Here is a 55,475-nt window from a genome sequence, read left to right on the forward strand (position 1 = left end):
AGCCGTGCACAAATCGCGATCTTGAAGACTCGGCGCCCACCAGGTAGAGGTCAGCGCCCGCCCATGCGGATCGCGCGCGCGAGAAAAGCCCCCGCGGCACGTAGTGCCCCCTTTCTCCGACGCGGTCGGCAGTGGGCGGGCGCTGTGGCCAGTATCACCGCAATTCCGGCATATTTCACACCCAACACGACTTATGTAGCGAGCCTACACGTTTTTCCAGTAGGGTTGGCCCTACCATCAAGTGGCCGGACCGCGGGATGGGAGTCTGGGGGCGGTTTGCCTAGCGTCGATGACATGACGACGACCATCACCCCGCTGGGTCCGGGCCGCTTCTCCCGGATCATCCGCCAGCTGGGTATCGACACGCAGTATGTGCTGCTCGGGTTCCCCCTCGGCCTCATCACCGTGGTGCTCTGCCTGACGGGCTTCGCGCTGGGCGTGGGCCTGATCGTGACGGTCGTCGGCTTCCCGATCCTGCTCGCCACCATCCTGCAGGCGCGCGGCTTCGCCACCCTGGAGCGCGCCCGGACCGGCCCGGTGCTGCGCAGCCAACTGCCGCACCCGTACTACAAGAAGGCCGCGCCCGGCGCCGGCTTCTGGCGCCGCACGCTCGTCCCGCTCTCCGACAGCCAGTCGTGGCTGGACCTGCTGCACGGCATCTTCCGGTTCATCCCCAGCACGATCGCCTTCTCCTTCGTGCTCGTCTGGTGGGTCGGCGCGCTGGCCGGGCTGACCACGGTGCTGTGGGACTGGTCCATCCCCCGCCCGCCGGACAACCAGGACCTGCCGGAGCTGATCGGCCTCGGCTCGGGCGCCGAGGTGCGGATCCTCCTCAACACCGCCCTGGGCGTGGTGTTCGCCCTCACGCTGGTGCCGGTGGTGCGCGCGGCCGCCCTGTTCGAGGCCTGGGCCGCCCGGGGGATGCTCAGCGGGGTCGCCGAGCTGCGCGAGCAGGTCGCCGAGGCCGAGCGCGGCCGGGACCGGGCCCGCGCCCAGACCACCGCCGCCGTGTCGGCCGAGGCCAGCGCCCTGCGCCGGCTGGAGCGCGACATCCACGACGGGCCGCAGCAGCGGCTGGTCCGGCTGGCCATGGACCTCGGCCGGGCCGACCTGCAGTTCGACAACGACCCGGCGGCGGCCCGGGCGACCGTGGCCGAGGCGCTGGCCCAGACCCGGGAAACGCTGCAGGAGCTGCGGGCCCTCTCGCGCGGCATCGCCCCGCCGATCCTGGTCGACCGCGGGCTGCGCGCGGCCCTCACCGCCCTGGCGGCCCGCTCGGCCATCCCGGTCGACCTGGAGCTGACCGAGACCGGGCGGCTGGCCGCCAACGTGGAGACGACGGCGTACTTCGTCGTCGCCGAGGCCCTGACCAACGTGGCCAAGCACAGCCACGCGAGTGAGTGCAAGGTCACGCTGCAGCGCTCGGCCTACGGGATGCTCGTCACGGTCGAGGACGACGGCGTCGGCGGTGCGAGCCTGGCCAAGGGGCACGGGCTGACCGGCCTGGCCGACCGGGTGCGCGCGTCCGGCGGCGAGCTGACCGTCACCAGCCCCCACGACGCGGGAACCAAGCTCGTCGCGATCCTCCCGGTCTGACCCGCCGGGCCGCTCGCGCCTCCCACGCAGGCATCTCGGCCGCCGATATCGACGACTGGCCTACTATCGCTGCGTGCGGGTAGTCGTTGCGGATGATGCGGTACTGCTGCGCGAGGGCTTGGTGCGCCTGCTCACCGAGAGCGGGCACGAGGTCCTCGCCGCCGTCGGGGACGGGCCGAGCCTGGTGGCCGCCATCGTCGAGCACCGGCCCGACGTGGCCATCGTGGACGTACGGATGCCGCCCTCACACACCGACGAGGGCCTGAGGGCCGCGGTCGAGGCGCGGGCCCGGGTGCCGCGCACGCCGATCCTGGTCCTGTCGCAGTACGTCGAGGTCTCCTACGCCGACGACCTGCTGGCCGACCGGGCCGGGGCGGTCGGCTACCTGCTCAAGGACCGGGTCTCCGAGGTCGCCGAGTTCCTCGACGCGATGCAGCGGGTGGCCACCGGCGCCACCGTGCTCGACCCGGAGGTGGTCGGGCAGCTGCTGGTCCGGCGGCGCCGCGACGACCCGCTGCGCAGCCTCACCCCGCGCGAGCGGGAGGTGCTCGGGCTGATGGCCGAGGGTCGATCCAACACCGCGATCGCCCGCAAGCTGGTCGTCACGGATGGCGCGGTGGAGAAGCACGTCAAGAACATCTTCACCAAGCTCGACCTGCCGCCCGACGACGAGCAGCACCGCCGCGTGCTGGCCGTGCTCGCCTACCTCCAGAGCTAACCCTTCAAAAGCTAGCCCTTCAGCGCCAGGTCGACCGCCTCGACCAGGGAGAACGCGACCGGCAGGCCCGTCGCGCGCAGCAGCTCGGTGTCGGTGAAGCCGCCGGCGTAGAGCACGGCGCCGGCGCCGACCGTCCTGGCCGCTTCGCCGTCGTCGACCGAGTCGCCGACCATCACCACGTCGGCGGGGTCGAGGCCCAGGGCGGCCAGGTGGCGCTCGAGGTACACCGCCTTACGCTGCCCGCCGACCGTGCCCGGCAGGCCGTCGATCCGCACCAGCCGGGCCCCGAGGCCGTGCCGCTCGACCTCGACCAGCAGCTCGTCGTGGAAGAACATCGACAGCAGGGACTGGGTGCCGGACCACTTCGCCATCGCCTCGAGCGCGTCCGAGGCCAGCTGCAAGGTGGCGATCCCGCGCCGGTAAGCGTCGTGGAACGCGTCGTCGAGGAGCTGGAACTCCACCTGGTCGACCGGCCGCTCGAGCACGTGCGCGTAGTAGTCCAGGATCGGCCGGCGGAAGTCGCGGCGGTGCTCCTCCGCGGTGATGGCCGGGCCGCCGACCGTGGCCAGGCAGATGTTGGTCGCGTCGACGACGAGCTCGAGGTCGTCTAGCAGGGTGCCGTTCCAGTCCCACACCAGGTGCTTCACCCGGGTGAGGATAGCCCTAGATCGGCCCTCAGCCGGTCCTCCTCCACCCGCCAGTAGCCGTGCTCCTTGCCGTCCAGCAGCAGCACGGGGATGCGGAAGCCGTACTCCTCCTCCAGCTCGTCGTCGCCGGAGATGTCGACCTCCTCGAACGGCTCACCGACCCGCTCGAGCACCTCCCTGGCCTCCTCGCACAGGTGGCAGCCTTCGCGGGTGTACAGCAGCAGCCTCATCCCAGGACTCCTTTGCGGACCTTGCCGGTCGCGGAGTGCGGCAGCTCGGCCACGAACTCCACCGCGGTCGGGCACTTGAACCGGGCCAGATTGCGCTCGCAGTGCGCGATCAGCTCCTCCGCGGTCACCTGCGAGTCCGGGCGGCGCACCACCACCGCCTTGACCGTGCGGCCGGTGTACGGGTGCGGCACGCCCAGGACGGCCGCCTCCGCGACCTCCTCGTGCGCGGCCAGCACCGACTCGACCTCGTGCGGGTAGACGTTGAACCCGCTGACCAGGATCAGCTCGCCGAGCCGGTCCACGATGAACAGGTCGCCGTCCTCGTCGGCGTAGGCCACGTCGCCGGTCGCCCACCAGCCGCCGGGGTCGGGGGCCGAGGAGCCTTCGGGCCAGTACCCCCGGAAGAAGTTGCGACCGCGGGCGACGATCTCGCCGGGGTCGGTCGTGCCGTCCTCCTCGTCGGGGATCACGTCCTCGCCGTCGGCGTCGACCAGGCGCACCTCGACGCCCGGAATCGGCCGGCCGATCGAGCCCGGCCTGATCGAGGGGCTGGCCAGGGTGCTGGTGAGCACCGGCGCGGCCTCGGTCAGCCCGTAGCCCTGGTACACCGCGCGGCCCGTGGCCTCGGCGAAGCGCCGCTCGGCCGCGGGGTCCAGCGGGGAGGCGCCGCACACCGCGAGGCGCACCCCGGCCCAGGACCGGGCCAGGCGCTCGCCCATCAGCGACCAGGCGATGAACATGGGCGGCACCCCGATCACGGCGGTCACGCCGTGCCGCTCGATCGCCTCCAGCGCGTCGGCCGGGTCGAAGCGCTCGATCAGCACGCCGCACCCGCCGTGGTAGGCCACCGCGCCGAGGCCGGAGTTGAGGCCGTACGCGTGGAACAGCGGCACGGCCAGCAGCAGCACGTCGTCGCCGTTGACCGGCGCCGGCTCGATGCGCGCGAGCTGCTCGTGGTTGGCCAGCAGCGCGCGGTGCGGCAGCATGGCCCCCTTCGGCGCGCCGGCGGTGCCGGACGTGTAGAGCAGCACCGCGAGGTCCTCGCCGCCGCCGACGGACTGAGCGATGAACTCGTCGCCATTGAGTAATCCGCCAAGATTCTCGCCCAGCGTGTACCGCACGCCAGGGGCCCCGTCCCCGACGGCACCCATCACCGGCCGGGTCGCGACCAGCACGGCCGCGCCGGAGTCCCCCAGCACGTGGTTCAGCTCGCGCGAGGTGTACCCCGGATTGACCGGCACGGCGACGAGACCGGCCCGCAGCACGCCGAAGTACACGGCGGCGAACTCGGGCACATTGGGCAGCGCGATGGCCACCCGCGGGCGGCCGTGCCGGTCGTCGGGAAGGCCCAGCGCGAGCAGTCCGCCGGCCACGGCGTCGACCTGCCGGTCCAGCTCACCCCAGGTGAGCACCTCGTCGTGCGACCGCAGGGCGGGGCGGTCGACACCACGCTGCGCGGCACGCCGGACGACGTCGGCGAAGTTCCCCTCGGCGGTGGGGTTCGGAACGTCATGCACGGTCGCCGAGTCTTGCACAGCAAACGGGTGAGCCGGGACCCGCAGGAAGTTCACCCGTCACCAATCACCCTCTGCCGTGGCATGGTGCGTGCTGCGGTTCGGCCGGGCCGCAAACGGACACGACACGCCGACTGAGTAACGATCCATCCGATCGTGTGCAATCCGCGTGCCGCAGTCCAGTAACTCCAGCGCGATTACGTCCCGTTTCGCCGTTTTTCCGGCGTGTCGTACGGCGTGTTGCGGCGAAGTGACGGACAGCATGTGCGCCGAACGGACAGCGATCCGTGGGATGAATGTGCCCTCACGTCATGAGCCGACCACACGCGGGTGACGCCGGACCTATTATCACCGAAGTCGACTCACCCTATTTGTCGCGAGTTGATACCCCTCACCCCGAGGAGGCCGAAGTGCCGTTGATCGCCGTATTCGTAGGGCTTTGCGACGTATGAGCGGTTACCAGCACGTGTTCGACGCTGAGCACGCACTCACCGGCGGGCTGTCAGTGCTGCGCGACTCCGTACGCGAGTCAGTGCGCGACATGTTCAGCACGGTGATGCGCGGTGAGGGAGGCAGCGTCCCGCGCACGCGGGGGCGCCCACACACCAACGAGGCACCGGCCCGCCCGGGACCGGCCCCGAACGCCAGACCCAACGCCGGGATGAACGGCAAGCCCGTCGGCGGCGCCGGCGCGGGCCTCCTCGGCGAGGAGACCGTGCCGATCCCCACGGACATCCTGGGCGGCGGCACGGACACGCTGACCGAGACCGGTCCGCGCGAGCCCGTCCCGCCGCAGCCGACCCGCCCCGAGCGCGGCGACCCAGCCTCCGAGGTCTGGGCGCTCATCGAGCGGGCCCAGGCCGGCGACGGCGCGGCGTTCGGCCTCCTCTACGACCGGTACTTCGACACGGTCTTCCGGTTCGTGTACTTCCGGGTCGGCAACCGCCAGCTCGCCGAGGACCTGACCGCCGACACGTTCCTGCGTGCGCTCAAGCGCATCGGCAGCTTCACGTGGCAGGGTCGCGACCTCGGTGCCTGGCTGGTCACCATCGCCCGCAACCTCGTCGCCGACCATTTCAAGTCCGGGCGGTACCGCCTGGAGGTCACGACCGGCGACGTGCTGGACGCCGACCGCCCCGACCGGGGGCCGGAGGGCAGCCCGGAGGCGGCGGTCATTGACCACATCACCAACGTGGACCTGCTCAAGGCGGTCAAGCAGCTCAACCCCGAGCAGCAGGAGTGCATCGTGCTGCGCTTCCTGCACGGGTTCTCGGTGGCCGAGACCGCACAGACCATGAACAAGAACGAGGGAGCCATCAAGGCGTTGCAGTACCGCGCGGTGCGTGCGCTCGCCCGGCTGCTCCCCGACGGATTCCAGCCGTGACCCATGCCACCTTCGGCTACAGTGCCCCGACGGTCGCCGTAACCAGTCTTCGCCCTGCTCCGTTGGTCCAGGTGCGACCGTCGGCATGGCGCACGGCGGTCGCGGTGGCCCACCATCCCGCTGCCCTGCCGCGCCTGAGTGACGCGATCAGCGAAGGGGGGTGCCTCAGGTGATTGGCTCCGTCTTCCACCGTCGACGGGCTGAGCGGTTCGCTCAGCTCCTCGACGAGGCCACAGGGGCGAGACGGCACCGCATGAGGTCCACGCTCGACGATTCCCTCACCGACCTTGTGTCGGTCGGCCAGCGGCTCGGTGAGCTGCCGGTCCGGGTGGAAGCGCAGCAAGAGTTCCGCGACGGTCTGCGGGCCATGCTCATGGCCACGATCGAGCGCGAGGGCGTCGGCGCGACGGCGAAGGAGCCCGAGCCGGAGCCCGTCCGCCGGGTGGGCCTGCGCTCGCTGCGCGGGCCCGCGGGCAGCCGCCCGGCGGTCAGCCGCCGGACCCGCACCCGCGGCGCCATCGTGGTCGGCCTCGCCGCCGGCACCCTGGCCCTCTCCGGCATGTCGGCCGCGTCCGGCGACGCCATCCCCGGCGACGCGCTGTACTCGGTCAAGCGTTCCACCGAGAAGGCACAGCTCGCACTGGCCGGCTCGGACATCAGCAAGGGCCAGCTGTACCTCGAGTTCGCCCGCACCCGGCTCGACGAGGCCCAGGCGGTCAAGGACCCGGCGGGGCTCTCGTCGGTCCTGGACGACATGGACAGCGAGACCCTGGAGGGCGTCCGGCTGCTGACGGCGACCGCGATGGCCCACAAGGACCCCGCGGCGCTCGACGCGATCGACGGCTTCGTAACCAACCAGCGCGGCGCCGCCGAGAAGCTGAAGGCCTCGGCCACCGGCGATCCGGCCCGCGCCCGGGCGACCACGTCGGTCAGGCTGCTGGACGAGATCGACCGCCGCTCGAAGGCGCTGCGTCCGCTGGTCAAGTGCGGCCCGACCGCGGTGACCGGCCCCGACGCCTACGGCCCGGTCCCGGTCGGCGACGCCTGCCGCACCACCACCAAGCCCAGCAACGGCACGAACTCCGGCCAGACCCAGCAGCCCGCCGCCCCGGTGACGGGCAACCCGGGCCAGACCGGCGGCCACCCGGGCAGCGTCGCCCCGAGCGCCGGCGTCAACTCGTCGGCGACCGAGTCCTCCCCCGCCGGACCGGCCGCCACGGTCTCGCCCACGCCTTCCCCCTCGAAGACCGAAAAGGGCCTGTTGGACTGGCTGCTCCACTGATTCAGCCCAGCGACACGTCAACGACATGACAGGGCCCGGTGCACGTCACCGGGCCCTGTTGCTGTTCCATGCCGGTACCGTTGGATGTTCGTGTCACACGTGTTGATCTTCTCGAAGGGAGCAGGCCCGTGCAGATCCGACCGTCCGCACTGCGGCGCAAGCGCCCGAGCGGCCGCATCGTCGTCTCCGCCGCGGGCTGGGCCGCCACCGAGGTCGAGGCCGCCCTGGAGATCCCGTCCGACCCCACCGGCGCCGCCTTCTTCGACGTCGACAACACGATGATGCAGGGCGCGTCGATCTACTACTTCGCCCGCGGCCTGGCCAAGCGCAAGTACTTCACCAGCCGCGACCTGGTCCGCTTCGCCTACCAGCAGGCCCGCTTCCGCCTCCTGGCCTCCGAGCACGCCGGCACCGTCTCCAGCGCCAAGACCACCGCCCTGGCCTTCATCGCCGGCTGGAAGGTCGAGGAGATGGAGCGCCTCTGCGAGGAGATCTTCGACGAGCTCATGGCCGACCGCATCTGGTCGGGCACCCTGGCCCTGGCCCAGTTACACCTGGACGCCGGCCAGCGCGTGTGGCTGGTCACCGCGGCGCCGGTCGAACTGGGCCGCATCATGGCCGCCCGCCTGGGCCTGACCGGCGCGATCGGCACCATGGCCGAGATCCAGGACGGGGTGTACACGGGCCGCCTGGTCGGCGACCTCATGCACGGCCCGGAGAAGGCCTCCGCGATCACCACCCTGGCGCTGGCCGAAGGGCTGAACCTGACGCGGTGCGCGGCCTACAGCGACTCGATCAACGACGCCCCGATGCTCTCCACGGTCGGCTACGCCGTGGCGGTCAACCCGGACCCGGCCCTGCGCCGCGAGGCCCGCAAGCGGGGCTGGGAGATCCGCGACTTCCGCACCGGCCGCAAGGCGGCCAAGATCGCCGTGCCGGCCGCCCTCGCCACGGGCGTGGTCCTCGGCGGCCTGGCCACCTACTCCGCGATGCGCAAGCGCCGCCGCCGCTCCGCCACGCCCGATCCCGAGGACGCCTGAGGAAACACCGGTCAGGCGGAGAACGCGTCGGGGCGGCGTTCGAGCAGCTTGTACAGGGTCTGCTGGATCGTCTCGCGGACCTGGTCGGCCAGGTTGAAGACCACGATCGGGTCGTCGGCGGAGTCGATGTACTCCTCGGTCGGGATCGGCTCGCCGAACTCGATCATCCATTTGCTCGGCAGCGGGATCAGGCCCAGCGGTCCCAGCCACGGGAAGGTCGGGGTGATCGGGAAGTACGGGGCGCCGAGCAGCCGGGCCAGCGGGCGGATGTTGCCGATCTTCGGGTAGATCTCCTCGGCGCCGACGATGGAGACCGGGACGATCGGGGTGCCGGTCCGCACGGCCGCCGACACGAAGCCGCCGCGGCCGAAGCGCTGCAGCTTGTACCGATCGGCGAAGGGCTTGCCGATGCCCTTGAAGCCCTCCGGGAAGACGCCCACCAGCTCCCCGTCCGCGAGCAGCCGCTCGGCGTCGGGGTTGCAGGCCAGGGTGGCGCCGGACTTGCGGGCCACCTCGGACATGAACGGCATGCGGAAGACCAGGTCGGCGCCGAGCAGGCGCAGGTGGCGGCGGGCGTCGGTCTCGTCGTGCACGGCCACCGAGAGCATCAGCGCGTCCAGGGCGACCGTGCCTGAGTGGTTGGCCACGACCAGGGCCGGGCCCTCCTTCGGCACGTGCTCGGTGCCGAAGACCTCGGTGCGGAACCACTGCCGGTACAGCGGCCGCAGCATCGGCAGGAACACCCCGTCGGTGAGGTGCTTGTCGAAGCCGAAGCCGTCGATCTCGTAGTCGCCGGTCAGCCGCTCACGGATGAAGGCCAGCGCGCCGGCGACCCGGTCGTCCCACACATCGGGGAGATCCGGATCAGTCATCGCCACTCTCCAACGCCAGCCTGGCCGCGCGTGTCCGGCGGAAACCCTCGAGCAGGGACTGCTCGACGGAGCGAATCGTATCCGCGGGCAGGAGCTCGCCCCCGCGGCGGCTGCGGACGAACTCGCCGAAGGCCTCGACCGTCGGGCGCGGCGTGAAGCCGAACTCGCGGATCAGCTTCGTGGTGTCCACCACCCGGCCGTGCACGAAGAGGTCGAGCTGGTCGAGCGTGACGCCGGCGCGGCCCAGCCCGGCCAGCGCGTTGAGGCCCGGCTCGAGGATCGGCATGGTCAGCCGGCCGGCTCGCCGTACCGCCTGGGAAAGGGTCAGCGTCCCGGCCCCGGCCACGTTGAAGGTGCCCGGGTGCGCCTCGGTGACCGAGCGCTCGAGCACCTCGAAGGCGTCGTCCACGTGCAGGAACTGCAGCCTCGGGTCGCGGCCGAGCACCGTGGGGACGACCGGCTGGGCGAAGTACCGCGTGAGCCGCGTGTCCACCGCGGAGCCGATGAACGGCGCGAAGCGCAGCACGGTCGCGGCCACGTCGGGCCGGCGGCGGCGGAAGCCGCGGACGTACCCCTCGATGTCGAGCACGTCCTTGGCGAACCCGCCCCGGGGCACCTCGCGCGGCTCGGTGTCCTCGGTGAAGATCGCCGGGTCGCGGAAGGAGGCGCCGTAGGCCGCGGTCGACGAGCGCACGATCAGCTTGGCCAGCCGCGGCGCCTGCTGGCAGGCGGCGAGCAGCTGCATCGTGCCGATGACGTTGAGCTCCTTCATCGCCGCGCGGCCGCCGTGCTGGTCGGTCGCGGTGGCCACGGCGAGGTGCGCCACCGCCTCCACGCGGGCGTCGACCATCACCCGCAGCACCCCGGGGGTGCGCAGGTCCAGTTGGTGCAGGTCGACCTTTTCCCCGGCCGCCGCGAGCACGTCGGCGAACTCCCCGGCGGGCGCCGAGGCGTCGATGGCGATGACGCGGCGGATGCGCGGGTCGGCGGCGAGCCGGGCGGCCAGGTGAGCGCCGAGATATCGGCTCACCCCGGTCACCAGCACGACGCTTGGCGACGCGCTCACGCGACTCCGATCGCGGAAGGACTCATGAACGACCGGGCGGCCCGGCCCCTCGTGAAGGGACCGGCCACCGGATGAACTGCGGGAACGCTACTTGCCGAGACGACGACGCTGGACGCGGGTCTTGCGCAGCAGCTTGCGGTGCTTCTTCTTGGCCATACGCTTGCGGCGCTTCTTGACCACCGAGCCCATACGAGCATCTCCTCGATACAGCGGAGCGCGTGCCATCGCTGGCACGCTGAAGACATGGTTAGCCGTTCAAGGGTAGCCGTACCGCTGCTGGATCGGAAAACGACCCCGCCGCTAGGCGGTCTCACGGAACGCTTCGCGCAGGTATGCATCGACCGCGTGCTCAGGGACCCGGAACGACCTGCCCACGCGCACGGCGGTGAGGTCACCGGCGTGGACGAGACGGTAGACGGTCATCTTGGACACCCGCATGAGGGTGGCCACCTCGGCGACGGTCAGGAACCTGACCTCGCCCAACCGGCCTTCGGTGGTGTGTGGCGTGCTCGACATCGCGACCTCCGACCGGCGTGCTCGCCTCGTTACTCCATCAGCGTGTTACCAGTACGGTAGCGGTACTGCTGTGACTTGCACCCCCGGTTCGTCGGAATCTTTGCCACGAAGTTGATCAGTGGCCCCTGATACTCGATCATTCGGTGCGCAGGGCCACCACGGGATCGAGACGGCCCGCACGCTGGGCAGGCACGACGCCGAATATGATCCCCACCCCCGCGGAGACGCCGAAGGCGAGCGCGAGCGACCACCAGGTGATCGCCGCCGGCACCGGTGACAGGGCCGCGACCACGAGGGCCGCCCCGACCCCGAGCGCCATCCCGATGAAGCCGCCCAGGGTGGTCAGCAGCACCGCCTCGAGCAGGAACTGCACCCCGATGTCGCGCGGCCGGGCGCCGACCGCCTTGCGCAGCCCGATCTCCTTGGTCCGCTCGCGCACGGACACGAGCATGATGTTCGATACCCCGACCCCGCCGACCAGCAGCGAGATGCCCGCGATGGCGGCGAGCACCCCGGTCAGCACGCCCAGGATGTCGCCGAGCACGCCGAGGATCTGCTCCTGCGTCACCGCGCTGAACTGGGTGCCCGGGTGCCGGCGAGTGAGCTCGGCGATGATCCGGGCGGACAGGTCCCCGATCTCGCCCCGGTCGGGCGCCTTGACCGCGATCCCGTCGACCCGATTGGTGCCGAGCAGGCGCTGCGCGGTCGTGATCGGCACATGTACCTCGTTGTCGCGATCGATCCCGAGGCTCTGCCCGAGCGGCTCGAAGACGCCGGCCACCCGGAACCGCACGCCGGCGATGCTCAGCTGCTGGCCGACCGCGTCCCGGTCGCCGAAGAGCTTGCGGGCCACGCCCCAGCCCAGCACGGCGACCCGGCGCTGGGTGTCGACGTCGGAGCGGGTGAGGTACGTGCCGCGGGCCAGGTGGCGCACGAAGACGTTCGGGGTCGTCTCGATGACGCCGTTGACGCTGGCGAAGGTCTGCGCGTTGCCGGCCGCCACGGTCTCGCCCGAGGCGACGGTCACCGCCACCCGGCCGCGATCGCCGACGATCTTCGACACGGCGTCGACGTCGGAGAGGTCCATGCGCGAGACCGACGGCGCCGAGCCGATGTTGACCTCGCCCGGCACCACGATGAGCAGGTTGGAGCCGAGGCCCTCGACCTGCTGCTCGATCTTCTGCTTGGTGCCGGTGCCGATGGCCACGAGCACGACCACCGCGGCCACCCCGATGATCACGCCGAGCATGGTCAGCGTGCTGCGCAGCCGGTTGGCCCGCAGGGCGTCGACGGCGACCCGCCACGCCTCGGCGAGCCTCACGACGCGACCCCCGCGGCCACGCCGTCGGGCCCCTGCCGGGGCACGATCTCGCCGTCGCGCATCACGATCTGCCGGTCGGCCCGCGCGGCCACCTCGCGGTCGTGCGTGACGATCACCAGCGCCACCCCCTGCTCGCGGTTGAGCGCCTCCAGCAGGGCGAGGACGGCCTGGCCGTTCTTGGTGTCGAGGTTGCCCGTCGGCTCGTCGGCCAGCAGCACCTGCGGGTCGGTGACCAGGGCCCGGGCGATGGCCACCCGCTGCTGCTCGCCGCCGGAGAGCTGGTTGGGCCGGTGGTCGAGGCGGTGGCCGAGCCCGACCCGCTCCAGCATCGCCACCGCGCGGCGCCGGCGCTCGCCGGCCCGCATCCCGCGGTACACCAGCGGGAGCCCGACGTTGTCGACCGCGCTCGTGCGGGCGAGCAGGTGGAACGACTGGAAGACGAAGCCGATGGTCTCGTTGCGCAGCCGGGCGAGCTCCCGCGGGTCGAGCCCGGCGACGTCCCGCCCGCCGATCAGCAGCCGGCCGGAGGTGGGCCGGTCGAGGCCGCCGAGCAGGTGCATGAGCGTCGACTTGCCCGACCCGGAGGGCCCGATGATGGCCACGTAGTCGCCCGCGTCGATGGTGAAGCTGACCCCGCGCAGTGCCGGCACGGTGACGCCGTCGAGGGCGTACTCGCGAGTGACCTCCTGAGCGACCAGTGCCGCCGTCACTTCGGCAGGTCCATGCCCTGCTGGACCTTGTCCGTGCCGCGCACCACGAGTTGGTCGCCGTCGGCCACGCCGCTGAGCACCTGGACGCGGTCCTGCCCGGAGACGCCGACGCTGACCGGCTGCTGCACCGCCTTGCCCGCGCGGACCAGCCAGACGACGTCCTTGCCGCCCACGTTGAACACCGCGGCGGCCGGCACCGTGACCGCGTCCCGGATCGAGCGCACCTGCAGGTGGGCCACGGCGTTCATGCCCGGCCGGGGCCTCGGCGCGACCCGCCCGTCGTCGTAGTGGCCGGCCCCGAGCCGCAGCCGCGCCCGGTAGGCCACGCCGCCCCGGGCCGAGGTCGTCGGCAGCACGTCGGCCGAGGTCACGGTGGCCTCGTAGGCGGCCCCCGGTGCAGCGTCGAGCTCCACCCGGGCCGTCACGCCGGGCTCGACCAGCAGCACGTCGGTCTCGTCGACCTCGGCCATCAGCCCGAGCTCCGAGACGTCGACCACGGTCAGGATGGCCGATCCCGCCGAGACCTTTCCTCCGGTGGGTACCGCGGGGTCCACCCCCGGCACGCTGCCACCCGCCGGCGCCGAGGTCGCGGCCGGCGCCTGTCCCCCGCCCGCCGCGCCGATGAGGTCGGTGATCGACGGGGCGCCGGCCGCCGAGGTGCCGCCCAGCTGCACCACCCCGGCCACCGGCGCCCGCAGCGTGAGCTGGTCGACGGTGGAGCGGGCCAGGTCGTAGGCGGACTGTGCCTGCGCCCGCTGGGCCGCGCTCAGCGCCGACATCGCCTGCGAGATGCTCGCCAGCCCGCGCTGGACGCTCTGGATCACGGCCCGCGCCGAGGCGGCCGCCTCCCGGTACGTCCGCTCGGCAAGGTCGATCTGGGTGGCCAGCGTCGTGCGCACCGCGGCGTCGGCGATCTGCCCGGCGGCCGTCCGCGCGTCGGCGAACGCCTTCGCGGCCGCGTCGTCGGTGCGCTTCTGCTGGGCCGAGAGGTTCTTGACCCCGACCCCGCCGCCGCCGGACCTGTTGAGCGCGTCGAGGGCGTCGCCCGCCTCCTTCAGCCGCTGCTGGGCCGAGGGCGAGTCGACGACGGCCAGCACCTGGCCGGCCGCGACGGTGTCGCCCGGCTTGACGCTGAGCGTGGCCAGCGTGCCGTCGGCCGCCGCGGTGAGCGTGGCGGCGGCGCGGGCGGTGACGGTGGCCGGCGCGTCGACGACCTCGACGACGTCGGCGCGCCCGGCGGTGCCCAGCCCGATGCCGCTGTCGTGGCCGCTGCAGGAGGCGCCGGTGAGCGACACGAGAATGACGAGGGCCACGGCCGCGGTTCGCGAGGGGGCGCGATGCACGCTGACAAGTTTAGATACGCCTTCGCGTCACCCCTGCCCCGCCGGTTCGACGGGCATTGATCTTGCGAAAAGTCGGGCGCTGGCGCGCCACGACTTTTCGGATATTTCTCCCGACGGGGTATATGAGCGATAGGCCCGGAGTTCCCGGCCTATCGCAGTTGCACCAATCAGACGTGCGCCCGCACGGCCTTCGCGCACTCCGCCTGGATGTCGTCCCAGCTCACGCCGAAGGCCTTGGGCGCGGCGTCGCCCAGCGCCACGCCCTGACGCACGGCGTAGCCGAAGAAGTCGAGCAGCCGGTCCTCGCCGTAGCGCTCGGCCAGGTGCTGCAGGGACAGGTAGGCCACGCCGTAGCGGCCGCTGACGTCGGTCGTGGTGGCACCGTCCGGCGGGTCGTCGAGGGCGATGGTGCCGTCCCAGCGCCCGCTGCGCGCGTAGGAGCGCACGTCGGCCATGCCGTCGAAGGGCTTGTTGCCGGCGCCTTTCATGCGGACGTACTCCGCGACGCCCTCGACCAGCCACCAGGTGTGCGGGTAGGCCTTCTCGACCCCGTCCAGCGTCACGACGTGCGTGAACTCGTGGCGCAGCACGTCGAGCGCCTGCCTGGTGTCGATCCGCGCGGCGTTGACGACGATCTCGGTCGCGCTCGCGTTCAGCGGCATCGCGAAGCCGGCCACCCAGGCCGCCTGGTTGATGCCGTACCAGGACGCCCACTCGTCCGGCCCGGCCAGGTAGACCACGTACCGCGACGGCGGAGACCCCCAGCGGGCGAACTTGTCGGTCAGCACGGCGGCCTTCTCCGCGGTGGCCAGCATCGAGGAGAGACGGGAGGCGTACTTCGCGGTCGTCGACATCACCACCCGCGAGCCGACGGCCGTGTGCAGCTCGCTGGCCTCCCACGGCCGCGGCCCGAGCGCCTTGGCCGTGCCGAAGGCCAGCATCGTGACCGCCTTGCCGGAGACGTTCCAGCGGGTGTCCGCCTCCAGGCCCATCGGCTCGCAGGCCTGGACCACGAAGCAGTACTGCACGGCCACGATCGCCGACGCGGTGCCCCCGGCCTCGGTCCGGACCTTGCCCTTGACCGTCGGCTGCCAGACCTTGACCTGCAGCTGGCGCAGCGAGCCGAAGCGGCGGGCGAGGTCGTCGCGCAGCGCGGGTGCGGACGGGTCGACGGCGGCCAGGAAGCCGTCCTGGTCGTCCGCCAGCAGCGCCGCCGCCTGGTCGGCGAGGGCCTGACGGATCCTGCCGTCGACGGTGGTCGGGGCCGGCCGATGGGTCCCGCCGGGGGCGGGCGAGCGGCCGGCGGGCGCACCGGGACCGACGTCCCGGTCCCGGCCGGCGGGCAGCTCCTGGGCGGCGACGGTGACGCCGCCCTCCTCGCGGACCGTGGTGTACGCGACGGCGGCCGCCGGCGCGAACAGCAGGAAGGCCAGGACGCCGAACAGGGCCGCGCGCAGCGTCGTGGTGCGCCGCGGGGCGGGGGGCTGTTCGAGGTACCGCCGCGGGGCAGAGGGCTGTTCGGGGTACCGCCGCGGGGCAGAGGGCTGCTCGGGGTACTGCCGCGGGGCGGGGGGCTGCTCGGGGTACCGCCGCGCAATGAAGGGCGGCGAGGCCTGCTCGTCGGACTCGGGCCCGCGCGGCCGGGGAAGCGCCGGGTAGGTCGCGGTGTCGTCGGTTGCGCCCGCGTGCCGCCGTCCGTCCCCTTCCATCACCGCCGGACCGTACGTGACCCGGTCAAGGCGCCGCGTCGCCCGTACGGACGAGAACGGACGGGATGAGCGGTCCGGGTCGTTTCCTCCCGCCGGCCCCCGGCGTTGCTAAGCGCGCGAGCGCAGGGCCCTGGCCAGGAAGCCGACGTTCGCCGGGCGCTCGGCCAGGCGGCGCATCATGTAGGCGTACCACTGGGTGCCGTACGGCAGGTAGACCCGCACGGTGTAGCCCGCTTGGGCGAGGCGCAGCTGCTCCTCGGGGCGCACGCCGTGGAGCATCTGGAACTCGAACTCGTCGGGGCTGCGCTCGAACCACTTGGCTCGGTCCTCGCCGATGGCCACCAGGCGCGGGTCGTGGGTGGCGATCATCGGGTAGCCCGTGCCGGACATCAGCACGTTGAGGCAGCGCACGTAGGACTTGTCGACGTCCAGGCGGCCCTGGTACGCCACCGACTCGGGCTCCCTGTAGGCGCCCTTGCACAGCCGCACCCGGGACCCCTCGACGGCCAGCTCGCGGCAGTCGGCCTCGGTGCGGCGCAGGTAGGCCTGCAGGACCGCGCCCGTCGTCGGGAACTCCCCGCGCAGCCGGCCCAGCACGTCCAGCGTCGAGTCGGTGGTGGTGTGGTCCTCGGCGTCCAGCGTCACGGTGGTGCCCGCCTCGGAGGCCTTGGCGCAGATCGCGCGGACGTTCTCGTACGCGAGCTTTTCGTCGAAGACCTGCCCGAGCGCGGAGAGCTTCACGCTCACCTCGGCGGCGGGGGTCAGCTCGGCCGCGTGCAGGGCGTCGAGCAGCTTGATGTACTCGTCGCGGGTCGCCTCGGCCTGTTCGGGATTGGTGGTGTCCTCCCCCAGGTAGTCGATGGTGACGGCCAGGCCGTCGGCGGCCAGCTCGCGGGTGCGCTGTAGCGCGTCCTCCGCGTGCTCCCCGGCGATGAAGCGACGCACGATACTGCGGCTGACCGGGGCGGTTTCGACGAGCCGCTCGACCCTGTGGGAGCGGGCGGCGGCGAGGATGACCGATCTGAGCATGTGCCGAGCGTAGACAGAACCGGAGACGTCCGGTGACGCCTGGTCGCCACTGTGGCATTTCTTGACTACCTTGGTCGGGTGGACTTCGACGCGTATGCGCGGACCGCCGTCGACATCGTCAACGCGCCGCTCGAAAGCATGCAGGACCTCGTCGCACTCTTCGGCGAGGACAGTTGGCAGACCGCGGAGGGCACGGAACGCGATCTGATCGCCTTCCGGCGCGCCCGCAAGCGGCTCCGGGAGGTCTTCGAGCACGGCTCGTCCGGCCGCGACGTGGCCGCGGTCGCCGAGCTCAACGCGCTGCTCGAGGCGTATCCCATGCAGCCGCGCATCTCCGGCCACGACACCCACGACTGGCACATGCACGTGACCGGTCGCGGCTCGTCGGTCAGCTCGGAGCTGCTCGCCGGAGCCGCCTGGGGCCTGGCCGTGTGGCTCTGCGAGCACGGGAGCACCCGCTTCGGCGTCTGCGCCGATGATCGCTGCGGCAACGTGTACCTGGACACCTCGTCCAACTGTTGCCGCCGCTTCTGCTCGGAGCGCTGCGCCACCCGTTCGCACGTGGCCGCCCACCGGGCGCGCAAGCGTGCCTCACTCGCCCCTGCGGCGGTCGCCGACCTCCCGGTCGATGACTCCGATCGGGCGGTCGTCACGGCGTAACTGCCGGAAAACCACACGGACGCTGCTAGTTTCGGCATATCTTGCGTCATGTGGTTCGCTTTACCGCGCGTCCGATAAATCGGACACGCGGGGTTGGGCGATGCGGTGCCGGCCTTCGTTGGGCCGGCCCCCGACACCGGGTACGTCACCGGATCACAACGCCCTACGAAGGAGAAACAGCACCATGGCCCAGGGAACCGTGAAGTGGTTCAACGCTGAGAAGGGCTTCGGCTTCATCAGCGTCGACGGCGGCAACGACGTCTTCGTCCACTTCTCCGCGATCGTCGCGGATGGCTATCGCAGCCTCGACGAGAACCAGCGCGTCGAATTCGAGATCAAGCAGGGTCCCAAGGGCCCCCAGGCCGAGTCCGTACGCAGGATCTGACATCGACTTCTTCGGCCCCGGCTCGTGGACGCACCTCCGCGGACCGGGGCCGCATGCTTCGGCGTGCCTGCCCGCGGCCCCGGGCTGCACCTGTGCACGGCTCGACGCCGCACTTGCGTGCGGATCGGACCACGCATCGGGGCCGCAACCCTTCGGCGGCCTGTCCGCGCTTGCGACGCGCGGCTCGACACCGCGCTTGCGTGCGGCTTGGACCCATTCCCCCACGCCGGCCCTTCAAAGCCCGCCTCGCCAGCGGCTTCGGGCAATACCCCCGCGGCTTGAATGCTCTTCTCCCTTGCCGGGCGCGCGCCTTCGCACAGCTGGAAGCCGCACCTCCCGCGGCTGCGCTTCCCCCGCAGGTTGAGTCCCGCGCTTCCCAGCACCTTCCGGCGCAGTTTTGCGCGATGTGCGAAACTGCCTGTTTCAGATATTTCGCCTGTCGGGGTATAAGTCGGATAAGTCGTGGCGCGCCAGCGCCCGACTTATCGGTACAAAGCCGCACGAGCGCGGAGCAGGACGCCGCGCCAGCACCGACATCGGCACGAAGCCGCGCGAGCGCGGGGCAGGAACAGGTCAGGCGACCGGGGACGGCGTGGCCAGGTGCTGGCGGGCGAAGCGCAGGGACTCGGCCAGGTCGGCCTCCCGCTCGGCCCGGCTGCCAGCCTTCCGCGTGCCCACCTCCACCGCCACGGAGCCGGTGAAGCCCCGGGCGTCCAGCGAGGCCAGCAGCTTGGCGCAGGGCTGGGTGCCCCGCCCCGGCACCAGGTGCTCGTCGCGCCCCTTGCCCGTGCCGTCGCCCAGGTGGACGTGGGCCAGGTTGCCGGCCATGGTGTCGGCCAGGGCGATGGCGTCCATGCGAGATGCGGCGCAGTGCGACAGGTCGAGGGTGTAGGCGTCGAAGCCGGTCTCGGTGGGATCCCAGCCCGGCGCATACGGGACGAACTCGCGGCCCACGCCGCGCAGCGGGAACATGTTCTCCACGGCGAAGCGGATGGCGGGGAACTGCCGGCCCAGGCGCAGGAGGCCGGACTGGAAGGTCCGGGCGTACTCGCGCTGCCAGGCGAACGGCGGGTGCACGACCACCGTCGTGGCGCCGAGCGTGTCGGCGAGCTCGGCCGCGCGCCGGAGGCGCTCCCACGGGTCGGGGCTCCACACGCGCTGCGTCACCATGAGGCATGGCGCGTGCACGGAGAGCACCGGCACGTCGTAGTGGCGGGAGAGGCCGACCAGCGCGCCGGAGTCCTGGCTCACGGCGTCGGACCACACCATGACCTCGACGCCGTCGTAGCCGAGCGCGGCGGCCATCTCGAAGCCGGCCGCGGTCGGCTCCGGGAAAACCGAGGAGGTGGACAACAGGACCGGAACTTGACGACTCACACCACCAGGCTAGCCCGGCCCAGGTAGCGTCTCCTGTCGATCAACGCGACTCCAACACTTCCAAACGGCGAAGAATCACTCCTTCGCGCAGGGCCCAGGGGCAGACCTGCACCTCGTCGATGCCCAGCATCCGCATGGTCGCGTCGGCCACGACGGCGCCAGCGAGGATCTGGTGGGCGCGGCCCGGGCTGACGCCGTCGATCTCGGCCAGGCCGGCCGACGGGATGCGCCGGATGAAGGAGAGCACCTGGTGGAGGCCGGTGCGGGTGAGCCGGCGCGGTGCCCGCGGGCCGGCGCCGGAGGGGGCCGCGCCGGCGAGGCGGGCCAGGGTGCGGAAGGTCTTCGAGGTGGCGACCGGGCGGTCCCAGCCGCTCTTGAGCAGGCGCTCGGCCGTGCGGGCCACCTCGGCCTCGGCGTACTCGCGCAAAGCCTCGACGGAGGCCGCGCTCGGCGGGTCGCCGCTGAGGCGTTCGCGGGTCAGGCGGCCGACTCCCAGCGGTACCGACAGCGCCACATCCGGCTCCTCGTCGATCCCGGCCGCCAGCTCGAGGGATCCGCCGCCGATGTCCATCACGAGCAGGCGCCCGGCCGACCAGCCGAACCATCGGCGCACGGCCAGGAACGTCAGGATTGCCTCGGCCTCGCCGGAGAGCACCTGCAGGTCGACGCCGGTCTCCTCGCGGACCCGCTTGAGCACGCGGGACGAGTTCCGGGCGTCGCGCACGGCCGAGGTGGCGAAGGCGAGCAGGTCGTCGGCCTCCAGCCGCTCGGCGGCGGCGTGGGCCTGGGCGACGGCGGCGACCAGGCTGTCGGCGCCGGCCTTGGTCAGGTTGCCGTCCCGGCCGATGCGCTCGGCCAGGCGCAGCTCCGCCTTCTGGGAGTGGGCCGGCCACGGGTGCGCGCCGTGGTGCGCGTCCACCACCAGCAAATGAACGGTGTTGGAGCCTACATCGAGCACGCCGAGTCGCATGCGTAAACCGTAACGGCGAGGGCGTAGCCTTGGTCGAATGAACATCCACGTCGAGGTTGAAGTCGATGAGGTTGAAGTCGATGAGGCAGATGACCCGCGCAGCCTCGAGGTCGACCTGGACTTCCCGCGCGAGTGGCTCGAGTTCGCCGATCCGGCCGACGAGGACCACCTGATCCGGGCCGACCTGACGTGGCTGTTGTCCAACTGGACCTGTGTCTACGGGCGCGGGTGCCACGGGATCATCGAGGGGCGGGCCGAAGAGGGCTGCTGCTCGCACGGCGCCTTCTTCACCGACGACGACGACCAGCAGCGCGTGCGCGCCGCGGTCAAGAAGCTGACGCCGGAGCACTGGCAGTACTATCGCCGGGGTTTCAAGCGGTGGACCGAGAACGACACCGTCGACGGCAAGAGCCAGGCGTTGCGCACGGCCACCCGGCCCGGTGGGGGCTGCGTGTTCCAGAACGACCCCGGCTTCCCCGGCGGGGGCGGCTGCGCGCTGCACGGGCAGGCACTGCGCGACGGCGTGCATCCGCTGGAGTACAAGCCGGACGTGTGCTGGCAGCTGCCCGTGCGCCGGGAGCAGGACTGGCGCAAGCGCCCCGACGGCACCAAGGTGCTGGTCTCCACGCTCGGCGAGTTCGACCGGCGCGGCTGGGGCGAGGGCGGGCACGACCTGCACTGGTGGTGCACCTCGTCGCCGGAGGCGCACGTCGGGGACAAGCGGATGTACCAGGAGTACGAGCCGGAGCTGACCGAGCTGATCGGCAAGGCGGCCTACGCCCGGCTGGCCGAGCTGTGCGCCGCCCGGGCCGCCCAGGGCCTGGTCGCCCCGCACCCCGCCACCACCGCGGCGCTAAAGCTCATCCCCATCCGGCCCGTCTGATCGCGACTGCGAGCGGCGGGCCCGGGCGACGAGGGAGTAGCCCACCGCCGTCAGCGACAGGCCGATCAGGATGCTCGGCAGGAGATCCGGCCAGCCGTGCTTGGCGACCGCCGTGTAGGTCGAGCTGACCGTCAGCAGCAGGCCGACGACCATCAGAAGCATGCCGGCCGGGCCGGTGTTGAAGTTGCGCACCAGCCAACACGCTACGGCAGCCGGGCGGGTCGTGCGGCAGGACTTCTCAAGTCTCGCCCGGGCGAGCCGAAGGTGCGGGCGTGACCAGCCTGCCCGCGATCAACGCCCTGGTCGACGTGGTGCTGATGGACGGCGAGGCCTATCAGTCCCGGGTCGAGGATGTCAGCGGCAAGCGCCTGACCGTGGCCGCGCCCTTCGGCGTGAGCTCCGCGGACGCGCCCAAGGTCGGCGCGTCGATGGAGCTGGCCTGGGTGGCGGGCGACCGGCGGCAGGCGGTCGACGTGAAGCTCGTCGGCCTGGGCCGCGAGCAGCCGCCGCGCTGGCTGCTGGAGACGGACGGGTCGATCCGGCTGCAGACCCGGCGCAACTACGTGCGCGGCGGGGGCGGCGAGCGGGTCGAGGTCACGATGGGCGGCACCACGTACTCGGGCCGGGTCATCGACCTCTCCGAGGGCGGCGTGCGCTGCCGGATGGTCGAGGACCGCTTCGACCGCGACGACCGGGTGGAGGTGCGGGTCTCGCTCGAACAGCAGGTGATCACGCTGCACGGTTGCGTGCTGTTTGTCCGCCGTGACCCGGAGAACACCACCTATGACGTGATCATCACGTACGAGACGAGCGAGCTCATCGGGCGCGCGATTCGCGGTTACGTCCTGCGCCGTGAGATGGAGGAGCGCAGGCGCAACCGCGAATCGGTCGCCAATGCCGGCTGAGGCTCGAGGTTTACGGCTCGAACTTGTAGCCCAGGCCGCGGACCGTGACGATGTACCGCGGCGCCGAGGGCTCCGGCTCGATCTTCGAGCGCAGCCGCTTGACGTGCACGTCGAGGGTCTTGGTGTCGCCCACGTAGTCGGCGCCCCACACGCGGTCGATGAGCTGGCCGCGGGTCAGCACCCGGCCCGCGTTGCGCAGCAGCAGCTCGAGCAGCTCGAATTCCTTGAGCGGCAGCTGTACGGCATCCCCCGCCACGGTCACCACGTGCCGGTCGACGTCCATGCGGACCGGGCCGGCCGACAGCGTCGGCGGGGCCAGCTCGCCGACCGTGTCGACCTGGCGGCGCAGCACCGCGCGGATCCGGGCGACCAGCTCGCGCGGCGAGTACGGCTTGGTGACGTAGTCGTCGGCGCCGATCTCCAGGCCGACCACCTTGTCGATCTCGCTGTCCCGCGCGGTGATCATGATGATCGGCACGTTGGACTTCTGCCGCATCTGCCGGCACACCTCGGTGCCGGACATCTCGGGCAGCATGAGGTCGAGCAGGACGATGTCCGCGCCCGTGCGGTCGAACTCGGTCAAGGCCTCGGTGCCGGTCGCGGCGATGGAGACCTCGAAGCCCTCGCGACGGAGCATGTACGACAACGGGTCCGAGATCGACTCTTCGTCCTCGACCACGAGTACGCGCGCCAACGTGCTGTCCTTTCGTAGCTGCCGGGGAGCCGCACTGCGCTGCGAACCGCGGGGTGGAGATTGCTGTTGCATAACGATCATGGGGCCCCTCCGATCTCAACTGACGGCGGTAGCGCCAACGCGGCCTCCGTCGGACGCGAGGGCAGCCGCAACGTGAACGTCGAGCCAACTCCTACCGTGCTGGTCACCGTCACGCGACCGCCGTGGTTGGTCGAGATGTGCTTGACGATCGCGAGGCCCAGCCCGGTGCCGCCGGTGGCCCGGGAACGGGCGCGGTCCGCGCGGTAGAACCGCTCGAAGATGCGGTCGATGTCGCGCGGCTCGATGCCGATGCCCTGGTCGGCCACGGCGATCTCGACGTACCCGTTGTCCTCGCTGGTGGTGACCGTGACCGCCGTGCGCTCCGGGGAGTACGCGATGGCGTTCTCCACCAGGTTGGACACCGCCGTCACCAGCTGGTTCTCGTTGCCGTACACGGTCAGGCCGCGCACGCCCTGGAAGCGCAGCTCGATCTCCTTGGCCGAGGCGGGGGTCTTGGCCCGGTCGAGCACCTCGGCGGTGATCTTGTCGACGTCGACCGGCTCCGGCTCGGGCAGCGGCTCCGCGCCCTGCAGCCGGGAGAGCTCGAGCAGCTCGGAGACGAGCCGGCCGAGCCGCGTCGACTCGTGCTTGATGCGCTCGGCGAACCGGATCGCGGCGGCCGGGTCCTTGTCGGTGGCGTCCAGTAGGGCCTCGGCCAGCAGCTGCAGCGCGCCGACCGGCGTCTTGAGCTCGTGGCTGACGTTGGCGACGAAGTCTCGGCGCACCCGCGCCACCCGGTGGGCCTCGGTCACGTCGGCCGCCTCGATCGCCACCCGGCCGGAGTCGAGCGCGACCGCGCGGACGTTGACGCCGAGTGGTTCGCCGTGGGTCAGGCGGGGCAGGTCCAGCTCGACGACCCGGGTGATGCCCGTGCGCCGCACCTGGCCGGCGAGGGTCCGCACGATCGTGTGCGCCTCCTCGGTCACCGCCACGCCGCCGGCCTGCCGCTGGCGGACGAGGCCCATCTCCCGCGCGGCCGCGTTGGCCAGCACGGGCTTGTCGAGCTCGTCGAGCACGAGCACGCCGACCTGCAGCGCGTCGAGAACCTCGGTCATCGCCGGACCTTCGGCCTTCGACTGCCGGAACTTCCAATCCACGCTCCGATCGTAGGAGACCGGTTAGCGCATCCAGCGCGCACGGAGGTACGAATCGGGCTCAAGACGTCCAGTGTTCACCCTGGTGGCGGCCACTGTTCATCGGCATGGGCCGCTAAGGGCCCTACGGTGACGTACACAACGATTGGAGCATTATGCGCGACGAATACCGGTCAGACCTGCTGCAGGTCAACAAGCTGCTGGTGTGGATGGCCGACGCGGTCCGCTCGGCCATGAACCGGGCCACCAACGCCCTGCTCAACGCCGACCAGACCGATGCCGAGGAGGTCATCGCCCGCGACGCCGAGGTCAACGCCCTGTACCGGCTGGTCGAGGACAAGGTGTACGACCTGTGCGCCCGGCAGGCCCCGGTCGCCTCCGACCTGCGGCTGGTGCTGACCGCCCTGCACCTGGCGGCCGACCTGGAGCGGATGGGCGACCTGGCCGACCACGTGGCCAAGACGGCGCTGCGCCGCCACCCGGCTCACGCCGTGCCGGAGCCGCTGGTCGCCACGTTCGAGCAGATGGGCACGGTGGCCGACCGCATCGCCGGCAAGATCTCCAGCGCCATCTCCAACCTGGACGTGGTCGCCGCCGCCCAGCTCGAGCGGGACGACGACGCCATGGACAAGCTGCACAACGACCTGTTCGGGATCATGTTCGGCCCGAAGTGGACCGAGGACACCGAGGCCGCCGTCGACTCGGCGCTGCTCGGGCGCTTCTACGAGCGCTACGCCGACCACGCGGTCAACGCCGGCCGGCACGTCGTGTTCCTCGTCACGGGCGAGTCGCTGGACTCCCGCCCGGCCCAGTAACGCTTCGGGGGAGGGGCCGCCGGCCCCTCCCCCGCATGCGAACCGTTGTTCCTTGTGACGGTTACTTGCGACCCTGGTTGGCCACGGCCTCGGCGGCCTCCTTGGCCGCCTGCGGGTCGAGGTACGTGCCGCCGGCCGTGATCGGCTTGAGGTCGGCGTCGAGGTCGTAGCGCAGCGGGATGCCCGTCGGGATGTTGAGCTTGGCGATCGCCTCGTCGGAGATGCCGTCGAGGTGCTTCACCAGCGCCCGCAGCGAGTTGCCGTGCGCGGCGACCAGAACCGTCTTGCCGTTGCGCAGCTGCGGGACGATCTGGTCGTACCAGTACGGCAGCATCCGCGCCACGACGTCCTTGAGGCACTCGGTCTTCGGGCGCAGCTCCGGGGGCAGCGCCGCGTAGCGCGCGTCGCCCGCCTGCGACCACTCGTCGTCGTCGGCGATGGCCGGCGGGGGCGTGTCGTAGGAGCGGCGCCAGAGCATGAACTGCTCCTCGCCGAACTCGTCCAGCGTCTGCTTCTTGTTCTTGCCCTGCAGGGCGCCGTAGTGGCGCTCGTTGAGCCGCCAGGTGCGCTGGACCGGAATCCAGTGGCGGTCGGCCGTGTGCAGGGCGATCTCGCTGGTACGGATGGCACGGCGCAGCACTGACGTGTGCACCACATCCGGCAGGAGACCGGACTCACGGATCAGCTCGCCGCCCCGACGGGCCTCGGCCTCTCCTTGGGCGCTGAGGTCCACGTCGACCCAGCCGGTGAACAGGTTCTTGGCGTTCCACTCGCTCTCACCGTGCCGCAAGAGCACCAGTGTCCCGACTTCGCTCATGAACTCATCCTCCCGTACCGAATCCCTTCGACATCACACGGCCCTGGTGTAAGGATGCGAAACCGTGTCGGACATTACGATGCCGAGAGCTGGGCCGGCGGCAACACCGTGCTTCGGTTGGGCCGCAACCGGCGGATAGGAACCGCGTCCGCTGCCGAAAACGAGCTGGATAAGATCCAACTGTAAGGCTGCTTAACTAAAAAGGACGGTTCTTCGTGCGCAACTGGTACCGAGCCACGATCGGGGGCCTCCCCGGGCTCTACTGGTACCTCTGGTCCGGCATGCTCATCAACCGCGTGGGCGGTTTCGTCGCGCTGGTCTTCTCCCTCTACCTGACGTCCGACCGCCACCTGACCCTGTCGATCGCCGGCCTGGTGGGCGGCGTCTACGGCATCGGCGGCATCGCCGGCGTCCTGCTCGGCGGCGTGCTGGCCGACCGCTGGGGCCGCCGCCCGACGCTGCTGCTGGCACACTTCGGCGCCGTCGTGGCGCTGACCGGCCTGGCCCTGGCCGAGCCGATCTGGCTCATCGCCGCGCTGGCCGCCCTGCTCGGCCTGATGCACTCGATGCCGGGCCCGGCGTTCGTGGCCGCCATCGTCGACGTGACCCCGGCCACCGACCGCAGCCGCGCCTTCAACCTGCAGTTCTGGGCGTTCAACCTCGGCATGGCGGTGGCCTCGGTACTGGCCGGATCCCTCGCCGAGGTGAGCTTCACGCTGCTCTTCGCCGTAGACGCGAGCGCGACGCTCGTCACGGCCGTGCTCATCCTGTGGAAGATCCCGGAAACCCGCCCCGCCACGCGTACGGCCACGGCCTCGGCCAAGCCTTCCGGCGGCCTGCACACGGCGCTGACCGACCGCGCCTACATGCTCTTCGTGGCCCTGTCGCTGCTGCTGGCGATCCTGTCCATGCAGACCTCGACCATCCTGCCGCTGTCGATCACCGCCGACGGGCTGCGGCCGTCCGTCTACGGCTCGGTCGTCGCGTACGCCGCCCTGCTCATCGTCGTCGGCCAGCTCTTCGTACCGCGCCTGATCGACCGCTGGCGCAAGGGCACCGCGCTCGCCGTCGCCAACGTCTTCCTCGGCCTGGGCTTCGCCGCCGTCTCACTGGCCGACGGCGTGACCGGCTACCTGGCCGCGGCCACCATCTGGACGGTCGGCTCGATGATCGCCGCGCCGCCGAACGCCGCCGTCATCGCCGAGCTCTCGCCGGAGGCGCTGCGGGGGCGGTACCAGAGCGTGTTCTACCTGACCTTCCCGGCCGCGAGCTTCATCGCGCCGGCCGCGGGCGGGGCCAGCCTGCAGTACCTCGGCGACTGGCACTGGATCATCTGCGGCGCCCTGGGCCTGCTGGCCGCGGCGGGCCACCTGCTGATCCAGCCGGCTCGCGAGCGCCGGGTGGCCAAGCAACTGGAGGCGGAAAGGTTTGCCGTGCCAGTGGCTGGGTAGTGGCGGCCCTCCAGCACTGGAGGAGGCGGCAGTTGGACGGCTTGTCGGCGACCCTGGAGGCCACGCGCCCGGACACGGTGGTCATCCGCCTGGCCGGTGAGCTCGACCTGGCCACCCGGGAGCAGGTGACCGAGGCCGTGCGCGCCGTGCTCCCCGCCTTCCACCCTGACGCCCTGGTCCTGGACCTCGACCAGGTCACGCTGCTGGACTCGGCGGGGATCGGCGCGCTCGTGAGCTGCTGGAAACTGGCCAACGGGGCCGGCTGCACCCTGCGCCTGCGCAATCCCCGCCCGCTGGCCTACGCCCAGCTGGAACTCACCGGCCTGCTGGACGTCTTCGCCCTGCGACGGTAGTTCGGGCGACCCGGCCGGGATCGGCGCGCTCGTGAGCCGCTGGCCAACGGGGCCGCTCACTGGACGTCTTCGCCCCACGGCGGCGATTTGGGCGAAATGTCGGGTGCTGGCGCGCCACGACATTTCTGACTTTCCTCCGGCGGACGTATAAGTCAGATAAGGGTGACCGTCAATAGGTTGAGGCGAAGGCGGCGGTCGGTGTGGCGGCGGAGTTTGCCGAACCCGTCGACCCGCGTCGCCGGTCAGGCCTGGCCGGGCAGCACTCTTGAACCGTCAATCACTCAGCGTCGCGATGGGCCTCGTGCCGGCGATCGCGGTCTGCGGTATGAGCGTGCACCATTTGACATTGTCGTTACCGTTCGGGGCGGTGATTCTGGTCGGGCTCGGGGATAATTAATGGCATGGGGCAGCTGTCATTCTTCAGTCGCACGGAATTGGCTGCCATGCGTGACCGCACCAGGTCTCGGCGGTATTGTCCGGCAAGGGAGCAGTTCCGTCGGGAACATGAGCGGCATCGAGCGTGGGGCCTTGCTCAGCGGCACGCCGAGAAGCTACGCCGCATCCACGGTGGCGTCCCGCCGGTGACCGCGGCCAACGATCGGCGGGACCGGCCCGACCCGGCCCCCGCGTCGGCCCCGCCGACGCTACCGCCCGAACAGGCCGAACACCTCGCCGACCGGGTCGCCGCCGACCACACCGATCCCGCACCGCCGGACCTCAAGGACGGCGCCGCAGCGTCCGGGCGCGCCCGCACGGGCCGTCGTACACCAACACCACCGCCACCGTCACACCGGCCCGCCAGTGCGGCAACGCGTCGCACAATCGGCCGCCATCCGCGTACATCGGCAACATATCGCAGCCGGTTCTTGCATCTGCCACGTCCGGCCGGCTGCCAATTCCGCCGAAGCCTGCGAAAGGTCGAGCACCATCCCAACGCGCCACCGGCAGAGCATTGCAGCAAATACGCACTCATCGGCAGTGCAGAACGCCAAGCCACTGCACTGCCAGCCACTCACTGTCACGAACGCCTCCACGCTGGTCAGAGGCAGCGGGTGGCGGTTCTGCCATCCCATCGGTCGTCGGTGCGAGCACAGCCGACGAGGTAACGGAAGGTGACGAACGCAGCTGCGAGGTCGTGGTAGAAGCCGATGATGGAGACGCGGCGGTCGGTGTGGCGGCGGAGTTCGCCGAAGTCGTTCATCCACGCGTGGCTGGCTTCCACGACCCAGCGCCGGCCGGTCTGGATCGGGGCGGGTTTCCCGCGCCGGGCGATCCGTCCGCGCCAGCCGCGCCCGGCGAGCAGGCCCCGGGTTGGTGCCCAGTCGCAGCCAGCGTCAAGGTGGACAGTGACCCGGCCGGGCCAGCGACCGCCGAACTGCGCGTCAGCCGCCTTGAAGATCTGGAAGAACACCACCCGATCCGGAACCCGCCGACGGTGACAACCAAGCGGATGCATCGGATCGAAGTCACCCCAAACGGGCAGCAACACGGCGAACTGCACCCAGACCGCCTCGTGCAACCACAATGGAATCCCGGGCACGGACAACCCCAAACCGGACACGGAGCGTAGACAACTCCCATGCCCCGACCGAGGCCGTGCCCACTTTCGTCATCTATGCCCGAAACACCCCGAGTCCACCCTATTGACGGTCACCCTAAGTCGCGGCGCGCCAGCGCCCGACTTATCGGGTTCGCCCCGATTCAGAGGGTGCCGTCGTACTTGGCGGCGTTGGGGGCGGTCGCGTCGGAGCGCAGGCGGGAGCGGGCGGCCGCGTCGCCGTACAGGCTGTAGCGGAACAGGTCGAGCATCGTCTTCGAGACCGCCGTGGCGGCCGGCGTGGCGCCCCACAGCGAGGCGCCGTGGTCGCCGCCGAGGAGGGTCAGGAAGCCCTTCGGCCACGTGCAGCCGTCGTAGAGGGACTTTCCGCTGCCGTACGGCACGGTGGTGTCCGCGTCGCCGTGGATGAACAGCACCGGGGTGGCCGCGCCGGTGAACTTGCCGCCCATGGAGCCGCCCGAGACGATGACGGCGCCCTTCAGCCGGGCGTCGCGGGTCGAGCCCGAGAGCAGGCCGGCGGTGGTGTAGCCGCCCGCGGAGTGGCCGGCGGCGCCGACGTGGGCGGTGTCGATCCGGCCGGCGAGGGCCGAGCCGGACTGGGTGTCCTGCCGCAGGACCTCGGTGATGACGGTGGAGGCGTCGGCCGGCTGGTTGGCCATGTCGTTCTGGTTGAACGGGTCGGCCTTATCGTTGGTGAACGGGTACGCCGGGGCGGCCACGACGAAGCCGGCGGCGGCGATCTTCTGGGTCACGCCGGCATAGCCCTCCGGCGAGCCGTGCAGGCCGTGGCTCCACAGGACCAGGGGGAAGCGGCCGGAGGACTTCGGGTACCAGACCACGGTGCGCAGCGTCCGCCCCGCCCGCGTGAACGTGAACTGCGCGCTCGCCACCGCGAACGTCTGGGTCGGCGCCTTGCCCGAGGACGCGGCGGCGGCCGAGGTCTTGGCGGCGGTGGGCGATGCGGTCGCGCCGGCCGCGGCGAGGGCGCCGGCACCGCCGTCGTCCGCGGGGGACGCCGAAGACGCGGAGGACGGCGACGAGGAATCGAGGGCTTCGGGGGAACCATTTGCGGCCTTGTCGCCACAGGCGGCGATCGACGTCAGCAGAATGGCAGCGGCGAAGAGACGCGCAACGCGCATGCGAGGAAATTACGGCCATCGCGCGGGATACGTCTTTACGGCCGGCTTAAGTTTCGCGGCGGCCTACTTCGCGATCAGCGAGCTGCTGGCCAACTCCGTCAGGCACGGCCACGCCGAGCACGCAAAACTCGTACCGGCGGCAGCGGGTGACGTGCACCCCCAGTCCACGACACCCGCTCTGTGCCGCCGGTTGCAGTGACGCGCCCCGCCCGGACACGTCACCGCGAGTGGGCCTCTCGGCCCGGAACACCCCCGTCGCTCCCCAACTTCAGGAATCGCCGGATCCGTAAATGACGGTACGCGGCGGCCGATTACCTCGCCAAGTGAACGGGCTGTCGCCTCGCTCACACACTTGAAACAATTGAAATCAATCGAAATGTTTGGCCTTCGGCCACAGCTCAGCCCAGGTCTGCCTGCGGTCGCGGCAGACGAAGACGCGAGCTGTTTGCTCTTCGTTGTCGACGCCGTAACGGTTGTCGAGCCTCGCCTTGGCCTCGCACGAGCCGAAGGCCGAGCTGCCGACCGGGCCGTCACCCTCGGTAACCCACACGACGACCGTCGCCGACTCGGGCGGCGGGCCGAAGTACCACAGCTCGTTCTGTCCACTGTAGACATCGGGCAGGCCGAGCGGCTTGCCGTAGCGGTCCAGCGCGCCGGCCTCGCCGTAGTTGCCCGTGAACAGGATCGCGTGCGGCTTGTCCTCGGCCGGCAGGGCGTCGTACACCTCCTTGACCTGAGCCACATAGCGCGGCCAGCCGATCTCGTCGGCGATGCCGATGTTGATGGCGGGGATCGGGGTCTTGCCGATCACGTCGATCGGCAGCACCGGCAGGGAGGTGAGCACCGCCACGCCGCAGTTGACCACCGCCGCCGCCACGAGCAGGCCACGCCTCGCCCGGCTCCCGGCGACCCAGCGCGCGGCCGGCACAGCGCCGATGGCGAAGAGGGCGGCCAGGAGGCCGAGGCTGTAGTACGGCTGGCCGGCGACGACGAAGAGCAGCACGATCATCAGCGGGTACGCGACGGCGAACGCGCGGACCGGGCGCAGCTCCGGCCGGCGCAGCAACGTCACGATCCCGGCGACCCAGACCGGGACGAAGAACGGGCCAAGCCACAGCAGCTGCAGGGGCAGCAGCGTGATGCGCGCCTCGTCGCCCTTGTTCTGGGCCAGGGCGTGCGCCATGGACAGCTGCGGGAAGTCGTTGGCGATCTGGTACAGCAGGTTGGGCAGGCCGACGACGACCGCGATCCCCGCGCCGGCCCACAGCCACTTCGAGGCCAGCACGCGCCGGGGCCCGACGAGCAGCAGCCCGGCGCCGAACGTGGCCAGGAGCAGGATCACCAGGTGCTTGTTGTAGAGCGCGATGCCGGCGATCAGCCCGGCCAGCATGAAGTACCGCGGAAGATCGCTCAGCAGCGCGCGCATCAGGCACCAGATGACCAGCAGCCACATGACGAGGTCGGGCCCCGCGGTGATGGTGATGTGCGCGGCCGTCAACGGGAAGGTGGTCAGCACCCCGGCCGCGGCGAGGGTCTGCGCGAACCGGCCGCCGCCGGCCTCCCGGGCGATCAGGGCCAGCAGCACGGCGGCCGCGGCGAGGAAGACCAGCCCGGGGATGCGGATCGCCCAGACGGTGTCGCCGAACACGGCGATGCAGGCCCGGACCATGAGCGGGGTGAACGGCGGCTGGTCGACGTAGCCCCACTTCGGGTGCGCGCCGACCATGCGGAAGTACAGCTCGTCGCGGTGGTAGTCGTACCGGTCGATGGTGAGCAGCAGCGCCAGGGCGGCCCCGCCGGCAACGGCGCCGACGGGCTTCCACGCGAGTGGGGATCGCTCGATCACACCCGCGAATGTAACTAGGCCTGTCGATTCACGAACTCGGTGAACGCCCTGAGATTGTCCAGGGGCTCGCCGCGCTTGACCCGCCACTCCCACTCGCGGCGGATCGCCGAGCCGAAGCCGATCTCGAGCATCGGGTCGAAACTCTCGTCGGCGTACGTCAGGACGGCCCCCAGCAGCCGGTCGAGCTCGTCCTCGGTCACCGCGTGCAGGGGCAGCCGGCCGACGAGGTACACGTCGCCGTTGGCGTCGACGCTGAAGGCGACGCCGTACATGCGGGCGTTGCGCTGTAGCAGCCACTCCCACAGCGCCTCGCGGTTCTCGTCGGGGTGGCGCATGACGAAGGCCTCGATGCGCAGCGCGTGCTCGCCGACGATGAGGTTGCAGTTGGTCTTCTGCTTGTGGGTGCCCGGCAGGGTCACCACGTAGGAGTGCTCGCCGGTGGTGTCCCACGCGATCTCGCGCTCGGCCGCGACCCGCTCGATGAGCGCCGAGATCTCCGCTCGCCTGCTCATGACGTCACCTCCGCTGCGCTCCGGCGCCGCCCTGAGCCAAACCTGTGTTCATGGTTCGCGGCCCCTCCGCCAGGTCTGGCTCGACGAGGCTCCGCGGCAGTCGACCCAGACCAGGCGCCGCAACGCTGCGGACCGCTCATGCCGTCACCTCCGCTGCGCTCCGGCGCTGGCGTGAGCCAACCCTGTGCTGATTGTTCGCGGCCCCTCCGCTTCGCTCCGGACCGCTCATGCGGCCACCGCTTGGCGGTGGTACTCCAGCGCGTCGCGGTAGGCGGCGAGCAGGCCGCTGGCCGTGTGGGCCCAGGAGAACTCGCGGGCGTGCCGCACCGCGCCGAGCGAGAGGGCGGCCCGCCGGGCCGGCTCGGCCAGCAGCGGGCCGAGCACCGCGGCCCAGTCGGCCGGGCGGTGGGTGTCGACCAGCATCCCGGACACACCGTCGCGCACCGCGGTGACCAGGCCACCGACGGAGGCCGCCACGACCGGCGTGCCGCACGCCTGCGCCTCGATGGCGACCAGCCCGAACGACTCGTTGTAGCTGGGCACGGCGACGAGGTCCGCCGCCCGGAACAGCTCGGCCAGCGACTCGCGGGACTGCGGCGGCAGGAACCGCACGATGTCGGCGATGCCGAGGCCGCGGGCCAGGTCCATGAGCGCGGTCGGCCGGTCCAGGCCGGAGCCGCTGGGGCCGCCGCAGATCACCACCAGCAGCTTCGGGTCGCGGGCGTGCAGCTCGGCGGCGGCCCGCAGCAGGATGTCCGGGGCCTTGAGCGGCTGGATGCGGCCGGCGAAGGCGACGATGTGCGCGTCGGCGGGCAGGCCGAAGTGCTCCCGGGCGGCGCGCTTGCGGTGCGGCCGAGGGGCGAACCGCTCGAGATCGACGCCAGGCGGGACGACGCTCACCTTGCGGGGCTCCGCGGAGTACAGGTCGATGAGCTCCTCGGCCTCGGCGGGCGTGTTCGCCACCAGGCCGTCGGCCGCGGCCACCACCTGCTCCTCGCCGATCACCCGGGCGATCGGCTCGGGCTTGTCCCCGTCGGCCAGCAGCTGGTTCTTGACCTTGGCCAGGGTGTGCGCGGTGTGCACCAGCGGCACCCCCCAGCGGTCCTTGGCCAGCCAGCCGACCTGGCCGGAGAGCCAGTAGTGGGAATGGACCAGGTCGTACCAGCCGGACGGGCGGGCCGCCTCCGCACGCAGCACGCCGCCGGTGAACGCGCACAGCTGCGCCGGCAGGTCCTCCTTGGCCAGCCCCTCGAACGGCCCGGCGATCACGTGCCGGACCAGCACGCCGGGCGCCATCTCGACCTGCGGGGGAAGTTCGCTGTTGGTGGCCCGGGTGAAAATCTCCACCTCGACGCCGGCCCGGGCCAGCCGCTCGGCCACCTCGACGATGTACACGTTCATGCCGCCGGCGTCGCCGGTGCCCGGCTGGTCCAGCGGTGAGGTGTGCACCGAGAGCGTGGCGACGCGCCTGGGAAGGGAACGGCGGGACGGAGGGGTATGGCCATGCAGCGAGTCAACCCGCGCCACGTCCTGCTCCTGTCTGTTGTCGACTTGTCTGTTGCCGACTGGTTACATCCTTCCAACCGTCCATGTTCCCTCGCGGGCGGGCGTCTACCCACCGTTGCGTTGGTCACTGCGTTCCGGCCAACTTCGTGCAGGATGGCCACATGTCTACTCGTATCGCCGTGGTCACCGGCGCCTCCAGCGGCATCGGCGCCGCGACCGCCCGCCGGCTGGACGCCGAGGGCTTCCACGTGGTCGCCGTCGCCCGCCGCGAGGATCGGCTGCATGACCTGGTCGGCTCGCTCACCTCGGCGACCGCCGTGGTGGCCGACATCACCTCCGACGCCTCGGTCGCCGCCATGGCCGACGCCCTGGCCCACACCGTGTCGTCCCTCGACGGCTCGCTCGAGCTGCTCGTCAACAACGCCGGTGGGGCCGTCGGCGCCGACCCGGTCGAGCAGGCCGACCTGGCCGGCTGGCAGTGGATGTTCGACGTCAACGTGCTCGGCACCGTGCGGGTCACCAAGGCGCTGCTGCCGCTGCTGGAGCGCTCCGGTCGCGGTACGGTCGTGGTGATGAGCTCCACCGCGGGGCTCATCGTCTACGAGGGCGGCGGCGGGTACGCGGCAGCCAAGCACGCCCAGACCGCCGTGGCCGAGACACTGCGCCTGGAGCTCAGCGGCCGCCCGATCCGCGTCGTGGAGATCGACCCCGGCATGGTGCGCACCGACGAGTTCTCCCTCAACCGCTTCGGGGGCGACGCCGAGAAGGCGGCCGCGGTGTACGCCGGCGTGGCCGAGCCGCTCATCGCCGAGGACATCGCCGACTGCATCGCCTGGACGGCGACCCGCCCGCACCACGTCAACATCGACCGGCTCGTGGTGCGCCCGCTCGCCCAGGCCGCGCAGCACAAGGTGCACCGGGTCCTCTGAGGTTGGGCATGAAGCCGGTCGGCTCGATCACCCGCGGCACGACGAACCCGAACCGCCTGCGCCGGGTCGACAACTGGATCGCCGCGACGCTCGGCGGGCTGCTCCGCCGGGCGCCGGACCCGCTCGTGGTCGACCTCGGCTACGGCGCCTCGCCGGTCACCGCGATCGAGCTGCACGCCCGCCTCGGCGTCCCGGTGGTGGGCCTGGAGATCGATCCGGCCCGGGTCGCCGCCGCGCAGCCCTTCGCTACGGCGACGCTGCGCTTCCGCCGCGGGGGCTTCGAGCTGGCCGGCCTGCGACCGACGCTCGTGCGCGCGTTCAATGTGCTGCGGCAGTACGACGAGTCGGACGTCCCGGCGGCTTGGGCCGCGATGACCGCGAGCGGCGCGCTGCTGGTGGAGGGGACGTGCGACGAGCTCGGGCGGCTGGCCTCGTGGGTGCTGGTCTCGCGGGAGGGGCCGCGGACGCTGACGCTGGCCAGCCGGCTGGCCAGCCTCGATGCGCCTTCGACGCTGGCCGAGCGGCTGCCGAAGTCGCTCATCCACCACAACGTGGCCGGGGAGCGCATCCACGCGCTGCTGTCGGACCTCGACGCGGGCTGGCGGGCGGCGGCTCCGCTGTCCGTCTTCGGGCCGCGGCAGCGGTGGCGGCGGGCGGTCGAGTCGGCCCGGGAGGCGGGCTGGCCCGTCCTGGACCGGCCGGCCCGCTGGCGCCTCGGCGAGGTGACCGTGCCCTACGCGGCCGTCGCCCCCGACTAATCCCGGTCCAACGGGGCGGCGGCGAGGGGCTGGGCCTGGATGCGCCAGAACGCGTAGGCGAGCGTGGCGCGGAGCGCCCGACTTATCATGTTCTGGGCTTTTGAGCGGATTCAGAGCGCGCAGTTCACCAGCACCGGCTCCGGGTGCAGGGTCACGCCGAAGCGCCCCGCCACGCCGGCCTGGATCTCGCGGGCCAGGTCCAGCAGCGCCGCCGTCGAGCCGGAGCCACGATTGGTCAGCGCCAGGGTGTGCTTGCCGGAGAGGGCCACGCCGCGCTCCGGCGCGCCGTACCCCTTGGTGAAGCCGGCCCGCTCGATGAGCCAGGCGGCGCTCAGCTTGACCTCGCCGCCCGCCGGCCAGGAGGGCATCGGGCCGAGGTCGGCGGCGAGCGCGCGGACCCGCTCGAAGTCGGGCGCCGGCACGACGGGGTTGGTGAAGAAGGAGCCGACCGAGTACGTGTCGGGGTCGGCCGGGTCGAGGACCATGCCCTTGCCGGCGCGAAGTTTCAGTACCGTGGCCCGCACCTCCTCCAAAGGCGCCGTCGCGCCCTGCTCCACGCCCAGCGAGCGGGCCAGCTCGGCGTAGGCGACGGGGGTCGAGCGGTCGGAGACGGACAGCCGGAAGGTGACGGCGAGGACCACGTGCCTGGAGTTGTGCTTGAAGACGCTGGTCCGGTAGGCGAATCCGCACTCGGCCGCCGGGATGGTGACGACCTCGTCGCGCGCGCGGTCGTAGGCCCGCACGGAGACGATGGTCTCGGCGACCTCCTGGCCGTAGGCGCCGACGTTCTGGATCGGGGTGGCGCCGGCCGAGCCGGGAATGCCCGACAGCGACTCGATGCCGGACCAGCCGCTCGACACGGCCGCGGCGACCACGTCGTCCCACGGGTGGCCGGCGGCGACGGTCAGGTGCACGGCGCCGTCGCGCTCCTCGGCGCGCAGGCCGCGCTCGCGCAGCAGCACGACCGTGCCGGGGAAGCCCGCGTCGGCGACGACGACGTTGCTGCCGCCGGCGAGGATCAGCTGGTCGCCGCCGGAGCGCAGGGCCTGCAGCGTCTCGGCCTCGGTGGTGGCCTCGATCAGGCGGCCGGCCGGGCCGCCGAGGCGAAGGGTCGTGAACGCGGCGAGGGTCGCGGGTTCGGGCACCGCACCAGCCTAAGCGTTGCCCTAATCTTGTTGCCTATGAGCAAGCCTCAGCTCACCAAGGACATCTGGCTGGCCGCCCTGCGCGCCGAGGGCGACGCCTTCCGCGCGGCCCTGGGCAGCGGCACGCCGCTCGACGCGCCGGTGCCGAGTTGTCCGGGCTGGAGCCTGGGCGACCTCGCGTGGCACCTGAGCCTGGTGTACTCGTACGTCACCGGCCACGTCGCCCGCGGGGTGCTCGACAAGCCAGAGCCTCGCCGGACCGACCCGCTGCCAGATGGCGTCGACGCGGCGGCGGCCTGGACCGACGCGTTCACCGAGCTGGTGGCCACCCTCGATGCCGTCGACCCCGAGCTGCCGGCCTGGAACTTCGCGCCCCAGGCGAAGAAGGCCTCCTTCTGGCACCGCCGCATGCTCCACGAGACCGCGATCCACCGGTGGGACGCGCAGATGGCCGGCGGCCTGGCCGAGCCGATCGAGCCGCGCGTGGCCAGCGACAACGTCACCGAGGTGCTCGACTCCTGGCTGCCCGCGGGGCGGCGCAGCGGGCCGGACGACCGGGCCGGCATGATCGCGTTGCACGCCACGGACGTCGACCAGGTCTGGTACGTCAGGCTCCGCGGCGCCGGCATCGCGCTCCTCGACACCGACACGCTGCTCGACTCCGACGACCACCGGGAGCGCGCCACCGCGAGCGGGCCGGCCAGCGACCTGGCTCTGGCGCTGTGGGGGCGGATTCCCTTCGACACGCTGCTCGTCAGCGGCGACACCACCCTGCTGCGAGGCCTGCTCGCCTGACACCCGACCCGCGGAAGCCCGCGGCGGCCGGGCGAACCGGTCGGCGACTACCGCGCGGCGATCTGCGGGGCGGGCACCGGCGGTTGGTCCTCGATGTTCAGCCCCAACAGCCGGCGGCACATCAGGGTCGCCCCCGCCACGGCCGCCGGCACCACGACGATCGCGACCACCGGCACGAGCAGCACCAGGAACACCGGGATGCCGAAGCCGAGCGCCATCGAGCGGTGCGCCCGCAGGAGCTTGCGCCGATCCTTCAGCCGCAGGCCGCGCCGGTTGAACGGGATGCCGGTCAGCTCCATGGTGATCAACCAGCCGCCGACCATCGCGTTGAGGACCGGGACCACCGTCTGGCCGATGATTGGCACGAAGCCGAGCAGGAACAGCGGGATGGCCAGCACGATGCCCAGCGTGATCAGCCGGACGGAGTCCACGAGGCTGGGCCAGAGGGTGCGGTACCACGGCAGATCCACCGCTCCGGGAGTGCCCCCGAGCCCGTCCTCGATCTTCTCGGAGATGACCTCGTAGAAGGGATCGCCGATGAGCAGGGTCAGCGCGGTGAACGTGAGCGCGGAGATCAGCGCCGCGACCGCCAGGATGCCGGCCCCGGCGCCGAAGCGCATCAGCTGCCGCACGCCGTCCGACCAGTCGTCGGCGAACCAGGTCGCGGCGGACGCGATGTCGCCGATGTAGAGGATCAGGAAGACCCACCCGGTGGCGAACAGCGCGCACGTGATCAGCGCCGGGATCGCGCCGAGCAGCAGCATGCGCGGATTGCGCCCGTACCGCGCGAAGCCCTTGCCGAGCAGCTTGAGCCCGAGCACGAATTCCGACCCGGTGGTCTTCACCTGTTGCAAAGCGATTCAGCCTTTCGCGCCACGTCCACGGCACCGGAGCCTACCGTCGGTCCGCCAGCCCGTGCCGGTACGCGTAGGCGACCGCCTGCGCCCGGTCGCGCGCATCGATCTTGGCGAACAGGTGGTTGATGTGGCTCTTGACCGTGCCCTCGCTGATGAAGAGCCGCTCGGCGATCTCCGCGTTGGACAGCCCGGCCGCGACGAGCCCGAGGACCTCGGCCTCCCGGGGCGTCAACCCGTCGGGGAGCCGCTCGACGGGCTTGGCAAGGGCGTTCAGGACATGATGCTGTACCGCGGGATCCAGCGCCGCCCCGTCCTCCAACACCCGCCGGAGGGCCGCGCTGATCTCGTCCCCGCCGGCCTCCTTCGTCAGGTAGCCGCGCGCCCCGGCCCGGAGTGCGTCGAGCACCGAGCGGTCGTCGGAGTACGTGGTGAGCACCACCACCCGCACCTCCGGCAGGTCCCGCGCGAGCAGGCGGGTCGCCTCCACGCCGTCGCAGCGCGGCATGCGCAGGTCCATGAGCACGATGTCGGGCCTCAGGCGCGTGGCGAGCTCGACCGCCTCCTGACCGTCCGCGGCGGCGCCCACCACCTCGACGTCCGGCAACAGCCCCAGCACGAGCGCGAGCCCCTCCCGCACCACCCGCTGGTCGTCGGCGAGCAGCACCCGGATCGTCACGCCGGGACCTCCAACTCCACCCGGAAGCCCGTCGAGGTCGGGGCCGCGGCCAGGGTACCGCCCAGCAGCTCCGCCCGCTCGCGCATCCCGGTGAGCCCGTACCCGACGCCCGGCACCGGCGGCGGGGGCGGGGCGCCGAAGTCCTCGACGGTGAGGCAGACGGTGTCGGGCCGGTACTCCAGCCGCACCGCCACCCGCGACGGCCGCGCGTGCCGGACCGCGTTGGTCAGCGCCTCCTGCACCACCCGGTAGACGGCCAGCCGGGCCGGCGAGGACAGCTCCCGCTCCTCCCCGTCGGCGGCGAAGGCGCACGGTACGCCGTGGTCTCGGGCGAAGCCGGTGGTGAGCTCCGACAGGCTCGGCAGCTCGGCGTCGCGCAGCAGCCCGATGGCCCGCCGGGCCTCGTCCAGCCCCGCCCGGCCCAGCTGCTGGGCGCGCTCGATGGCGGCCGGCAGGCGCGGGTCGTCCGGGGTGCGCACGGCCAGCAGCCGGGCGCCCTCCAGCTGCAGCATCAGGCCCGACAGCGAGTGGGCCAGCACGTCGTGCATCTCGCGGGCCAGCCGCTGGCGCTCGGCCAGGCGGGCCGCCTCGGCCTGGGCCGCGCGGCCCCGCTCCAGCTCCACGACGAGGCTCTCCGCCTGGCGGTTGGCCTCGCCCAGGCGCATTGCGAAGGTCAGCATGCCGTAGAAGGCGCCGACCATCACCGCGTCGAGGAGGGCGTCGATCAGCGAGCCATGGTGGACGGTGGTGACCACGACGGCGACCAGCACCAGGACGACGACGATCACCGGCACCCAGATGTGGCCGCGCAGCAGCGGGGCCAGGAAGGAAACGCCCACGAAGATGCCGGCCACGCCGACCCCGTCCGGCTGCAGCCAGACGAGCGCGACCGAGGCGGCGAGCAGGGCGCCCACGAAGGGGCCGTGCCGCCGCGCGACCCGGGGCAGCGACTCGACGTCCTGGGACACGGTGAGCACCGTGCCGACGCCGGCGAGCACGAACGCGGCCAGCGCGATCAGCACCGGGCGGCCGGCGCCGGACAGGGCCGGGGCGGGCGCGGTCGTCCAGGAGGCCCAGACCACCACCAGCATGACGAGCGGGGCCAGCGGCCGCAGCCAGCGCGTCACGGCGGCGCGCTGCTCCCGGACCGCGTCCAGGGTGGCGATCGCGGAGGAGGTCACCCACCGATTCAAACCCGCGCGGGACACAGGCGCATCCAACCCGGGGTGGAGACGGGGTCTATCCCGGCGCCGATGCCCGCGACCGGGCCCGCGGCCCACGCTGGGGGCATGACACGAACCCCACGGATGTTCGCCGCCGGTTACCTGCTGCTGAGCCTGGCCACCCTGGCCGTCATCGTCGCGCTGCGCCACAACGCGGCGGTGGTGAACGCCGCGGTGTGGATCCGCGGCTCGATCGTGGTGGCCAGCGCCGCCGTCACCAACATCCTCGCGCTGCGCGGCGACGTGCGGCGGCTGCGGATCATCTCGATCGTCATGGTCATCGCGATCACGGTCATCGTCGCCGTGCCCGGCCCGTTCCCGCTCTGGCTCAAGATCGAGCAGGTCGCCTGCGGCCTTCTGCTGGTCGGGGTGGCCGCGACGCTGCCGAGGAAGGCCCGACGCGCCGGCACCGCCGTTGCAGATGCCACGTACCCGGACGCATCCCCCGTCGGGCGATGAATCCGATGAGCGGGCGGCGGCGCGGTTACGAGGAGGCCAGGCGGCGTAGGGCGCCGCGCACGATGTCGGGCTTGGTGGTGTACCAGAACGGGGGCAGCGACTTGCGCAGGAACGGGCCGTAGCTCGTCGCGTGCTCCAGCCGCGAGTCGAGGACCGCCACCACGCCCTTGTCGCCGCGGGACCGGATCAGCCGCCCCACGCCCTGGGCCAGCCGCACCGCGGCGACCGGCACGCTCACCGCGGCGAAGCCGGAGCCGCCGGCCGCCTGCACCGCGTCGGAACGGGCGGCCGACAGCGGCTCGTCCGGGCGCGGGAACGGCAGCCGGTCGATGACCACGAGCTGGCAGGCGTCGCCGGGCACGTCGACGCCCTGCCACAGCGACATGACTCCGAGCAGGCAGCTGTTGCGGTCCTGGCGGAACTTGCGGACCAGGATCGGCAGCGCCTCCTCGCCCTGCAACAGGATCGTGATGCCGGGCGTGCGGGCCCGCAGCACCTCGGCGGCCCGCTCGGACGCCTTGCGCGAGGAGAACAGCCCGAGCATGCGGCCGCCGAGCGCCTGCACCAGCTCCACCATCTCGTTGGCCGCGGCCTCCGACAGGCCCGAGGTCTGGGGCTTGGGGAGGTGGGCGGCGACATACAGGATGCCCTGCTTGGCGTAGTCGAACGGCGAGCCGACGTCCAGCGAACTCCAGGCCAGGCCGGCCGTGTCGCGCGCCTCGTCGGCCCGCACCACGGCCTCGCGGGCCGCCTCGGCCGGGCCGGCCGCGACGGCAGGACGCTCGGTCTGCACCGGCAGGCCGAGCGAGCGGGCCACGGTCTCGAACTGACCGCCCAGGGCCAGCGTGGCCGAGGTGGCCACCACCGTGCGCTCGCTGAACAGGTTGGTGCTCAGCGTGCCGGCCACGGAGAGCGGGGCGATGACCACGGCCCGCCGGCCGCGCTCGTCGCGCTCGACCCAAATGACGTCGTGTTCGGCGTTGGCCACCATGCGCTGGGCAATTTTGGTCAGGTCGGCCACCATCGTGCGGGCCTGCTGCTTGCGCACCGGGTCGGCGTCGTCGGCGCGCACCTCGCCGATCACCTCGACGGCCTTGCGGCCGCCGGCGTCGAGCAGGGTCAACGCCTCGGCCAGCACGTCGGGCAGGGCGCCGACGACCCGGCCGGCCGGCGCCTCGGCCAGGGCCACGGTGAGCACGTCGCCGGCCTCCATGAGCCGGTCGGCCACCTCGTCGTCGACGTAGGGCCGGCAGCGGCGGGCGGCCCGCTCCAGCAGCTCCGGGGTCAGCTCGGCCTGCGAGGCGGAGCTGACCCGGTCGGCCAGCTCGTGCGCCTCGTCGACGACGAGCAGCTCGTGCGGCGGGATGATCTGCCGGCCGCTGAGCATGTCGACGGCGAGCAGGCTGTGGTTGGTGACCACGATGTCGGCCTCGCGGGCCCGGGCGCGGCTGGCCTCGGCGAAGCACTCGGCGCCGTAGGGGCAGCGCTGGGCGCCGACGCACTCGCGGGCCGGCATGGAGACCAGCTTCCAGGCCGCGTCGTCGACGCCGGGGTCGAGCTCGTCGCGGTCGCCGGTCTCGGTCTCCATCGCCCAGTCGCGCAGCCGCTCGATGTGCTTGCCGAGCCGGCCGGCCTCGCCGAGCCACTTCGTCGGCTTGGCCTCGCCGATGTCGAACAGCCCGTCGTCGGGCTCCTCGGCGGAGGTGCCCTCGAGCCGGGCGAGGCAGACGTAGTGGTGGCGCCCCTTTAGCACCGCATAGGTCGGGCGGCGCCCGAGGGTCGTCTCGACGGCGTCGGCCAGCCGCGGCAGGTCGTGGTCGACGAGCTGGGACTGCAGGGCGAGGGTGGCCGTCGAGATCACCACCGGGCCATCGACCAGCAGCGACGGCACCAGGTAGGCCAGCGACTTGCCCGTCCCCGTGCCGGCCTGGACCAGCAGGTGCTCCTCCTGCTCCGCGGCGGCCGCGATCGCCTTCGCCATCGCCTGCTGACCGGGGCGCTCGGCGCCGTCCGGCACCGCGCCGACGGCGGAGGCGAGAAGGTCGAGGACTTCCGGTCGGGCGCGACGGGGGCGAGGGGAGGCGGTCACGTCCGAGCACGCTACCCCCTGCGTACGACAGAATCCGGCGGCCACACCCGGATCGGTACGGTGGGCCGATGAGGCGTGTACGCGTGGTCTGGCGCAAGTTCGACGGCTCCCTGCACTGGAACTACGAGACCGACCTGCTCGGCGAGGACGAGCACGGCGTCTGGCTCGGCGCGGGCGCGGGCACCCCGGTGCACCGCGGAACCACCCGGACAGGGCCGGTCGAGTCGCCCCACGTGCTGCTCATCCCGCGCCAGGCGTGGTGGACCGCGTGCTTCAACGCGACCCCGCACCGCACCGAGATCTACTGCGACATCACGTCGGTGCCGCACTGGCCGAGCGAGACCGAGATGACCGCGATCGACCTCGACCTCGACGTGATCCGGCGGCGCACCGGCGAAGTGATCCTGGCCGACGAGGACGAGTTCGCCGTGCACCAGGTGCGATATGGCTATCCGGCCGACGTCGTCGCCGAGGCCCGGGCCAGTGCCGACTGGCTCATGTCGGCCGTCGGCGACCGGCGGGAGCCCTTCGGCTCGGCGTACCGCGAATGGCTAGGGTCTGTTTCATGACTGGGGTGGGAGCGAGGCGGAGTCCAGATTTCGTCTGGTGGTGGCCCGCGGGAGCCGCGCTACCGGTGTTGTAACCGGGCTTCCGCGGGACGCCGCCGGCGCCCTGGGCGGGCCGGCCAGGCGCAGTGCGCCGGGCCGGCCTGGGCGAGGAATCTGGGCCCGCCGCAGCCCCGCCTCAGTCATGAAACAGGCCCTGGACCAGGTCGCCTAGCTTCTCGGGGTTGAGCTGGTTGTAGAGGCCCGTGATCAGCCCCTCCGGCGAGATCGACAGCACCGCGACCCCGAGCGTGCGCACGAGGATCCCCAGGTCGCCGTTGACCAGCACGGGCTCGAGCGTGCGGCCCTCGCGCTCGGCCCGCTGGTAGAGCCCGACGACGAAGCGGGCGACCGCGTCGGCGCCGACGACCGGGCGGCGGGTGGCCGAGACCAGGCCGCCGCCGTCGCCCAGCGCCACCACGTCCGGCGCGAGCACCTTGGCCAGGGTCTCGAGGTCGCCGTCGCGCGCGGCGGCGGTGAAGGCGGCGATGACCTCGGCCTGCCGGCTGCGGTCGGTGGTGTGCCGCCGCTGGCCCGCCTGGACCGCCCGACGGGCGCGCGAGGCCAATTGCCTGGCATTTTCCGCGGTGGTACCGAGGGTGCTCGCCACCTCGGCGAACGGCACCCCGAAGACGTCGTGCAGCACGAACGCGAGCCGCTGCTCCGGCCCGAGCGCGTCGAGCACGAGCAGTAGCGCGAAGCTGACACTGTCGGCGAACGCCACCGCCTCCCCCGGCTCGGGCTCCGCGTCCGGCAGGCGCTCGACGAGCGGCTCCGGCAGCCACGGCCCGACGTAGGACTCCCGCCGCGCCCGCGCCGAGCGCAGCTGGTCCAGACAGAGCCGGCCGACGACGGTGGTCAGCCAGGCCCGCAGGTCCGTCACGCCCGCGGTGTCGGCGCCCCGGTAGCGCAGCCACGCCTCCTGCACCGCGTCCTCCGCGTCGGCCCGCTGGCCGAGCATCCGGTAGGCCACCCCGAACAGATGGTCGCGGTGCTCGAGAAACGCGTCGCTCACCCGCCCATTCAACCAGCGCGTTCAGCGCGCGCGCGAAATGCGCGTTAAGTACCATTTGTACCCATGGACGACGCCCTGGCGACCCTCGCCACCGGACTCGCGGGCCTGGCGGGCACCGGCGCGCTGGCCGCGCTCGCCGCCGCCCGCGCCCGCCGGGGCCGGCCCTACCTCGCCGGCGGCCTCCTGGTGGCGCTCGAAGGCCCGGTCGACCCGGCCGCCGCCGCGGCCCGCGCCGGCTTCGCCGGAGTCGAGGTCGGCGTGCGGATCGACCCGGACACCACCTCGCCGACGCTGCGGCTGACCTGCGCGCTGCCGCCCGGCGAGCCGGCCCCGACGTTCGACCAGGCGGTGCTGACCCCGCTGGCCACCCGGGCGGCCGGCAACCCGCTGGGCCGGGTGCATGCCCGGCGGGCCGAGCCGTTCCTGCTCATGGTGCGGGCCGAGCCGGAGCCGGACCCGGACACCGGGATGGTGCGGGCGACCGGCCGGGAGTACGACACGCTCGACCGGCTGCTGCGCCCGCACGCCGCGCTGCTGACCACCTGCCTCGGCGGGCGGGTCATCCCCGGCGCGATCACGGTCGTGCTCACCGGCCCGCACTGGTCGCGGGCCGACCTGCTGGGTGCCTACGAGCGGCATGCCTTCCTCGAAGGCCGCTTCGCCGACCTCGAGCCCGGCGGCCTGCCGCCCAGCGTGGCCCCGTGGGTGAGCGCGCCGCTGGCCACCCGGCTGGGCTTCGACGCCCGCGAGGACTGGCCCGAGTTCCCGGCCGAGGCGCGGCACATCCTGCGCTCGCTGGTGCGGGCCGCGCACGCCGACGGCCGGAAGGTGCGCTTCGCCGAGGTACCGGAGGGGCCGCGCCGGGTGCGCACCGCATTCTGGCGCGAGCTGCGCGCGGCCGAGGCCGACGTCATCGCGAGCCGGCACCGGGGCGCGCTGGCCCGGTTCCTGCGCCGGCCGGTGCAACGCACCTACAAGCACCGAGCGGCGCCGATCCGGTACGCAGCGGAGCGGACACCCGACGTGAATCTGAATCACGGCTGAACTTAGGATGAACCACTCGGCCAGGCGCGAACCTCCACTGGGTGATTACACCTGAGGGGACTTAGGATTTTCGGTTCAAGAGTTTCTCGGGCAAGTTATTGACGTTTCGAGGTCGACTGTGCGGTTCAGGCTGCGTCCTAGCGACGATTCGTTCTACGAGCTTTTCAGTCGCGCGGCACAGAACCTCGTGCACGGCACGGACCTGCTCTCCGAACTCGCCCTGCCCGGGGTCGACGTGCAGTCGGTGAGCGAGCGGCTCGTCGAGGTCGAGCACGACAGCGACGCCATCACGCACGAGCTGTACAAGAAGCTCAACTCCAGCTTCATCACGCCCTTCGACCGCGAGGACATCTACCGCCTCGGGTCGCTGCTCGACGACGTCATGGACCACCTGGAGGCGGTCGGCAGCCTGCTGTACCTCTACGGCCTCACCAAGCTGCCCTCCCTGCCCCGCGAGATCCACGAGATCGTGAAGGTCCTCGACCAGCAGTCCCGGCTCACCGCCGAGGCCATCCCGCGGCTCAAGGAGATGAAGGACCTCGAGGCGTACTGGGTGGAGTGCAACCGGCTGGAGAACGAGGGCGACAGCGCCTACCGGATGGCCCTGGTCCGGCTCTTCTCCGGCGAGTACGACGCGCTCACCGTGCTCAAGATGAAGGAGGTCGTCGACGAGCTGGAGGCGGCCTGCGACGCGTTCGAGCACGTGGCCAACACCATCGAGACAATCGTGGTCAAGGAGTCCTGACCATCGGCGCTCCCCTCGTCGCCGTCATCGCCGTCATCGTCGTCGCACTGGTCTTCGACTTCACCAACGGATTCCACGACGCCGCCAACGCGATCGCGACATCAGTCTCCACGCGCGCGCTGAGCCCCCGGGCCGGCCTGCTGCTGGCCGCGGCCGGCAACTTCGTCGGCGCCCACCTGGGCGGCCGGGTCGCGCAGACCGTCGGTGGCGGCATCATCGACCCGCCACCGGGCGCCACCGGGCTCGGCATCGTCTTCGCCGGGGTGGTCGGGGCGATCGGCTGGAACCTGATCACGTGGTACTTCGGGCTGCCGTCCTCGTCCTCGCACGCGCTCTTCGGCGGCCTCGTCGGCGCCGCCCTCTGCGCCGCCTGGCTCGGCGCCGACGCCGAGGTGCTCTGGCCGGGCATCCTGGCGAAGGTCCTCGTGCCGATGGTGGTCTCGCCGCTCGTCGGCTTCGCGCTCGGTGGCCTGCTGATGCTGGCCCTGGTGTGGACGTTCCGCCGGGGCAACCCGCACCGGCTCGGCCGCGGCTTCCGCCGGGCCCAGACGCTCTCGGCCGCGGCGATGGCGGTCGGGCACGGCATGCAGGACGCGGCCAAGACGATGGGCATCATCGTGCTGGCCCTCTTCGTCGGCGGCTACCAGTCCACGAAGACGGACATCCCGGAGTGGGTGTTCCTGGCCTGCTCCATCGTGCTGGCCCTGGGCACGTACTCCGGCGGCTGGCGGATCATCCGCACCCTGGGCCGCCGCGTGATCGACCTCGACCCGCCGCAGGGCTTCGCCGCCGAGACGGTCGCGGCCGGCGTGCTGTTCACCACCTCGCAGCTGGGCCTGCCGATCTCGACCACGCACACCATCACTTCGGCCATCGCGGGCGTCGGGGCCACGAAGCGGCTCTCGGCCGTGCGATGGCAGGTGGCCGGGAACATCGCCGTCGCCTGGGTGCTGACGTTCCCTGCGGCGGCGCTGATCGCGATCCTGCTGTACCTCCCGATCCGGCCGCTCTTCTCCTGAAGGCTCAGGGGCCGATGTAGCGATCCCGCCGCGGCAGCCCCATCTCGGCCCGCAGCCCGTTCTCCGTGAGCTCGGGCGGCCGGCCGGGGTCGAGCTGGTCGGGCGTGGCCGGGTCGCCGTCGGCGTCGTAGGGCAGGCCGACCGCCTGGCGCTCGTAGTTCGCCACTCCCCGGTCGACGCCGTGGTCGCCCGGGTAGGGGCGCTGGTCGAAACGGCCGCGATCCATGTCGTACACGTGCGCCATCTCGTGGTAGAGCACGACCGTCGGCGGCGAGCCGCCCATGAGGCCGTCCCAGCTCGGGTTGTACTGGATGAAGGGCGTCCCACCGCCCGGCGGCGCGAAGCCGTTGGGGGCGTCGATGGGCTCGATGCGCAGCGGCTTGCCGGTCTCGCGCAGGGCGGTGAGCATCTCCCGCCCGTCCGGCGAGGCGGCCAGCAGGTCGAGGTCGGCCCGCACCCGCGCCTGGTAGTCCGCGTCCCCGCCGATCCGCACGAAGTCGGTCAGCTCGTCGGCGCCTCCGGCCTCGGCCGCGGACAGCCGCTCCACCCGCCCCACCTCGTCGTCGGCCTGCCCGTAGAGCGTGTCCGCGCCCGCTCCCCCGTCCACCGAGTCGCGCCCGGCGCCGGAGTAGAGCGCGTCGTCGCCGTCGCCGCCCTCCAGCCGGTCGTCTCCCTTGCCGCCGGAGAGCACGTCCGCACCGGCACCGCCGTCGAGCCGGTCGTCGCCGGCCCCGCCCTCGAGATAGTCGGCGCCCTCGCCGCCGAAGAGGCGGTCGTCGCCGCCGAGACCGTAGAGCGTGTCGTCGCCCGTCCCGCCGTCGATCAGGTCGTCGCCGGCCCCGCCGTCGAGGTAGTCGCGGCCCGCGCCGCCGAACATCAGGTCGTCGCCCGCGCCCCCGGTGTCGGCCTCGGCGCCGCCGCTGCCCCAGAGCCGGTCGTCGCCGTCGCCGAGGTCGGCCTGCTCGCGCGCGCCCGGCGGGGCCGCCTGCCCGCCGGCCGCCAGCGGCCCGAGGCTGACCCGGTCGTCGCCCGCCCCGGCCCGCACCACGTCCGCGCCCAGGCCCGCGATCAGCACGTCGTCGCCGGCCCCGCCGTAGAGCCGGTCGTCGCCGGCCCCGGCCAGCACGGTCACCCCGGCGGCCCCGTTGACCTGCACGGTGTCGTCGCCGTCGCCGGTGCGCAGCACGAGCCGGGCCCCCGGCGGGATCTCCAGCCGGATCCCGCCCACGGTCACCGCGCCGTCGTCGACCACCACGGCGTCGTCCCCGGCGCCGGTCTGCACCACGAAGAGCCCGCCGACCAGCCGGGCGCGCACCCCGGCCGGGGCCGGCGGCGGGACCCAGGCCGGGATCATCTCGCTGGCCACCGCGGCCCACTCGGCGCCGAGCAGCTGCCAGGCCGCCCGGGCCCGGCCCAGCGCCGCGCCCTGGTCGTCGAGCAGGCGCTCGGCGTCGGACCGCAGCGCCGCGGCGTGCTGCACCGCCGCCTGGACCGCGTCGGCCTGGCCCGCGTCGGCCGGCCGGAAGGTCACCACGCCGCCCCGGCGCCGGTGCTCGACCAGCCCGGCGATGCGCGCCCACGCCTGGTCGAGCCGGTCCTGGGCACCGCGCAGCACGGCCGCCAGCCCGTCGAGCGCGGCCGCGGTGTCGCCGGTCGCCTGCGCCAGCCGGTCGGCGCTCTCGAGGTACCTCCTGTGGTGCGCCCGGTAGTCCTCGGCCGCGTCGCCCTCCCACTCGCCGCCGACCACCGGCGCGGCCGCACGCTCGAGCACCTCGACGGCGGACCGCACGTCGGCCCCGACGGCCCGCCAGGCCTGCGCCGCCCGCTCCAGCACATCCGGGCGCGCGGCGACGTCCCAGACGTCGTCCACGACCACGTCGGCCATCGCGGCGGTCACGACCGGTCCCAGCCGAAGTCGCGATTGGTCATCGCCGGGCCCCTCACGCCGCGGCCCGGCGGGACCCGCCGAGGCCTTCGCGGGCGAGGTCGTCGGCCTCGGCGTAGGCGAAGGCCGCCTGCACCAGCCGGTCGGCGTCGCCCTCCAGAACCTGCACGTGGGTGCGGATCGCGGCCTGGGCGTCCAGCTGCAGCGCCGCGGCCAGCCGGGCCGCGCTGCGCGAGGCCGCCAGCGTGCCGAAGGCGGCCGCCGGCGGCGACAGCTCGCCGAACCGCGTGCGGTAGTGCGCGCCGAGGTCGTCGGCGGCCGTCAGGCAGGCGTCGGCCAGTTTGATCAACGCGTCCGGGTCGGCCCGGATCAGCTGCACCATACGGCGCACAGTAGCGACGGGGACACCGTGTGTCCGCCCCGCTTCAGCTTTCAGCTCGAATAGTCAAGTCCGATAATTCCGGACACCGAGGACAGAACGCGCAGAATGTCCAGGGTCTCGGCCAGCGGCACCAGCGGGCTCTCCAGCAGCCCTTCACGCAGGCAGCGATGCACCTCGGCCGCCTCGAACTGGTAGCCGTGCCCCTCGTAGGCCAGGTCGAACGCCTCCGCGTCGGCGCCCCGCCACAGCGTGAAGCCGTGCGGGTGGAAGAAGTCGCGCTCGACCTCGATGCGCCCGAGCGTCCCGGTGACCACGCCCCGCCGGGCCGAGTCGCCGAGCAGCGAGCAGCTCAGCGCGGCCACCCCGCCGCCGTCGTAGCCGAACAGCATGCCGGTGTTCTCGTCCACACCGCCGGCGCTCATCCGGGCCCATGCCTGCACGCTGCTCGGCGCGCCCAGGAACAGGTGCGCGAAGGTCACCGGGTAGATGCCCACGTCGTAGAGCGCGCCGCCGCCGAGCCGCCGGTCGCGCAGCCGGGACGTCTCCGGGAAGGGCCCCTGGATGCCGAAGTCGGCGTGCACCGAGATCACGTCGCCGATCGCGCCGTCGCGGACCACCTCGGCCATCCGCCGGATCGCCGGGATGCAGCGCATCCACATGGCCTCCATGAGGAACACTCCGCCCTCGCGGGCCGCCGCCACCAGCGCCTCCGACTCGGGCACAGCGAGCGTGAAGGGCTTCTCGCACAGGGTCGCCTTGCCGGCCCGCAGCGCCAGCAGGGCCGCCTCGTAGTGCGCGCTGTGCGGGGTGGCCACGTAGATCGCGTCGACCTCCGGGTCCTCGACCAGGGCCCGCCACGAGCCGTGGGCCCGGGCCACGCCGTGGGCGGCGGCGAAGCGCTCGGCCGACTCGGCGGTGCGGGAGCCGACCGCGGCCAGCTCCGCGTCCGGCAGCAACCGGAGGTCCTCGGCGAAGGTGGCGGCGATGGCGCCGGTCGACAGGATGCCCCAACGGATGCGATCACTCATGGCCGTAGCTTAGGTGGGTACCAGTAAGCCCATGAGCGACGAGCACGCGAACGGCCCGGACGCGGCACACACCCGCCCGGCCGGCGTCTGCGACGGGACGGTCGAGGCGCTGGGCAAGCTCAGCGAGGCCCTGGAGACCGTCGAGCGGGCCCGCGGCCGCCTGTACGACCTCCACCAGCTCATCGGCCACGCCGACCTCATGCTCGACGACGCCGTGGCCCTGCTGCGCGCGGCCGGGCACGGCGAGTTCGCCGACCGGGTCGAACGCGAGCTGATCGGGTGCAACGTGGTCGCCGGGCGGTGGACCTTCCAGCTGGTGGAGGAGTTCGACGACGGGTACTACGCGCTGTTTCGCGAGCTCGACCGCGAGGCCCGCGAGCGGTTCGCCGGCGGCCGCCGCCACCTGTTCGAGGCCGAGATGAAGGAGCGCCGCCGCACCCACGGCCGGCCCGGCCACGAGGCGACACCGTAACGTGAGCCCATGCCCGAGATTCCGCTGCCGCCCGCACTGGCCGAGCAGGCCCGGCGCTTCGCCGCGGAGGGCGGCGTGCCCGTCGAGCCGCGACTGGCCAGCACCGTCGTGCTGCTGCGCGAACCGCCCGGGGCCGGCCTGCAGGCCTACCTGATCCGGCGGGTGGCGACGATGGCGTTCGCCGCCTCGATGTACGCCTTCCCGGGCGGCGGCGTCGACCCGCGCGACTCGGCCGTGCACCCGGCCTGGGCCGGGCCGTCCCCGCAGGAGTGGGCGGCGCGGCTGGGGGTCGACGAGGCGATCGCCCGCTCCATCGTCTGCGCGGCGGTCCGCGAGGTGTTCGAGGAGTCCGGCGTACTGCTGGCCGGGCCCGGCCCCGAGACGGTCGTCGGCGACGTGAGCGGGGCGGAGTGGGAGGCGGCGCGGCTGGCGCTCATCGCGCGGGAGCTGGGCTTCGCCGAGTTCCTGAACGCGCGCGGGCTGGTGCTGCACAGCGACCTGCTCGTGCCGTGGTCGCGCTGGATCACGCCGGAGTTCGAGCCCCGGCGCTTCGACACGTACTTCTTCCTGGCCCGGCTGCCGGGCGGCCAGGTGACCCGGGACGTGGGCGGCGAGGCCGACGAGACCGTCTGGTGCGCACCGGGCGACGCCGCCGACGGGCGCTACACGATGCTGCCCCCGACGCGGGTCACCCTGATGGATCTCGCGGAGGCGGGCAGCATCACGGCGGTCCTGGCGGCGGCGCCGGCCCGCAATCCGGCCGACGCCATCCGCCCCACCGCTTGAAATCCGGCTCTAGCCGAAGCGGCCCGTGATGTAGTCCTCGGTCTTCTTCACCGAGGGGTTGGTGAAGATCTTGGCGGTGTCGTCGTACTCGATGAGCCGGCCCGGCTCACCGGTCTTGTCGATCGAGAAGAACCCGGTGCGGTCCGAGACGCGGGCCGCCTGCTGCATGTTGTGCGTGACGATCACGATCGTGTACTGGTTCTTCAGCTCGGTGATCAGGTCCTCGATCGCCAGCGTCGAGATCGGGTCGAGGGCGGAGCACGGCTCGTCCATGAGGACGACCTGCGGCTCGACGGCGATCGTCCGGGCGATGCACAGCCGCTGCTGCTGACCGCCGGACAGGCCCGCGCCGGGGCGGCCCAGCCGGTCCTTGACCTCGTTCCAGAGGTTCGCGCTGCGCAGCGCCTTCTCCGCAACCTCTTCGAGGACCGACTTCTTCTTGATGCCGTTGAGCTTGAGGCCGGCGACGACGTTCTCGAAGATCGACATCGTGGGGAACGGGTTGGGGCGCTGGAAGACCATGCCGATCATCCGGCGCACGGCCGTGACGTCGACGTCGCGGTCGTAGACATTCTGCCCGTCGATGAGGAGCCTGCCCTCGATCCGCGCGTTGGGCAGCACCTCGTGCATCCGGTTGATGGACCGCAGGAACGTGGACTTGCCGCAGCCCGACGGGCCGATCAGCGCGGTGACCGACTTCGGCTCGATGGTCATCGAGACGCCGTCGATCGCTTTGAACGAGCCGTAGTACGACGTGACGCCGTGGGCTTCGATCCGTTTCGCCATGGGGGGCTCCAGTGTTATCGGGCGAGCTTGTTACGGCGGGCCAGCAGCTTCGCCGCGACGGTGAGGGCCAGCACCAGCACGACCAGGGTGAGGGCCGCAGTCCAGGTCCGCCCGGGAGCGAACTCCGAGGCGACACCGGCCTGCTGGTACACGAACAGCGACAGCGACGACTGGTTGCCGTCGAACAGGTTGAAGTTGATCGCGTCGGCACCGCCGGCGACGAGCAGGACGGGAGCCGTCTCACCACAGGCACGCGCCACCGCGAGCATGACACCCGTGACGATGCCGGGGCCGGCCGTCGGCAGCACGATGCTGGTGATCGTCTTCCACTTGGGCACGCCGAGCGCGTAGGAGCCCTCCCGCAACGCCGTCGGCACCAGCCGCAGCATCTCCTCGCTCGAGCGGACCACGGTCGGGAGCATGAGCACGCTGAGCGCCAGGCCCGCGGCGAGGCCCGAGTAGTGCGGGTGGCCGTCGGAGCTGTACAGCGGCGTGATCGTGAACACCCAGAACGACAGGATGAACAGGCCCGCGACGATCGACGGGATACCGGTCATGACGTCGACGAAGAAGCGGATCGCGCCGGCGAGCCAGCCGCGGCCGTACTCCACGATGTAGACCGCGCCGAGGATGCCCAGCGGCACCGTGATGAGCGTCGCGATGCCGGCCTGCTCAAGGGTGCCGATGATCGCGTGGTACGCGCCGCCGTTGGAGTCGAACGGGCCGATGTTGTTCATCGACGCGTTGAAGAAGTCCCCGTCCAGCCGGGCGCTACCCTTGCTGATCAGCACCCAGACCACCGACAGCAGCGGCAGCAGCGCCAGGATGAACGTGCCGTAGATCAGCACCGTGGCCATGCGGTTGCGGGCCGAGCGCCCGCCTTCCACGATGGTCGCCGCGAGGCCCATGAAGAGCACGAAGAGCACCGCCGCGACGACACCGGTGAGGACGAAGCCGCCCGCGCCGGTGAGCTTGATCAGCACGAACGACACGGCGATCGCCGCCACCGCGACCGCCCAGGGCGACCACGTCGGCAGCGTCTTGGTCCGCAGCTGGGACGCGTCGGACACGCCCAGGGTGCGCGCGGGGGAATCGACGGCCATTACGCAGAGCCTCCCACGAACTCACGACGCCGGTAGATGATCGCGCGAGCGGCCATGTTGACGACGAGCGTGATGGTGAACAGCACGAGACCGGAGGCGATGAGGGCGCTCCGGCCGAACTCGTTGGCCTCGCCGAACCGGCTGGCGATGTTGGAGGCGATCGTCACGCCGTTCGAGCCGAGCAGGTCGAAGTCGATCTTGAACACGGCGCCCAGGGTGAGTGCCAGCGCGATCGTCTCGCCGAGCGCGCGGCCGAGGCCGAGCATGACGGAGGCGATGATGCCGGCGCGGCCGTAGGGCAGCACCGCGGTGCGGATCATCTCCCACTTGGTCGAGCCGAGGGCGAGGGCCGCCTCCTGGTTCTCCGGCGGCGTCTGCAGGAACACCTCGCGGGACAGCGAGGTGACGATCGGCAGGATCATGATCGCCAGCACGATCGAGCCCAGCAGGATGCCCTTGCCGTACGGGCCCTCGCTGCCGAAGATCGGCAGCCAGCCGGCCACGTCGTGCAGCCACTTCGACAGGTTGGTGATCGGGTCGAAGAAGTAGTCCCGGCCCCAGAGGCCGAACACCACGCTCGGCACGGCCGCCAGCAGGTCGATCACGAAGCCCAGGATGCTGGCGACCCGGCGGTGCGCGTAGTGCGAGAGGCACAGCGCGATGCCCAGCGCCACCGGCACCGACAGCAGCAGGGCGATCGCCGCGGTCAGCACCGTGCCGAACGCCGTCGCCGCGATGCCGAACTTCGGATGGTCGCCGTCGGTGAACCACTCCTTGGTGGTGAAGAAGTTCGAGTCGTCCTTCTGGATCGCCGGGATGGCCTTGACGATCAGGAAGGCGGCGATGGCCGCGATGATGACGAGCACCATCGAGCCGGACGCGGTCGCGGCCCAGCGGAAGACCATGTCCCCGCTGAAACGCTTACGTGGCGGAAGACCGCCACCTCCGCCGGTCGAACCGGCGGAGGTGGCGGGCTGAGTCTGCTGGCTCAACGATGTTCCTGTCAGGCCAGGTTCTTGATCGAGGCTTCGACCTTCGCGCGGACCGTCTCGGGCAGCGGGGCGTAGCCCAGCTTCTCGAGGGTCGCCTGGCCGTCGGTGCTGACCGTGTAGCCCAGGAAGCCCTTCAGCAGCGGCAGCTTGTCGGCCTGGTTGCCCTTGCTGCAGACGATCTCGTAGGTGACCAGGACGATCGGGTACGCGCCCGCCGTGGTGGTCTTGTAGTCGATCGACAGCTTGAGGTCGTCACCGGTGCCGGTGATCTTCGCGCCCTCGATGGTCTTGCCGGCCGACGCGCCGGTCAGCGCGGTGAACTCACCGGCGCCGTTCTGCACCTTGGCCGTGGCCAGCGAGTTGGTCTTGGCGAAGGAGAGCTCGACGTAGCCGATGGCACCGGCGGAGCGCTTGATCGCGCCGGCAACGCCGTCCGACTTCTGCTCGCCCTGGCCGCCCGGGGCCTTCCACACCTTGTCGTTACCGAAGGTCCACGCGCTCGGCGCGGTGGCGCTCAGGTACTTGGTGAAGTTGTCGGTGGTGCCCGACGAGTCACCGCGGTGCACGGCGAGGATCGGGGTCGCCGGGAGGGTCGCGTTCGGGTTGTCGGCCTTGATGGCGGCGTCGTCCCAGGTCTTGACCGCACCCGAGAAGATCTT

Annotated in this window: 57 protein-coding genes and 1 pseudogene (1 of these 58 cut by a window edge); 22 read left to right on the forward strand and 36 right to left on the reverse strand. The window is 72.0% G+C overall.

Annotated elements, in window-relative coordinates:
* Positions 1–294: 294 nt before the first annotated feature.
* Entirely contained in the window at positions 295–1,596 is a 1,302-nt protein-coding gene (locus AB0M46_RS03320; protein WP_363332623.1) for a sensor domain-containing protein, read from the forward strand.
* A gap of 73 nt (positions 1,597–1,669) precedes the next feature.
* The gene (locus tag AB0M46_RS03325; protein ID WP_363332624.1) at positions 1,670–2,314 is read left to right on the forward strand and encodes a response regulator transcription factor; all 645 of its coding nucleotides are present in this window, start codon (positions 1,670–1,672) and stop codon (positions 2,312–2,314) included.
* Between the two features lie 11 nt (positions 2,315–2,325).
* On the opposite strand, the gene AB0M46_RS03330 is transcribed toward AB0M46_RS03325, so the two are convergent.
* From AB0M46_RS03330 to AB0M46_RS03340, 3 genes are read right to left on the reverse strand one after another with little or no spacing between them, the layout of a single operon-like run.
* Positions 2,326–2,961, reverse strand: coding sequence for an HAD hydrolase-like protein (locus tag AB0M46_RS03330; RefSeq protein ID WP_363332625.1), 636 nt, complete (start codon positions 2,959–2,961; stop codon positions 2,326–2,328).
* The gene (locus tag AB0M46_RS03335; protein WP_363332626.1) at positions 2,958–3,191 is read right to left on the reverse strand and encodes a glutaredoxin family protein; all 234 of its coding nucleotides are present in this window, start codon (positions 3,189–3,191) and stop codon (positions 2,958–2,960) included. Before AB0M46_RS03335 ends, AB0M46_RS03330 begins: the two co-directional genes overlap by 4 nt.
* Positions 3,188–4,708, reverse strand: a complete 1,521-nt coding sequence (locus AB0M46_RS03340) for an AMP-binding protein (protein WP_363332627.1) — start codon at positions 4,706–4,708, stop codon at positions 3,188–3,190. The genes AB0M46_RS03335 and AB0M46_RS03340 overlap by 4 nt, the downstream gene beginning before the upstream one ends.
* A gap of 538 nt (positions 4,709–5,246) precedes the next feature.
* On the opposite strand from AB0M46_RS03340, the gene AB0M46_RS03345 reads away from it, so the two are divergent.
* The 3 genes from AB0M46_RS03345 (at position 5,247) to AB0M46_RS03355 (ending at position 8,411) form a co-directional block, all read left to right on the forward strand.
* On the forward strand, positions 5,247–6,089 hold the full coding sequence (locus AB0M46_RS03345) for a sigma-70 family RNA polymerase sigma factor (protein ID WP_363332706.1): 843 nt from the start codon (positions 5,247–5,249) through the stop codon (positions 6,087–6,089).
* Positions 6,090–6,342: 253 nt separating this feature from the next.
* Positions 6,343–7,371, forward strand: a complete 1,029-nt coding sequence (locus tag AB0M46_RS03350) for a DUF5667 domain-containing protein (protein ID WP_363332628.1) — start codon at positions 6,343–6,345, stop codon at positions 7,369–7,371.
* 224 nt (positions 7,372–7,595) lie between these two features.
* A complete protein-coding gene (locus AB0M46_RS03355) occupies positions 7,596–8,411 on the forward strand; it encodes an HAD-IB family hydrolase (RefSeq protein ID WP_363332707.1) in 816 nt (271 codons plus the stop codon).
* An 11-nt stretch (positions 8,412–8,422) separates the two neighbouring features.
* Here AB0M46_RS03355 and AB0M46_RS03360 read toward each other — a convergent pair whose 3' ends face one another.
* The 9 genes from AB0M46_RS03360 to AB0M46_RS03400 all read right to left on the reverse strand — a co-directional run bounded on the left by AB0M46_RS03360 (position 8,423) and on the right by AB0M46_RS03400 (position 16,977).
* Positions 8,423–9,283: a lysophospholipid acyltransferase family protein gene (locus AB0M46_RS03360; protein ID WP_363332629.1), complete on the reverse strand. Its 861-nt coding sequence runs from the start codon at positions 9,281–9,283 to the stop codon at positions 8,423–8,425.
* Complete coding sequence (locus AB0M46_RS03365) at positions 9,276–10,349, reverse strand: NAD-dependent epimerase/dehydratase family protein (RefSeq protein WP_363332630.1); 1,074 nt, start codon at positions 10,347–10,349, stop codon at positions 9,276–9,278. Before AB0M46_RS03365 ends, AB0M46_RS03360 begins: the two co-directional genes overlap by 8 nt.
* An 87-nt stretch (positions 10,350–10,436) precedes the next feature.
* Positions 10,437–10,538: an AURKAIP1/COX24 domain-containing protein gene (locus tag AB0M46_RS03370; protein WP_007465623.1), complete on the reverse strand. Its 102-nt coding sequence runs from the start codon at positions 10,536–10,538 to the stop codon at positions 10,437–10,439.
* Between the two features lie 111 nt (positions 10,539–10,649).
* The gene (locus AB0M46_RS03375) at positions 10,650–10,865 is read right to left on the reverse strand and encodes a helix-turn-helix domain-containing protein (protein ID WP_033363444.1); all 216 of its coding nucleotides are present in this window, start codon (positions 10,863–10,865) and stop codon (positions 10,650–10,652) included.
* Positions 10,866–11,001: 136 nt separating this feature from the next.
* Positions 11,002–12,186 carry an ABC transporter permease gene (locus tag AB0M46_RS03380; protein WP_363332633.1) on the reverse strand — a complete coding sequence of 395 codons (1,185 nt, stop codon included), beginning with the start codon at positions 12,184–12,186 and terminating at the stop codon, positions 11,002–11,004.
* A complete protein-coding gene (locus AB0M46_RS03385; RefSeq protein ID WP_363332634.1) occupies positions 12,183–12,896 on the reverse strand; it encodes an ABC transporter ATP-binding protein in 714 nt (237 codons plus the stop codon). The genes AB0M46_RS03380 and AB0M46_RS03385 overlap by 4 nt, the downstream gene beginning before the upstream one ends.
* Entirely contained in the window at positions 12,893–14,239 is a 1,347-nt protein-coding gene (locus AB0M46_RS03390; protein ID WP_363332635.1) for an HlyD family efflux transporter periplasmic adaptor subunit, read from the reverse strand. Before AB0M46_RS03390 ends, AB0M46_RS03385 begins: the two co-directional genes overlap by 4 nt.
* Positions 14,240–14,406: 167 nt before the next feature.
* A complete protein-coding gene (locus AB0M46_RS03395) occupies positions 14,407–15,948 on the reverse strand; it encodes a basic secretory protein-like protein (RefSeq protein WP_363332708.1) in 1,542 nt (513 codons plus the stop codon).
* A 108-nt stretch (positions 15,949–16,056) separates the two neighbouring features.
* Complete coding sequence (locus AB0M46_RS03400) at positions 16,057–16,977, reverse strand: proline dehydrogenase family protein (protein WP_363332636.1); 921 nt, start codon at positions 16,975–16,977, stop codon at positions 16,057–16,059.
* 78 nt (positions 16,978–17,055) lie between these two features.
* Between AB0M46_RS03400 and AB0M46_RS03405 the strand changes: the two genes are divergently transcribed.
* On the forward strand, positions 17,056–17,637 hold the full coding sequence (locus AB0M46_RS03405; protein ID WP_363332637.1) for a CGNR zinc finger domain-containing protein: 582 nt from the start codon (positions 17,056–17,058) through the stop codon (positions 17,635–17,637).
* Positions 17,638–17,821: 184 nt separating this feature from the next.
* Positions 17,822–18,022 carry a cold-shock protein gene (locus AB0M46_RS03410; protein WP_363332638.1) on the forward strand — a complete coding sequence of 67 codons (201 nt, stop codon included), beginning with the start codon at positions 17,822–17,824 and terminating at the stop codon, positions 18,020–18,022.
* A 573-nt stretch (positions 18,023–18,595) separates the two neighbouring features.
* Here the strand turns inward: AB0M46_RS03410 and AB0M46_RS03415 are convergent.
* Together AB0M46_RS03415 and AB0M46_RS03420 are read right to left on the reverse strand one after the other, a co-directional pair.
* Positions 18,596–19,399, reverse strand: coding sequence for a sugar phosphate isomerase/epimerase (locus tag AB0M46_RS03415; protein ID WP_363332639.1), 804 nt, complete (start codon positions 19,397–19,399; stop codon positions 18,596–18,598).
* Positions 19,400–19,439: 40 nt separating this feature from the next.
* Positions 19,440–20,369 (reverse strand): Ppx/GppA phosphatase family protein, encoded by a 930-nt coding sequence (locus AB0M46_RS03420; protein WP_363332640.1) that lies wholly within the window; start codon positions 20,367–20,369, stop codon positions 19,440–19,442.
* A gap of 37 nt (positions 20,370–20,406) precedes the next feature.
* On the opposite strand from AB0M46_RS03420, the gene AB0M46_RS03425 reads away from it, so the two are divergent.
* Positions 20,407–21,252: a hypothetical protein gene (locus tag AB0M46_RS03425; protein ID WP_363332641.1), complete on the forward strand. Its 846-nt coding sequence runs from the start codon at positions 20,407–20,409 to the stop codon at positions 21,250–21,252.
* On the opposite strand, the gene AB0M46_RS03430 is transcribed toward AB0M46_RS03425, so the two are convergent.
* Positions 21,223–21,444, reverse strand: coding sequence for a hypothetical protein (locus AB0M46_RS03430; RefSeq protein ID WP_363332642.1), 222 nt, complete (start codon positions 21,442–21,444; stop codon positions 21,223–21,225). The two genes, AB0M46_RS03425 and AB0M46_RS03430, sit on opposite strands and share 30 nt — an antisense overlap.
* 80 nt (positions 21,445–21,524) lie before the next feature.
* Between AB0M46_RS03430 and AB0M46_RS03435 the strand changes: the two genes are divergently transcribed.
* On the forward strand, positions 21,525–22,157 hold the full coding sequence (locus AB0M46_RS03435) for a PilZ domain-containing protein (protein WP_363332643.1): 633 nt from the start codon (positions 21,525–21,527) through the stop codon (positions 22,155–22,157).
* 10 nt (positions 22,158–22,167) lie between these two features.
* Here the strand turns inward: AB0M46_RS03435 and AB0M46_RS03440 are convergent, their stop codons facing one another.
* Both AB0M46_RS03440 and AB0M46_RS03445 read right to left on the reverse strand, forming a co-directional pair.
* Complete coding sequence (locus AB0M46_RS03440) at positions 22,168–22,851, reverse strand: response regulator transcription factor (protein ID WP_363332644.1); 684 nt, start codon at positions 22,849–22,851, stop codon at positions 22,168–22,170.
* A 77-nt stretch (positions 22,852–22,928) separates the two neighbouring features.
* A pseudogene (locus AB0M46_RS03445) lies at positions 22,929–23,975 on the reverse strand (ATP-binding protein); the annotation flags it as partial.
* Between the two features lie 206 nt (positions 23,976–24,181).
* Between AB0M46_RS03445 and phoU the strand changes: the two are divergent.
* Entirely contained in the window at positions 24,182–24,841 is a 660-nt protein-coding gene (gene phoU / locus AB0M46_RS03450; RefSeq protein ID WP_363332645.1) for a phosphate signaling complex protein PhoU, read from the forward strand.
* A 61-nt stretch (positions 24,842–24,902) separates the two neighbouring features.
* Here phoU and AB0M46_RS03455 read toward each other — a convergent pair whose 3' ends face one another.
* A complete protein-coding gene (locus AB0M46_RS03455; RefSeq protein ID WP_363332646.1) occupies positions 24,903–25,658 on the reverse strand; it encodes a phosphoglyceromutase in 756 nt (251 codons plus the stop codon).
* A 215-nt stretch (positions 25,659–25,873) separates the two neighbouring features.
* On the opposite strand from AB0M46_RS03455, the gene AB0M46_RS03460 reads away from it, so the two are divergent.
* Positions 25,874–27,109 carry an MFS transporter gene (locus AB0M46_RS03460; protein ID WP_363332647.1) on the forward strand — a complete coding sequence of 412 codons (1,236 nt, stop codon included), beginning with the start codon at positions 25,874–25,876 and terminating at the stop codon, positions 27,107–27,109.
* Between the two features lie 32 nt (positions 27,110–27,141).
* Positions 27,142–27,462 (forward strand): STAS domain-containing protein, encoded by a 321-nt coding sequence (locus AB0M46_RS03465; protein ID WP_363332648.1) that lies wholly within the window; start codon positions 27,142–27,144, stop codon positions 27,460–27,462.
* A gap of 1,039 nt (positions 27,463–28,501) precedes the next feature.
* Here the strand turns inward: AB0M46_RS03465 and AB0M46_RS03470 are convergent.
* The 5 genes from AB0M46_RS03470 to mshA all read right to left on the reverse strand — a co-directional run bounded on the left by AB0M46_RS03470 (position 28,502) and on the right by mshA (position 34,044).
* Entirely contained in the window at positions 28,502–29,002 is a 501-nt protein-coding gene (locus AB0M46_RS03470; protein WP_363332709.1) for a hypothetical protein, read from the reverse strand.
* Between the two features lie 161 nt (positions 29,003–29,163).
* A complete protein-coding gene (locus AB0M46_RS03475) occupies positions 29,164–30,159 on the reverse strand; it encodes a dienelactone hydrolase family protein (RefSeq protein ID WP_363332649.1) in 996 nt (331 codons plus the stop codon).
* 367 nt (positions 30,160–30,526) lie between these two features.
* The gene (locus tag AB0M46_RS03480; RefSeq protein ID WP_363332650.1) at positions 30,527–32,005 is read right to left on the reverse strand and encodes a glycosyltransferase family 39 protein; all 1,479 of its coding nucleotides are present in this window, start codon (positions 32,003–32,005) and stop codon (positions 30,527–30,529) included.
* Positions 32,006–32,019: 14 nt separating this feature from the next.
* On the reverse strand, positions 32,020–32,517 hold the full coding sequence (locus AB0M46_RS03485; RefSeq protein WP_363332651.1) for a YbjN domain-containing protein: 498 nt from the start codon (positions 32,515–32,517) through the stop codon (positions 32,020–32,022).
* A gap of 225 nt (positions 32,518–32,742) precedes the next feature.
* Entirely contained in the window at positions 32,743–34,044 is a 1,302-nt protein-coding gene (gene mshA / locus AB0M46_RS03490; protein WP_363332652.1) for a D-inositol-3-phosphate glycosyltransferase, read from the reverse strand.
* Positions 34,045–34,184: 140 nt separating this feature from the next.
* On the opposite strand from mshA, the gene AB0M46_RS03495 reads away from it, so the two are divergent.
* Together AB0M46_RS03495 and AB0M46_RS03500 are read left to right on the forward strand one after the other, a co-directional pair.
* Positions 34,185–34,952 carry an SDR family oxidoreductase gene (locus AB0M46_RS03495; RefSeq protein WP_363332653.1) on the forward strand — a complete coding sequence of 256 codons (768 nt, stop codon included), beginning with the start codon at positions 34,185–34,187 and terminating at the stop codon, positions 34,950–34,952.
* Positions 34,953–34,960: 8 nt separating this feature from the next.
* Positions 34,961–35,710 (forward strand): class I SAM-dependent methyltransferase, encoded by a 750-nt coding sequence (locus tag AB0M46_RS03500; RefSeq protein ID WP_363332654.1) that lies wholly within the window; start codon positions 34,961–34,963, stop codon positions 35,708–35,710.
* A 110-nt stretch (positions 35,711–35,820) separates the two neighbouring features.
* Here AB0M46_RS03500 and AB0M46_RS03505 read toward each other — a convergent pair whose 3' ends face one another.
* On the reverse strand, positions 35,821–36,855 hold the full coding sequence (locus AB0M46_RS03505) for a UDP-N-acetylmuramate dehydrogenase (RefSeq protein ID WP_363332655.1): 1,035 nt from the start codon (positions 36,853–36,855) through the stop codon (positions 35,821–35,823).
* Positions 36,856–36,891: 36 nt separating this feature from the next.
* Here AB0M46_RS03505 and AB0M46_RS03510 point away from each other — a divergent pair, with 36 nt between their 5' ends.
* On the forward strand, positions 36,892–37,650 hold the full coding sequence (locus AB0M46_RS03510; protein ID WP_363332656.1) for a maleylpyruvate isomerase family mycothiol-dependent enzyme: 759 nt from the start codon (positions 36,892–36,894) through the stop codon (positions 37,648–37,650).
* Positions 37,651–37,697: 47 nt separating this feature from the next.
* Here the strand turns inward: AB0M46_RS03510 and AB0M46_RS03515 are convergent, their stop codons facing one another.
* From AB0M46_RS03515 to AB0M46_RS03525, 3 genes are read right to left on the reverse strand one after another with little or no spacing between them, the layout of a single operon-like run.
* Positions 37,698–38,495: an EI24 domain-containing protein gene (locus tag AB0M46_RS03515; protein ID WP_363332657.1), complete on the reverse strand. Its 798-nt coding sequence runs from the start codon at positions 38,493–38,495 to the stop codon at positions 37,698–37,700.
* A gap of 49 nt (positions 38,496–38,544) precedes the next feature.
* A complete protein-coding gene (locus AB0M46_RS03520; protein ID WP_363332658.1) occupies positions 38,545–39,183 on the reverse strand; it encodes a response regulator transcription factor in 639 nt (212 codons plus the stop codon).
* Positions 39,180–40,364: a histidine kinase gene (locus AB0M46_RS03525; RefSeq protein ID WP_363332659.1), complete on the reverse strand. Its 1,185-nt coding sequence runs from the start codon at positions 40,362–40,364 to the stop codon at positions 39,180–39,182. The genes AB0M46_RS03520 and AB0M46_RS03525 overlap by 4 nt, the downstream gene beginning before the upstream one ends.
* A 108-nt stretch (positions 40,365–40,472) precedes the next feature.
* Between AB0M46_RS03525 and AB0M46_RS03530 the strand changes: the two genes are divergently transcribed.
* A complete protein-coding gene (locus tag AB0M46_RS03530; protein ID WP_363332660.1) occupies positions 40,473–40,865 on the forward strand; it encodes a hypothetical protein in 393 nt (130 codons plus the stop codon).
* A gap of 25 nt (positions 40,866–40,890) precedes the next feature.
* Here the strand turns inward: AB0M46_RS03530 and AB0M46_RS03535 are convergent, their stop codons facing one another.
* Positions 40,891–42,846: an ATP-dependent DNA helicase gene (locus AB0M46_RS03535; protein ID WP_363332710.1), complete on the reverse strand. Its 1,956-nt coding sequence runs from the start codon at positions 42,844–42,846 to the stop codon at positions 40,891–40,893.
* Positions 42,847–43,022: 176 nt separating this feature from the next.
* Between AB0M46_RS03535 and AB0M46_RS03540 the strand changes: the two genes are divergently transcribed.
* Entirely contained in the window at positions 43,023–43,523 is a 501-nt protein-coding gene (locus AB0M46_RS03540; protein ID WP_363332661.1) for a DUF402 domain-containing protein, read from the forward strand.
* A gap of 175 nt (positions 43,524–43,698) precedes the next feature.
* Here the strand turns inward: AB0M46_RS03540 and sigJ are convergent, their stop codons facing one another.
* Positions 43,699–44,574, reverse strand: coding sequence for an RNA polymerase sigma factor SigJ (gene sigJ / locus AB0M46_RS03545; RefSeq protein WP_363332662.1), 876 nt, complete (start codon positions 44,572–44,574; stop codon positions 43,699–43,701).
* 63 nt (positions 44,575–44,637) lie between these two features.
* Between sigJ and AB0M46_RS03550 the strand changes: the two genes are divergently transcribed.
* The 3 genes from AB0M46_RS03550 (at position 44,638) to AB0M46_RS03560 (ending at position 47,382) form a co-directional block, all read left to right on the forward strand.
* Positions 44,638–45,618: a hypothetical protein gene (locus AB0M46_RS03550; RefSeq protein ID WP_363332663.1), complete on the forward strand. Its 981-nt coding sequence runs from the start codon at positions 44,638–44,640 to the stop codon at positions 45,616–45,618.
* 118 nt (positions 45,619–45,736) lie between these two features.
* Complete coding sequence (locus AB0M46_RS03555) at positions 45,737–46,363, forward strand: DUF47 family protein (RefSeq protein ID WP_363332664.1); 627 nt, start codon at positions 45,737–45,739, stop codon at positions 46,361–46,363.
* Positions 46,364–46,365: 2 nt separating this feature from the next.
* A complete protein-coding gene (locus AB0M46_RS03560) occupies positions 46,366–47,382 on the forward strand; it encodes an inorganic phosphate transporter (RefSeq protein ID WP_363332711.1) in 1,017 nt (338 codons plus the stop codon).
* A 4-nt stretch (positions 47,383–47,386) separates the two neighbouring features.
* Here AB0M46_RS03560 and AB0M46_RS03565 read toward each other — a convergent pair whose 3' ends face one another.
* The 3 genes from AB0M46_RS03565 to AB0M46_RS03575 are packed head-to-tail and all read right to left on the reverse strand — an operon-like array spanning position 47,387 to position 50,677.
* The gene (locus tag AB0M46_RS03565) at positions 47,387–49,279 is read right to left on the reverse strand and encodes a M91 family zinc metallopeptidase (RefSeq protein WP_363332665.1); all 1,893 of its coding nucleotides are present in this window, start codon (positions 49,277–49,279) and stop codon (positions 47,387–47,389) included.
* Positions 49,280–49,322: 43 nt separating this feature from the next.
* A complete protein-coding gene (locus tag AB0M46_RS03570; protein WP_363332666.1) occupies positions 49,323–49,649 on the reverse strand; it encodes a hypothetical protein in 327 nt (108 codons plus the stop codon).
* Between the two features lie 50 nt (positions 49,650–49,699).
* Positions 49,700–50,677 (reverse strand): Gfo/Idh/MocA family oxidoreductase, encoded by a 978-nt coding sequence (locus AB0M46_RS03575; protein ID WP_363332667.1) that lies wholly within the window; start codon positions 50,675–50,677, stop codon positions 49,700–49,702.
* Between the two features lie 31 nt (positions 50,678–50,708).
* On the opposite strand from AB0M46_RS03575, the gene AB0M46_RS03580 reads away from it, so the two are divergent.
* Both AB0M46_RS03580 and AB0M46_RS03585 read left to right on the forward strand, forming a co-directional pair.
* On the forward strand, positions 50,709–51,149 hold the full coding sequence (locus AB0M46_RS03580) for a hypothetical protein (protein ID WP_363332668.1): 441 nt from the start codon (positions 50,709–50,711) through the stop codon (positions 51,147–51,149).
* 9 nt (positions 51,150–51,158) lie between these two features.
* Positions 51,159–51,935, forward strand: a complete 777-nt coding sequence (locus AB0M46_RS03585) for an NUDIX hydrolase (RefSeq protein WP_363332670.1) — start codon at positions 51,159–51,161, stop codon at positions 51,933–51,935.
* 9 nt (positions 51,936–51,944) lie between these two features.
* On the opposite strand, the gene pstB is transcribed toward AB0M46_RS03585, so the two are convergent.
* The 4 genes from pstB to pstS all read right to left on the reverse strand — a co-directional run.
* Entirely contained in the window at positions 51,945–52,721 is a 777-nt protein-coding gene (pstB, locus tag AB0M46_RS03590; protein ID WP_363332671.1) for a phosphate ABC transporter ATP-binding protein PstB, read from the reverse strand.
* 14 nt (positions 52,722–52,735) lie between these two features.
* Positions 52,736–53,824, reverse strand: a complete 1,089-nt coding sequence (gene pstA, locus AB0M46_RS03595) for a phosphate ABC transporter permease PstA (RefSeq protein WP_363332672.1) — start codon at positions 53,822–53,824, stop codon at positions 52,736–52,738.
* Positions 53,824–54,729, reverse strand: coding sequence for a phosphate ABC transporter permease subunit PstC (pstC, locus tag AB0M46_RS03600; protein ID WP_363332673.1), 906 nt, complete (start codon positions 54,727–54,729; stop codon positions 53,824–53,826). Before pstC ends, pstA begins: the two co-directional genes overlap by 1 nt.
* Before the next feature lie 98 nt (positions 54,730–54,827).
* Positions 54,828–55,475, reverse strand: partial view of a phosphate ABC transporter substrate-binding protein PstS gene (pstS, locus tag AB0M46_RS03605; protein ID WP_363332674.1) — the 3' portion only. Its footprint extends 471 nt past the window's final position; 648 of the gene's 1,119 nt are visible here — the last part of the coding sequence; its start codon lies off the right edge, out of view; the stop codon is at positions 54,828–54,830.

Origin of the sequence: Dactylosporangium sp. NPDC051485 (genome assembly GCF_040682015.1) — a bacterium.
In the GTDB taxonomy this organism is placed as follows: Bacteria; Actinomycetota; Actinomycetes; order Mycobacteriales; family Micromonosporaceae; genus Dactylosporangium.

Excerpts from the sequence above, each read along its gene's own strand:
- AB0M46_RS03540 (WP_363332661.1), top strand. The coding sequence starts at position 43,023 with ATGAGGCGTGTACGCGTGGTCTGGCGCAAGTTCGACGGCTCCCTGCAC.
- AB0M46_RS03530 (WP_363332660.1), top strand. The coding sequence starts at position 40,473 with ATGACACGAACCCCACGGATGTTCGCCGCCGGTTACCTGCTGCTGAGC.
- AB0M46_RS03500 (WP_363332654.1), top strand. The coding sequence starts at position 34,961 with ATGAAGCCGGTCGGCTCGATCACCCGCGGCACGACGAACCCGAACCGC.
- AB0M46_RS03455 (WP_363332646.1), bottom strand. The coding sequence starts at position 25,658 with ATGAGCGAAGTCGGGACACTGGTGCTCTTGCGGCACGGTGAGAGCGAG.
- phoU (WP_363332645.1), top strand. The coding sequence starts at position 24,182 with ATGCGCGACGAATACCGGTCAGACCTGCTGCAGGTCAACAAGCTGCTG.
- AB0M46_RS03510 (WP_363332656.1), top strand. The coding sequence starts at position 36,892 with ATGAGCAAGCCTCAGCTCACCAAGGACATCTGGCTGGCCGCCCTGCGC.
- AB0M46_RS03585 (WP_363332670.1), top strand. The coding sequence starts at position 51,159 with ATGCCCGAGATTCCGCTGCCGCCCGCACTGGCCGAGCAGGCCCGGCGC.
- AB0M46_RS03425 (WP_363332641.1), top strand. The coding sequence starts at position 20,407 with ATGAACATCCACGTCGAGGTTGAAGTCGATGAGGTTGAAGTCGATGAG.
- AB0M46_RS03360 (WP_363332629.1), bottom strand. The coding sequence starts at position 9,283 with ATGACTGATCCGGATCTCCCCGATGTGTGGGACGACCGGGTCGCCGGC.
- AB0M46_RS03335 (WP_363332626.1), bottom strand. The coding sequence starts at position 3,191 with ATGAGGCTGCTGCTGTACACCCGCGAAGGCTGCCACCTGTGCGAGGAG.
- pstB (WP_363332671.1), bottom strand. The coding sequence starts at position 52,721 with ATGGCGAAACGGATCGAAGCCCACGGCGTCACGTCGTACTACGGCTCG.
- AB0M46_RS03475 (WP_363332649.1), bottom strand. The coding sequence starts at position 30,159 with ATGCGCGTTGCGCGTCTCTTCGCCGCTGCCATTCTGCTGACGTCGATC.
- AB0M46_RS03395 (WP_363332708.1), bottom strand. The coding sequence starts at position 15,948 with ATGGAAGGGGACGGACGGCGGCACGCGGGCGCAACCGACGACACCGCG.
- AB0M46_RS03495 (WP_363332653.1), top strand. The coding sequence starts at position 34,185 with ATGTCTACTCGTATCGCCGTGGTCACCGGCGCCTCCAGCGGCATCGGC.
- AB0M46_RS03400 (WP_363332636.1), bottom strand. The coding sequence starts at position 16,977 with ATGCTCAGATCGGTCATCCTCGCCGCCGCCCGCTCCCACAGGGTCGAG.
- AB0M46_RS03320 (WP_363332623.1), top strand. The coding sequence starts at position 295 with ATGACGACGACCATCACCCCGCTGGGTCCGGGCCGCTTCTCCCGGATC.
- AB0M46_RS03535 (WP_363332710.1), bottom strand. The coding sequence starts at position 42,846 with ATGGCGAAGGCGATCGCGGCCGCCGCGGAGCAGGAGGAGCACCTGCTG.
- AB0M46_RS03575 (WP_363332667.1), bottom strand. The coding sequence starts at position 50,677 with ATGAGTGATCGCATCCGTTGGGGCATCCTGTCGACCGGCGCCATCGCC.
- pstA (WP_363332672.1), bottom strand. The coding sequence starts at position 53,824 with ATGGCCGTCGATTCCCCCGCGCGCACCCTGGGCGTGTCCGACGCGTCC.
- AB0M46_RS03345 (WP_363332706.1), top strand. The coding sequence starts at position 5,247 with ATGTTCAGCACGGTGATGCGCGGTGAGGGAGGCAGCGTCCCGCGCACG.
- AB0M46_RS03485 (WP_363332651.1), bottom strand. The coding sequence starts at position 32,517 with ATGAGCAGGCGAGCGGAGATCTCGGCGCTCATCGAGCGGGTCGCGGCC.
- AB0M46_RS03410 (WP_363332638.1), top strand. The coding sequence starts at position 17,822 with ATGGCCCAGGGAACCGTGAAGTGGTTCAACGCTGAGAAGGGCTTCGGC.
- pstC (WP_363332673.1), bottom strand. The coding sequence starts at position 54,729 with ATGGTCTTCCGCTGGGCCGCGACCGCGTCCGGCTCGATGGTGCTCGTC.
- AB0M46_RS03570 (WP_363332666.1), bottom strand. The coding sequence starts at position 49,649 with ATGGTGCAGCTGATCCGGGCCGACCCGGACGCGTTGATCAAACTGGCC.
- AB0M46_RS03580 (WP_363332668.1), top strand. The coding sequence starts at position 50,709 with ATGAGCGACGAGCACGCGAACGGCCCGGACGCGGCACACACCCGCCCG.
- AB0M46_RS03370 (WP_007465623.1), bottom strand. The coding sequence starts at position 10,538 with ATGGGCTCGGTGGTCAAGAAGCGCCGCAAGCGTATGGCCAAGAAGAAG.
- AB0M46_RS03350 (WP_363332628.1), top strand. The coding sequence starts at position 6,343 with ATGAGGTCCACGCTCGACGATTCCCTCACCGACCTTGTGTCGGTCGGC.
- AB0M46_RS03550 (WP_363332663.1), top strand. The coding sequence starts at position 44,638 with ATGGACGACGCCCTGGCGACCCTCGCCACCGGACTCGCGGGCCTGGCG.
- AB0M46_RS03375 (WP_033363444.1), bottom strand. The coding sequence starts at position 10,865 with ATGTCGAGCACGCCACACACCACCGAAGGCCGGTTGGGCGAGGTCAGG.
- AB0M46_RS03420 (WP_363332640.1), bottom strand. The coding sequence starts at position 20,369 with ATGCGACTCGGCGTGCTCGATGTAGGCTCCAACACCGTTCATTTGCTG.